This is a genomic window from Lysinibacillus sp. A4 (assembly GCF_024919535.1).
Taxonomy (GTDB): Bacteria; Bacillota; Bacilli; order Bacillales_A; family Planococcaceae; genus Lysinibacillus; species Lysinibacillus capsici.
Map to the genome: position 1 here is coordinate 1 of NZ_JANWTB010000005.1, position 57,671 is coordinate 57,671.

Consider the following 57,671-nt stretch of genomic DNA (forward strand, 5'->3'; position numbering starts at 1 on the left):
GATTACGAGCGTCTTTTCTAATATCGTTGGCTACGTAGTGCCTATTATTCAATCCGTTTGGACCACAGCGCAGCCGATACTTGGCGCTTTGGGCAACGCATTAAAAATCGTAGCTGATATTGCGATGTTAGCATGGAATAACGTATTAGCGCCTGCGATTAACTTCGTTATGAAGTCGTTTCAGATGCTTTGGACAGTCGTAGGTCCTGTGTTAGAGCTTTTCGGTTCTGTTATCGGAGCAACTTTCGCAGTATTACGACTAGCTTGGGACACAATCGTCGGGCCATTCGTCGCATTTCTGGCAGGCGCATTTACGCAAGCGTTCGGAGCAGCTACGGAAATCGTAAAAGCATTGACTCCGGTATTCCAGACTGTGGGTAACTGGATTAGCACAGCGGCAGGCTATCTTAAAGAGTTTGCGTCGATTTTAGGCAACATCAAAATGCCCGATTGGATCGGTAAAATCGGTTCTGGCGCTGTGAAATGGGCTAAGAACTTAGTTCCTGGCGGAAACAATAAGCCGGACGGGTCGCATTACAACGGACTGGCGCGCGTACCATTCGACGGCTATCTAGCTCGACTTCACCGTAATGAGATGGTATTAACGGCGCAAGAGGCGGATCAATACCGCTCGCTTTTAAGTGGAAGAACATCGGGTTCGAGTTTTGATCATATAAAGTACGAACAGGTAGAGCGAGGCGTGGTAAATAAGGCAACCTACAAATCGTACAGCACAACAAATGTCCCTAGTAGTGAGAAAAGTACACCTAGCGTTGTTAACATTACTCCTACGTTTAATGTTGAAAAGATGGAAGTTCGAGAAAATGCAGACATCGACAAGATTGCGTTAGGGTTAGCAAAATTAATAGAAAAGCAGGCGATGCAAGTTGCTTATTAAACCAAAGGTTCCTATAGAAGGTAGTGGTGGTACGCGGTTGGTTGGGATAATGCAGGCCGTGGGATATAATCCTGGCGGTACTCTAAAGATAGCAACCGTTACGAGTGAGAATCCAATTAGTATTCTCCTGGACGGTGACACAATTGATACGCCTGATCCTTTTCTCGTGTGCAATCCGCAATTATTGCCTTACACTGAAACGGTGAGGATAAACGGTCAAGTCGCGACTATTGAATACGAGAATAAGCTGAAAGTAGGCGTTCGTGTGTTAGTTTTCGAAGCAGAACATCAGCAACAACTATATGTATTATCGTTATCGGATGAATGACGAAGAAGGCAGGCGCTTAAATGTGCTTGTCTTTTTTATATTAAAGAAAGGAAGTAGATGAAATGAAACGATCATCAACTATGGAAGAAATAAAAGCGGACATTGAGCGTTTACAAAGTGAGATTGATGCGGCAAATATGGAGCGAGGTTATTGTAAAATACCGTTCCCACCTGTTAGTGACGTTTGGGCAGAACAGGCATATAAACGTAATTTAGCAGACATAAAGGCGTTTTTAGCAGATTACGCAGAATTATTACTAACGGCAAAGGAAATTGTACCGTTGGGTGAACAAGAACGTGTTAACGATTGGTTAGGTATGCTAAAGGTTGCGAGAGAAGCAAAGGATTTAATACTAGGTTCTACGTGTACACTGATTGCTGCTTTATTACGGATCGCTACAAATGGTAATAGTAGAATGCACTTCGCAAATTTAGCGGATATGCTTGTAAGTATCATTGAAGAAACACCTTATTCCGTTTATTTCGAGGATGCTTATAAAGGTGACTATGACGGAAATTTTGATCAATACTACGCTGATAAACGAGAGGAGTTAGTTAAATGGCAAGTAAACTAGAAGGTATTTTAAAAGAACTGACGGCCGATCAGGCGAAGGCTGCCGAATTAATTTATGAAAACGATCTATTACCGAAGGGTAAGCGTCGTTCTTATGTTGACATTGCAAATGAGATTGGCGTATCTGATCGAACATTGCGTAAATGGAGACAGTTGCCTGCGATGTTAGATTATAAGTCAGCGGTAACGGATACGTATTTAGCTGATAATCGTACACGGGTTATGCAGGCGCTTATTAACGAATGTGAGGCGGGTAATGCCTCGATGATGAAACTATACATGCAAACGATGGGTATGCTCGTTGACAAGGCGGAACTTGAGATTAAAGCGCCGACAGCCGATCCAGATGCAGTTGCAGCTAAGTTGGCGAGTATTAAAGCACGCTTATAAATAGCGATATATCAACGTTTTAGAGCGTTAAAGTGTTAAATGGCGGTGGTTGGCTTCGGCTGACTGCCGTCTTTTTTTGCGTTAAAGGAGCGTTGAGGCTTCCGTTTGATTCCGAAATACGAGGAAACATCGGGTAGAAGGCGCTGGCGGACGCGCTACCTTGAAAACAAATCGTTATCTGACAATTTATCCGATATTTTATACAGCATTTTATGCAGTATTGTAACGCATGTATAAACAGAGATAGTCGCAAGAATTGCGGTATATCAACAATGTATAAGGTTGTGTATATATTGTTTTTATGAAGAAGTTGAAAAAGTCAGTTGTATCAACGTTTCGTAGCTATTTTTAGTTTACATAATTAAGCTTATGGGAAGTTATAAACGAATATTTATTCAGTCTGTATTCATTGCGTCAATTTAGCGTCGAATAAATCGAAAATTCCCCAAGCCGCATATTTCCTACAGGCGCTTTCTGCTGTCCGATAATTACAGATACTATTTTAAAAACAAGCCGACTTTTTGCGCTGTCAGACGTAGCGAAAATAGTTGTGTCGGATAGTAGTGCGTGTGGAATCGTCTGAATGCTGCCTATTGCATAGGTTATATATGTTATTTATTACTATTTTAGGAATATTTTAATCTGATTTAACTTGCGTCAGTTTTGCGTCATAGCGATTTCTCCGTAATATAACAATATCTCAAAGTGCTACCGAATAATATCGGACGACTTTCCTTCAATTCTCTTTATATAGTTGAGGTAATTTTGCGGATACCTAGCTGTTTAAATTTACGCTAGAATAGCGAAGTGAAAGCGAGATGATTAAAAATGTGGGAAAAAGATTCGTTTACTATCGGAGAGATTATGGAGGAGTTAAATCTAACGGATGGTCAAATTCGCATAATTCTTAGTAAAATGCAGGATCGTGTAGACTTTAGCGAGAAGTTACGGAATGGGGAACGTAGATTAAATAACCTAGAGGTAGCCGTAATTGAATTTGTACATGCACGTACCAGTAAAGAGAGAATACAAGATGACGCTTGCGATTTAGCGGTTTCTATTTTTTATCGAGATAATAAACCTAAAATAATAAAGGAATATCTAACGTCTGAAATTGAGAGATTGGAAAAAACCGAATAAGTTTTATTGCAGAGCGTGTTGATAGTAGTGTATATTGGAAAAAAGAAGATAGTTATTAATAGGCGACTATCTAATATGTGGGATTAATAAAATGTAATATAGTTAATTATATAACGAATGAATAGGAGCCTCGGTATTACCTGTTCTCACAAAACGTGGGACTAACTCGTATGTCAGGCGTTAAGGACCGTAAAGTCATTTACATCACAGGTGGTCTACTTGTAGCATTAGGCTTCCTACCAAAAATCGCAGCATTAACAACGATTATTCCAACATCTGTACTAGGTGCGGCAATGCTTGCGATGTTCGGTATGGTGATTACACAAGGTATGGGCATGCTTGTACCTGTTATGAATGAATCAGCAGAAAACGCAATGATTGCAGCGATTGCAGTAAGTTTAGGTGTCGGTGTATCCGTTGTTCCTGGCATTTTTGATGCACTGCCAACAAGCGTTTCAATCTTAACGTCAAATGGTATTGTTTGTGGTTCAGTCACAGCGATTATCCTAAATATTTTATTCAACATGATTGGGCCGAAGCATAAAAAAGACCCGATGCATGGGGAAGTTTAAAAAGATAATTAAATAACATTCATCTAAATATTTTACATATTTTGATGAAAAGAATAGTGTCATCTACTTTTATCTATTGATATAGATTTAAGGAGGTGGCATTTTTTTGTCGTAATAGATTAAACTATTGATTATGATTTTAGATTAAAATTTGTTCCGTTAAAATAACTTTAGACAGTCATCTTGAATGTTTAACATTAGACTAAAAGGGAATGTAAAATAGAGTTGTTGAAATCGCATGTAACTCTCTCTTTCAACATATACTTATATAAAAACTACTCTCAGAAAGGTCTAGCATAAATGCAAAGTATTGTTTTAATTTTAATTCTACAATTAGTATATGTACCTTTTTTAACATTACGAACTATATTTTTAGTAAAGAATATCACGTTCCTTGCTGCGATATTTGGGATGCTGGAGATGTTGGTGTATGTATTTGGCCTTTCACTCGTTTTTAGTGGGAAGCAAAGTATGTTATCTATGGTTGTCTATGCAGTTGGGTTTGGATTAGGTATATTTTTAGGAGCAAAAATAGAACGAAAGCTAGCGATAGGCTATGTTTATACAACCATTAATACGCAAAATAAAAATGAAGAGCTTGTGAAATTTCTTCGCCACGAAGGGTTTGCAGTCACGATTTATATAGGAGAAGGGCGAGATAGTAACCGCTATAAATATGAGATCTTAACGAAGAGGAATCGTGAAGGAGAGCTCTTTCAAATAGTAGAGCAATTTGAGCCGAATGCGTTTATTATCTCGTATGAGCCTAAATCATTTAAGGGCGGCTTTTTACTTGCTCGTATGAAGGCCAAGCAAAAATAATAGTCAATATGAGAGGACCTTCGCTAAAAGCGAAGGTCCCTTTTTACATTTTTGTTTCAACCCAGTTTTTGAATAAGTCATAATCTGTATAGACGGTTTCTTTGTAACTCATTGCTTGTAAAATTGTATGTTCTATAAATACATTTCGTTCTTTACCGATCGCTTTTAAAATCTCCTCCTCGCTGTGATAGGTAAAAACATGAGAATAATCGATGTCAGCTCGTGCATGTATTTTAGCGGCGATTTTCCCCATAAGTGATGTTGTTGTAAAGTAATCCTCTACATCCTTATAGTTTTTAGGCTTAATCTTCTTTTTATAAGGAGAACGTTCTCGAATATAAAATTCCTGACCATTCATTGTAATAAAGGCTAAATGTGGATCCTCTAAGTGGTGCATGGCTTTTTGAGTTCCAACTACTCGTGCTCCTTGGTGCTCATAATGAGCCCAAAACAGATCCTGATAGGGAAGAAAGTAGGCAGGAATGGCTGTGCGTACTTCTTTCATTTCTAACACTAAATTTTCAACCCCTGATGCACCCTTTTCATCTTCCACTAAAATATAGTAACGTTTTAAACCGATAGAAGCTGTCCCAGAGCCATACTTATAAGCTATGTCCCTAATTTTATAAGTAGAAAGTGCGTTTGAAATGGCACTGTATTCCTCAGCAGTGACTGGTTGAATTTCTTCACTCCATAAGAAAGCACGTTCGCCATCTTCATTGAGATACGTAATATCTTGTAAAAAGTAAGATCTTTGGCGTTTTTCAAGCTTTTTCAATAACCTCTTTGCGGGTCCCTTTGTATTATCTTTTGTGAAAATGAGTGTTAGAGGATCATCCTGTTTACGCTCAAATCGTTTTAGTTGATTGATATAACTATTAAGAAAATGTTGAATAGCCTTTTCTTGAGTTGTTTTATGTAAGTCTTGTTCTTCTAAATAAAGTGCAATACTAATACTCATACGAATAATATCGTATAAATAAGAACCGACATAGCCCTCATCGAAATCATTGACATCAAAAACAATGGAGCCTGCTTCATTTTGAAAAGCACCGAAGTTATCCATATGCATGTCACCTTGAATCCAAGTCGGTTTTCTATCAGGAGTATGGAAGATTGAAGCGGATTTTGTCATATCAAAATAAAAGAGATAGGCACTCCCACGGAAAAAGCGAAAAGGACTTTCAAGCATTTTACGGTATTTCTCCAAGCGCTGTACCTCTGTTAAGCGCATTCGTTGACCATCAAACTCTTCAAAGATTGTTTCCAATTGTTCTTGTCTTAAAAAAGTTCTAGTATGTTTAACTTGTTCCAATAATGCATGCTCCATATCATAATCCCCTTTGTTAATTTAAAATTTATCTGTATATACGGAAATAAATTGAATAAGTTTCGAAGAAATTTAGCAAATGCACTCGATAAAAATGGCTAATCATCTAAGGTTATTTCATAACATGTTCAATAACCTATTTTCATACTATAAGACATGCATAGACACGGAGGGGGGTTGTATGTATTTCTTTACAAAAAGTCTAGTTATTATAATAGGAAGTATTTCATTGTCGTTAGGAATAAACTTATTTTTAACGCCCTATGAAATTTTAGATGGGGGAGTAGTAGGGTTAGCGCTAATATTACATTATTTATATAAGCTCCAAATTGGTTTAATGATTATTATCATTAGTATTCCAATTTTTATTATTGCGTGGTTTAAATATAAAACCTATTTTTACAATAGTATACATGGCTTACTAACGTCTTCCTTCATTATCGATTTTTTAAAGCCTGTCCGCAATCTTGTGCAAATTGATGCGCTCTATAGTGCCATTCTTGGAGGAATACTTGTAGGCTTTGGTATTGGTCTAATGCTGCGATTTCAGACAAGCACAGGGGGGACTGACTTGATAGCACAATTTATCTGTGATAAAACGGGTATCAATGTTGGGATATTAATATTTTTTATTGATTCCATCGTGATTGTTATAGGTGGCTTTCTCCTATCCACCTCGACCTTGCTATTATCTATAATTACAGTGCTAGTTGTGGGGATTACGACAAGCATTATTACTAGTCGAGTTTAATAAACATAAAAAAAGTTCCAGTATAAACTGAAACTATTTTGGGGTCTGATTATCGAGTGCTTTCATTAGCTTCTTTTTTGGATGTGCGGGTTTCACTTCGGCAATTAGTATAGCTAGTAAAATAAGGACAGCACCAACGACCATACGGCTTGTTAGCATTTCATGCAAGAAGATAACGGATAAAACCATGCCGAAAAAAGATTCCGTTGATAGTATAATCGCAGCCTTTGTGGCAGTTGTATATTGATTGGCCACATTTTGGAAAAGATAAGCTATTGTTGTAGAAAAAATCCCTAAGTAAACAAGAGAGTAAATTGCCTCTTTTTCAAGTGACGTAGGAATTTCACCCTGACTAATGACAACTAGAACACCTATGAAGGATGCTGTGAGAAACTGAATAATAGTTAGAGCAATGGCATCTTCTTTTTGAACAAAAAGGTTTGTACAAAAGATATCAAAGGCAAAAGCAACAGCACAAGCTAATGATAGGGCATCACCTATATTCATTGTCAATGAGCCTTGTAATGATAAAAAGCCAATGCCTACAATTGCCATTATCGAACCAATGATTTCGTAGCCATCGATACGCCGTTTATAAACGGCATATGCTATTAAAGGAACAATAATGACATTAACTGCGGTTAAAAAGGCATTTTTAGATGGTGTTGTATATTGCAGTCCGACTGTTTGAAGGGCAAACGCTATATACAAAATCGTACCTAATAAAGCTCCCTTCCAAATTACTGATCTCGAAGCCTTTTTTAAGCGGGCGCCAAATAAAACGCTTAATATGATTGAAGCTAATAAAAATCTGCCAGCCATTACTTGATATGCTGTTAAATATTCTAGAGCAATGGCCGTTACAACAAATCCACTACCCCACACGATTGCAGTAACTAATAACATGCCATCAGCTATGTAAGTTTTCATGTGTTCTTCCTCCTAACTTCAATAGAATAGCATAAGAGAGAAGAAAAGAATTTGATTTTATTTCTAAATATTCAGGCGTTTTTTTGTACTTATTCCAAAGCGATTAGTCACTGGTCATTTTGCTATGTAATAAGTACAATTTAACGGCTGCAGCTAGGCGTTCATAAAAAACATAATCATTATCTATGGGGGCTACTAGCTGACGTATTTTAGCCATACGATAGCGAATTGTATTTGGATGACAGAATTGTGCTACAGCAACTTCCTTAATATTTCCTTTTTTAATGATATAAGTTATGGCAGTCTCCATTAAATCTGGATCAGCCTTATCATCAAATAGAGGGGCTAAAAAGGAGCTAACATAGTCCATAGCGAATGCTGCATCTTTACGGTATAACTCGATTAATAAACAATCAGACGCGAGATTCTTATAATGACAGCTAGGGAGAATATCGATTTCAGCGAAAATACTGGCAAAAAAGGCTTCGCGTAATGCCAATGGGAATCCTGTCTGGGCATCATTACAACTGCTATAGCCGAAAGTGATTGTATCAGTGGGTATGGCGTATAATGTTAGCCATTCATGTAAAACCCTTTCAAATTGGAATTGCTGAGATGGATGTGTCATGATGATAAATAGACTTTTTTTATAAGAACAAATCATACCCGATTTTAATAGTGGCTCCAACGAGTAAAAGGGCTGCATCCAGTTCGGATGGATTGTGTCACCAGCTCGTAGATTTGCTATAAATACATATTTTTCAAAGGGCTTATTGAGCTGTTGTAAAATGGATTTGATTTGCTCCTGTGTTACATCTTCCTCCACTAACCTTCGTAAAATCGTTTCTATAAAATAGGAATAATCCTGTGTCTTAGCATAAGCCATCGTTTCTAAAATGATTTTTTCAAAAAACTCATCCCCACCAAAGCGCAATATAGGGAAATTATGCTGCTCTGCATACGACAAAACTTCTTCAGGTAATTCCTTAAAAATAACAGGCTTATAAGCTAAAGCACTAGCCCCAAGCTCAATTAGATTTTTAACAGCATTGAATAAATACTCAGGCTTTTGCTTAGCAAATAATAAACTACTTAACACAACACTGTTGGGTGTAAAGATAGTATCTCTGACATGGTGGATGTCAGGTGAAAATTCAAAGTCTAATATTTCTACATTTTGAACAGCTTTATTTAAGCCGTTGTGACCCGCTATAACAGTGAAGTCTTTGGTAATAGGTAATTGTAAAAATTTCTCTACATTCATGAGTGGATCATTGCCTTTCCAGTAGTAAGCTTCTAGCTTCTATTATAAAATTACTTGTTCATAAAAAACCATTAGTATGAATGCTAACAGGTTTCCCCCATAAAAAAATCTGCTCATTCAGTGGTATACCGTGAAGTGAGCAGATTTCTAGTGCTTATCGTTTAGATATTAGCAAAAATATTTGGTTTTCTATTTCTCTGTGGATTTGCTTGCTCAACAGCGTAGCCTACATTTAAAATGCGTCCTTCTTTAAAGGCTGGGCCAATAATTTGTAGACCTATTGGTAAGTTTCCTTTAAAGCCACAAGGAACCGAGAGGGCAGGTAAGCCTGTTAAGTTACTAGGGCCTGTAAAGCGGATAATATTATCAATTAAATCTACTTTTTGACCGTTTAACTCTGCAAAATCATCCCCAATTGTACTGGCTACAACAGGTAGGGTAGGGGAAATGAGCACATCTACCTTATTAAAAATCTCTGTAAACTCCTGCTTGATTTGACGACGTACCTGCTGAGCCTGCAAGTAATCGACTGCAGAAGGTAACTCACCAAGCTCAAATAGCAGACGAATATCGTCACCAAAATCTTGTGGTCTCTTTTGTAAATCTGAATGGTGTATAGCTGCTGCCTCTGAAAGAGACGTCACAAGCTCTGCCCATTCTGCATAATGTAGGGAAGGAATACGCACCACTTCTACTTTAGCGCCTGAATCCACTAAGCTTTGAATACTTGCTCTAACAGCCTTCTCTACATCAGCATCAACATTATTAAAGAAATATTCTTCATTGATACCAATCACTAGATCTTTGATATTGCCAGTAAGCTGCTTCTCATAGTTGTCTACTGGAACATTCACGCAAGTAGGGTCTCGATGATCAAAACCAGCAATGACTTCGAGCAAGCCCGCTGCATCCTTAACTGTCTTTGTCATCGGACCAATATGGTCTAAGCTCCATGCTAGCGGGTAGCAGCCGTATTTACTTACACGACCGTGTGTAGGTTTTAAACCTACAATGCCGCAAGCAGAAGATGGAATTCGAATAGAGCCTGCTGTATCTGTCCCTAGTGAAGCAACACTTGCTCCAGCTGCAACAGCCGCACCAGAGCCTCCACTTGAACCACCAGGAATTTTATCTAAGTCCCATGGGTTACGAACAGGGCCGTAATGAGGGTTGTTATTGGTAATTCCCCATGCATATTCATGCATACTTAATTTCCCAGTGAAAATAACACCAGCATCACGTAGCTTTTCAACCACTGTCGCATCATAATCAGAAACGAAGTCCTTATGAATTTTTGAGGACATCGTTGTTATTTTATCTTTAAAATACAAGTTGTCCTTTAAGGCCATAGGTATCCCATGATACATACCCTTATAATGACCTTGGAGAATCTCCTGTTCAACTTCTTTTGCCCTTGCTAAGGCTTCTTCCCGATAAAAAGCCATATAGGAATTAATTTTAGGCTGACTTTCCTCAGCAAAATCTAAAATAGCTTTCGTTAGTTCCACGGGAGATAGCGACTTTGATGCAAGTAAAGGTGCCAACTCTTCAACAGATTTTAAATGTAAATCAGTTGTCAATGTGATCACCTCCAGGAATACTACGTACAGCGATGTCTGCATCATCAATCGCAATACCTTCTAAATTGCTGCGAAGTGACTGCATACCTTCCCAGCGTGTTTTTAATAGTTCAAGGTGTTCAGGTTTCGGTGTAATTCCTTTGTTCTCCAATAATTGTTGAATAGACAAGCTCATTAACAGGATCCTCCCTTGAATAATTTTTATCTAAATAGGTTTCCCTATTAAGACCAATACAGTAAAAACACAAAAAAATATAATAGGTAATATAAACCTATTATTACAATCATACACTAATATCATTTTATATCAAATAAATTATTTGTAATAGTTTTAATATTGTGAAATATTAACTAGAAAAGAGTTTTGTTAAAACCTATTGCTGGAACTTGCTCTTTTTACATTCGATTCACAGTCTGTTTACAATCAAAGCGTACAATGAACCATAATAACCAATTGAAGAGGTGCAGGGATGGAGTCTGTAGTGGGACAAAGTATAAAAACAAGTAATATAGTTTCTTTTTTTAAATATTTATATGGTCAGCATCAAAGTAGTTCGTTATATATGAAACGTTTAAAGGCATTGAAACAAATTATTCAAAATAACGATTTACATACATACTTTCAACCTATTGTAGATTTACAGTCACAGCAAACAATAGGATTTGAAGCCTTAAATCGACCATTACCCTCCACATTATTTAACAGTGTGGATCAGTTTTATGAGTTTGTAGGGCAAACAGATTGTGTTTTTTTATTTGAATGTTTTTGTAGAAATCTTTCCTTGCAACGTTTTAAGGAACGTTTACACAAAGACTTGGTGAATAAAAACTTTTTAGTGTTCCTTAATATACATCCCAATGTTTTATTAGATAAAAAATATCACAGTGGTGAAACGCTACAATTATTGAAGGAGCTTGGAATTAAACCTCAGCAAGTGGTTTTTGAATTAACTGAGCGGAGTGCAGTAATAGATTTTGTGGAGTTTGAACGTGTATTATCACATTATCGATCACAGGGCTATCGTATTGCCGTAGATGATGTAGGATCAGGCTATAATAGTTTAAAAACGCTCATCTATTTAAAGCCAGAATTTATTAAGCTAGACCGTTCGTTAATTCAATTCATAGACCAAAATAGTGAACAACAGCAACTCGTCACATTGTTAATGAAATATGCTGAACAAGCCAATACTAAAATCATCGCTGAAGGGATTGAACGACAAGAGGAGCTTGATTATCTCCATCGTATTGGCATTCATTATGCACAGGGCTATGCGATAGGAAAGCCTGCAAAGGAAATATATATGGGGAAAATAAGGGTGGGTGACCATGAAGATAGGGGAAGTCATTGAGAAAGTTCCATGTATTGATGAATTTGTGAAAAATAAAGAAGTAGATGTACTTTTTACAAGTAATCCATCGTTGCGTAGCGTTGTTGTTGTGCGTGATGAAAAACCAATTGGACATATTACACGCACACATTTCTATCAAAAAATCGGTACTCGGTATGGCTATCATTTATTAATGGAACGTCAAAATCAGCTGATGATAAAGAAAAACCCTTTAATCGTTGATCGTAATACACCGATCACAGAGGTTAGTACATTAGCTATGGCTAGACCTCCTGAGGATTTATATGATGATGTCATCGTCACGAAAAACAATCTTTATTATGGTATGGTTAGTATTCGAGAGTTATTGTTAAAGCTTGTTGATACACAAGTAGCCATTGCAAGCTTCCTGAATCCATTAAGTAGTCTTCCAGGCAATAAATTAATCGATGAAAAGTTAGAGGAAGCACTTCAGCTATCGCAATATAGTTTAATCTATTTTGATTTAGATCACTTTAAAACCTACAATGACACTTATGGCTTTAATAAAGGCGATAAAATTTTACGGTATTTAACAGAAATACTAAAAAGACATATCTGCGGCGTAGAGGATTTTTTAGGACATATTGGTGGAGATGATTTTGTAGCCATTCTACCTTATTACGAGGTAGAAAAGATGTGTCAAAAAATTATTGATGACTTTGATGCCAACATACTTAGTTTTTACGAGTTAGAGGATCTAGCATATGTTCAAGTGGCTAATAGATCTGGAGAACTGGAGCCTTTAACATGTACATCCTTATCCATTGCCATAATTACGAATGAATATCAGTATTTTGACTCTGTCGAACAATTATCCAATGCGGTAACACATGTAAAAAAGCAGTGTAAAAAAATAGCGGGTAGTTGTTACCTCATTAATAAACAACAAAAATATTTTGTTCATTAGCAAACTATGCTAGAATTATGGAATTGATATGTAAAATATATGAAAATTTAAATAAAATTGATATATATTTTGGTTACAGGAGGTTTAGATGGATTCAAGAAGACTGCACATTTGGCAACCCGTCACTTGCTTAGAAAGAGCCCAAATCATTAATGCCACGTTGAATTATACAGATCGAGGGCTCTGCTTAACATTAATAGATCGAAACAATACAGAAGTTGATATTATCTATGATAAGATGTCTCCTATTCAAGATTATGTTTGGTCTTTTCGCTATACTGGAGAAATCCCACGATCTGATTTAGTAGACATGGTCACTGAAGCCATGACCCAAGAACAATCTAAAAATTCTTCAGCAGAATGGTTTTATAAAATGAGCAATTCAGATTATATAGAATGGTTTGATCAACTCCCGTGGATTGGAAGCAAAGAAATTCCTACCGTAGAACATCATATCTACTGCTATAATGACGGTGTGTTTGACATCATTAGTGACTACGAACCAAGATTTGTAATTAGAAATAATGCTTAAAAGGCTGCCCCTGCACTGTTAAAAACTAACAGTATAGGGGCAGTTACTCATTTGTCACCAAATGTAGTGGCATTGATTAAACTAGCTATACATTTACAAACATTCTTTATGACTTTTCCATGATTAATCCTTTGCCAAAGGATGATTGTTACGCCATTTTTCGGGGTATAATTCTTAGCAAGAAAGCTTTTTGTTATAGGAATTTATTAATCTTAATAAAACATACTTGAATTATAGGGATTATGGGTATATAATTCGATTACATTATTATAAAACATCTTAGGAGGCATTCCATTGTCGAATTTACAAATCATTCTTAACGTAGCAGTGTTACTTGTGTTCGTTGGAATTTTATATGTTATGAATAAAAAGCACGTTAAGTTTTCTAATCGTGTTTTTGCCGGTTTAGGCTTAGGGATTGTACTTGGTCTTGGACTTCATTTTATTTATGGTCTCGATTCTGAAGTATTAGCCAAAACAACATCTTGGTACAATATTATCGGTACTGGGTATGTGAAACTGCTCCAAATGGTAGCAATGCCATTAGTATTTATCTCCATTTTAATTGCATTTACTAAAATGAAGATTGGTAAAAATTTCGGAAAAATGGCAGCACTTATTTTAGCCATTTTAATCGGTACAACAGCCGTTTCAGCAGCTGTAGGTATTCTTTCTGCAACAGTCTTTGATTTAGATGCAACACAAATTTTACAAGGTGACGCAGAAACTGCACGTGGTCAATACCTTGAAGAAAAAACAACGGGCTTAGCAGCTCCTGATTTACCAACACAAATTATTGAGTTATTCCCAGCAAATCCGTTCCTTGATTTAACGGGTGCTCGTTCTACTTCAACGATTGCGGTTGTAATTTTCTCAGCATTCCTTGGTTTTGCTTATTTACGTGTGGCACGTAAGGATGAGGGAACAGCAGCTACAATTAAAAAAGGATTGGATGCCATCTATGCCCTTGTTATGGGTGTTGTAACAATTGTATTACGCTTAACGCCATATGGAATTCTAGCGATTATGGCTCGTACGGTAGCAACATCTGATTTTGGAGCTATCTATAATTTAGGTAAGTTTGTTATTGCTTCTTATGCAGCTCTATTTATTGTTCTAATCGTACACTTATTAATCATTACATTAAGTGGTTTAAATCCATTTACGTATTTGAAAAAATCGGCAGAAACATTATTATTCGCCTTTACATCTCGTTCTAGTGCTGGTACTTTACCGATGAATATTAAAACGCAAACAGGTCGTCTTGGGGTATCTGAGGGGATTGCAAACTTCTCAGGCTCATTTGGATTATCAATCGGTCAAAATGGTTGTGCAGGTGTATATCCTGCGATGTTAGCCATTATGATTGCACCGACAGTCGGCATTAATCCACTTGACCCTGTGTTCATTATTACAGTTATTGCAGTAGTAGCAGTTAGCTCATTTGGTGTAGCAGGTGTTGGTGGTGGTGCAACATTTGCAGCTATCCTTGTATTATCAGCACTTGATTTACCAATTGCTTTAGCAGGTGTATTAATCTCTGTTGAGCCTTTAATTGATATGGGTCGTACAGCGTTAAATGTAAGTGGTTCAATGACTGCTGGTGTTACAACAGCGCGTATTACTAAAGAATTAGATACAGAAATGTATAATAATAAAGAATTAGGTGCTCAAGTAGCAGACCTATAAGGTCAAAGAAGCCCCGTTAAAGGTAAAACTTTAACGGGGCTTCAGCTTTATACGATTTTTACATAAAAATCTTTACCGTTGATTAATTCAGATATCTCAATCTTATAATTTTGTTTATAGTAATCATAAATATTGTAGGCTAAACCGGAGTGTCCATTCAAATAGGTTCCCTTTTTAATCTCTTTACGTGGATTATGGAAATCAAAATATAAGCGTGAATCATGATTCATTGTATTTAAAATAGCAAGAAATTCTTGTTCTTCAATATGAATTCCCCGTGTATACCGACATTCTCTACGATACGTATCATGTGACACATTTACGGGAGAAGCTTCAAGAATCATTTCAATATGTTTATTCAAATGATGACAGCTCCTTTCAAATTATAGGTAAAAACCATAAGAACAATCAGCTTTTATTACTTCTAGTATATAATTGTCAGAAAATTATATCAATATTTTTCTACCAGTTTTGCTGTTGAATTTCTTCAGCTATTAATTGTAAGTCATAGGCAGTTACTGATAAAAGATTATAATCATGGGACTCCATATATTTTTCTGCAAGCCGTTTGATATATTTGGGTGAACCCTCATTTTCTTCATCATAAATTAATAAAAGTCCATCTGTATTTTGGATAATAAATTTGTCCTTCTCAATAAATTGCCAAGGAGCTTCATATGGTTTTTTGGTCACGCTTGTGACAAAATCAGCTTGGGCAATTAAAGCTTGATACTTTTCTTTTTTATGATCTTGCCAATTTTTCTCTTGCTCTAAAAAAGGTGTAATCACAGCGTATTTTAAAAATGGAAATTCTTTTTTTAACATTAAAACAACTTCAGCACTCCAAGTTTCTACGCCCTGCTGGCCGCTGATAATCACCCATTCGAGACCTTCATCAAGCAGTGTACGTAGTTGAGCTTCCAATGCTTTTTTTATGATGACAATACCGGGATGTTTATCATTAAAGATACCAAGCTCATGTGGTTTATAGCCAGTAATCATAATCCGATGTAACAACGAAATACCCCCTAGGCTGTATAGTTGTAATCCTAGTATACAGCAAGGAGGCAAATGAAATCGATATTGTCTATGAAAAGGCAAATAGTGTTAAAATTACTGCTACAGCTGCACAAATGCCTAAAAACCACCATGAGTCTGTAAAGTCTTCTTTTGTGTCACTATTCATAAAAAATATTCCTTTCTAATTTGCTTGTTTGAGGGGTTTACTTTACTTGACCAGTCCAAGACCAATTTGTCCATATTCGTAAGATTGTTTCAAACGGACCACGTTTAAATTTCTTTAAATAGGCAAGGCTGAAAACACATTGCAGGCTATAAACAACGATTCCGAAAAGGATTCCGCCAAAGACCCCTAATTTGCCATATAAGCCAAGGCCATAGCCATAAAAAACAGTTGTACAAATGATGGTTTGTAGTAAATAATTGGTTAGTGATAGTTTGCCAACGCTCTCAAATGCAGGAGCTAGTAGTTGAACTGGACGGGTGTTATAAATGTATGCTGCGAGGCAAACATAGCCAATCGCTAATAACTGGGAGCCACCCATTAATAAGATAGAAGAAAATGCACTTTTACTTTCTATAAAACTTACACTTTTACATACGAGCCCTATGGGTACAAGGAGAGCACCTAGCTTATACCATTTCATTTCCTTGTTCATCTCCACGAAGGCCTGCTTCTTAGCAAGCGCCATCCCAAACAGGAATAGTGGTGCGTAGAACATAGGTGCAAAAATTAATATAATGAAAATAAATGAAGAATCCTCCATTCCTGGTACTTCGGCATTAGCTCTAAAATCAAAAATTTCTAAGTAGCTGCCGTTAGCGTAAACATCATCCGCTTGCTCGATGTATGTGTCTATTTCTTTTTGTTCTTTTTTAGACGTTTCCATAGAGCCGTATGTTAACGCCGTAGTTAGTACAAATAGGATACCAGCCCAAATAAATAAAGTTTTTGGTTTACGATTAATAAATGGGATTAAAAATAACATCATACAGCCATAAGAAAATAGAATATCGCCTTCCCACAATAAAATAGAATGTAATAAGCCAAGGGCAATTAATCCTGTTGCACGACGCAAAATAGACCAACGGCTTTTATTCTTTTTTCTGCGGATGGATTCAATTAATTTAATAAGTGAGAAGCCGAATAAAATAGTGAAGATGGGCATAAACGAGCCTTCAATCACAACTTTTACAAAATATAAAGCCCCGTTATCTAAGGTAGAAAGATTTTTTAATTCATCTTTGCCGTACATCCCGAATTGGAAGATTAGCAAATTTGCCATTAAGATGCCAAATAAACTAAATCCACGCATTGTATCAATGAAAGTAACACGATTAGTTGTCATTGCGTTTTATCTCCTTAATTGGTTATCTTATACATATAATAAATAGGGAAGCTTATGGTGAAATAATGACTACCTTAAAGTAATCTTAAAAGTAGGTGAGGAAATGCAGGAAGCATCAATTTTAGTGTTAGAGGATGAACGTGCCATTGCTGAAATGATTGAAATCATTTTAAGAAAAGAAGGAATTAACAATATTACCTTATGTAATACAATTGAAGAAGCGAAAGATGAAATGAATACTAAAACATTTGACTTTTATCTATTAGATATCATGCTACCAGATGGAAGTGGGCTGGATATTGCGAATAGTATTCGAGAAAAAACGGACGCTCCTATTTTTTATTTAACCGCAAAAAGTAGTGATGCAGATAAGCTTCGTGGTTTTATGAATGGTGCAGATGATTATATTACAAAACCATTTAACCCCTTAGAGCTTGTAGCACGAGTAAAGGTGCAGCTAGTCCGTTATATGAAGAAAAAAGGCGTATCAGAAAATCACATATTTACTTGCAGCCGTTTTACATTTGACATTGATGCAGCAGAAATTGAGGTAGACGGTGTAAAGGAAATAATCAGTGGTCGCTTGTTTCATTTATTAAAATATTTATGTGACAATGCAGGGCAAGTGTTATCAAAAGAGCAAATATACGAACGTGTATGGGGTGATTGTTTATTTGATGATAATACAGTGATGGTACATATTAGAAAGCTACGAGAAAAAATAGAAAAAAATCCTGGAAAACCGACATGCATTATCACTGTCAGAGGCATTGGCTATAAGCTTGTTGGGGACATTTCTTCATGAAGCCTGCTGGAAAATTAACACTCCGCTTTGTTTCGTATTTCATCATATTCTATCTATTGATCATTTCAGGTTTTATTATGAGTTTGGTGTTTTTTGCTATTTTTATCAATGACCGTGTTGGTGACAACATTCATGTGATGAGCTCCTTTGAAATCGAAGATGATGCAGTTGTAGAGCAAGGGAAGACAGTTAAAATTGCTGATTATTTAGTGAAGAGAGCTGAAGAAAATGTTGGACAGCTTTATTTATTTGATCCAACCATGACGATTGTTGATTATACAGGAGATACATGTGGTCTATGTGGAAAGTCAGATAGTGAAATATTGGCATTGCAGCAACCAGGCATGCATACATGGGAATTGCCGAATTACTACTTATTATTTCTTCCAACTACTCCTGTGCAACCACTTTTTGAGGATGCGCTTGAAAACTGGACAGCGACAGGGGACATTTCAGCTTTAACACAGCAACGTCTAAAAGAAAATAAAGCTAGTGTTGAAATTTATGACGAGCAATGGAATCGAATTGAGGTCATAGGCGAACGTTATGAGAAGCTAAATAAGCCACAATTACTAGAGGAAAAATACGATATTTTCGAGCATGCGGAGCTGAAGCAAAGTACAGCCTTAGCCAACGATAAGACATTTGTTGTAAGAATGCCTAATCCATCGTATAAGCCATTTGAAGAGCCTTTTAATAAGGCAATGGTACTGTTTGTTTCTATCTTCTTTGGGGGACATATTATTTTGCTGTTGGGGGTTATTTTCTTATCTATTAGTATTTCACGTCAATTCGTGCGACCACTTGTCTATGTGATATCGCGCATTGAGCGACTTACCCAATTCGATTACAGTGAGATTAGTGACAAAAAAATTCATCATAAAAAGACAGGGAAGTTGAAAAGAAAATTTAAACTGTTCCAACCTGTAGAAGAGTCACTCAATCACTTATCGGAGCGACTTGATTCAAATGAAAGGCAAATCAAGCATGCAGAGCAATTACGGGAGGAGTGGATAACCGGTTTATCGCATGATTTAAAGACCCCGTTAAGCTCAATTTACGGTTATTCAACGATGCTGGCATCGGAGGATTATGAGTGGACAAAGGAAGAGATGCGTATTTTTGCACAGACCATGCAGGAAAAGGCAACCTATATGGATGCACTTATTCAGGATTTGACGTATACGTATCAATTAAAAAATAAAGCCATACAGCTAGATAAAGTGGTACTGCCGCTAGCAACATGGCTACCACAATTTGCAGACGAACAGGTGTGTGTGAAGGTGGATGGTGATGTGTTGTTACAAGCGGATGAGCTTTTACTCAAGCGAATAATGGATAATTTAATTACCAATGCGAAAAAATATACCCCTGAAGGCACGAAGGTAATTGTGGAAGCACAACATACTGGTAAAGAAGTAATGCTTACCATTGCTGATCAAGGACCTGGTATTCCACAGGAGGAGCTCGATAATCTATTCGAACGCTATTATCGAGGTACGAATACAACAGACGATATAACAGGAACAGGGCTAGGACTAGCCATAACGAAGCAGCTCATTGATTTACACAATGGCACAATTAGTGTCCGTTCAGGTCAGGATGGGACAATCTTTGTGCTAAAATTTCAATGTCATTAAGGTGAATCTCTGAGCTTTCTTAAGACTGTACAAAGGTCTGTCATAGAACTTAATTTCATTCAACAGAGTAAAGAGGTATCAAAGTGTTCATTTGATACCTCTTTTTTTATTTATTTTTCGTACATCGTTCAGCGGGCTGTTCAATTTTTACGTAACGCCATAAGTTATTGGCGATGTCACGGGCTTCTGCGATATGTTCTGTGCCGACGAAGGCCTTACGGAAAGGTGTAAGAAGTGATTCGATGATAAAAAGCTTCGGTTTTTCTTTCTGCAATTCTTCTAATAAGAATTGTGCATACTCCGAACCTTCCATTGTTTCATTATTCGATAATCCCTTTGTAAATCCTTCTAGTTGTTCAATAACCATTTCTTTTGTAACGGTTTTATAGTTCACGACATTTTGAATGGTATTGATCATTTCAACACTTACGATAATCTCTTTCGACTCAAGCATAGTGGGTATAATTACGCTAATATTGCGCAATGCTACACGTACAATAGCTTCTCGATTGATATATTTATAATCGGCAATAAAGACAGCGCGTAGAGTGAGGTTAATCATTCCGAGTGTTTGAACAGCACATTCATAGCTAATAGGGCTAATCTCTTCTCCAAAGACTTGTACTAGACGATTGGCGAGCCATTCTAATTCTTGTAAATGGTAATTAATAATAATTTTTTTTAGTTCTTTATCTCTTGATTGGAAGATGGATTCGAATATCTGTACTAAATTATGTTCACGATTGACATACATGAGAACAGCGACTTGCTGCGTCAATACCTCTAAATCTGTAGGGTCCTTGCCATAAATGAGTTCATGGCGACGATTACTAGCTTCTTCGCGACCTTCATCTAAGATGGCGATTAAGCATTCATTTTTCGAAGTAAAATGATTATAAAATGTACCTTTAGAGATTTTAGCCGCATTGATGATGTCATTAATCGATGTATCTAGAAAGCCTTTTTCAATAAAAAGTTCGCGTGCTGCTGTTATAATTTGTCTTTTTCTTTTGTTCATAACCTCACCTTTTTTATAATATTATACTCTTATTCTACACTTGAAACGCTTTTATATCAACGTTTATAAAAAATATAAACTTATATGTTGAAAAAAGTAGACTACGAGTATAAAATAAGTTTTATCGTAAAACACAAGAAAGAATTGAGGGATATAAATGAATAGTGAGCAAACAATGAAAAAGCCCCCTTATGGCATGATAGCTATTCTATTTGTGGGTGCTTTTGTTGCTTTTCTAAATAACACATTGTTGAATGTGGCATTACCAACAATCATGAAAGATTTTGGGATCACCTATTCAAAAGTACAATGGTTAGCAACAGGGTATATGCTTGTGAGCGGTATTTTAGTGCCTGCTTCAGCATTCTTTGTGACACGCTTTAAAAACAGACATTTATTTATTACAGCGATGTCTATCTTTACAATTGGTACAATTATGGCAGGTTTCGCTCCTAATTTTGGCATGCTACTAGCAGGTCGAATGGTGCAAGCAGCCGGAGCTTCTAGTATGTCACCACTTTTAATGAACGTTATGCTAACAAGCTTCCCGAAAGAAAAGCGTGGGGCAGCAATGGGGATCTTTGGTTTAGTTATGATTATGGCGCCGGCAATTGGTCCTACATTATCAGGGTATATTGTGGAACATCATGATTGGCGTATGCTTTTCCAAATGATTATTCCATTTGCTTTAATTAGTTTATTATTTGGTGTTTGGAAACTAAGAAACGTGATGGAGACACGTGAAGTTCACTTAGATTTCCCTTCAGTACTTTTATCAACAGTTGCATTTGGTGGTATTTTATACGGCTTTAGTACAGCAGGAGATAAAGGTTGGTCAAGTCCATGGGTATATGGCACAATTACGATTGGCTTCATTGCTTTAATTATTTTCGTTGTTAAACAGCTGAAAATGGATGAGCCATTACTGGAATTACGTATTTATAAATATCCAATGTTTGCTTTAGGGTCTGTAATCTCAGTTATTATCTCTATGGCAATGTTCTCAGGGATGATTTTAACACCAGCATATGTACAGTCTATCCGCGGTATCGAACCATTTGAAGCTGGCTTGATGATGCTTCCAGGAGCTCTTGTCATGGGGATTATGTCACCAATCACTGGTAAGCTTTTCGATAAATTTGGTCCACGTGTGTTGGCTATTGTTGGATTAACGATTACAACAATCGCAACTTTCGGTTTAACAAAGTTAGAAATTGATTCAAGCTACACATATATCGTATCGATGTATACAATTCGTATGTTCGGTATGTCGATGGTCATGATGCCTATTATGACAAACGGTTTAAATCAACTACCACAAATGATGAATCCACATGGTACAGCCATTAATAATACATTACAGCAGGTATCAGGAGCAATCGGTAGTGCGATCCTTGTAACATTTATGAATAATCGTACAAAAGTTAAAGCGGAAGAATTAATTGCAGAAGCGAAAGCAAATGCTGCACAATCAGGAGCAGCGCCTACAGCAGAGCAAATGCAACAAATGCAAGATCAAATTATGCAAACTGCCTTATTAGATGGTATTACGCATTCCTTCTTAATTGCAGCTGGTATAACAGTGATTGCAGTGGTACTTGCCTTCTTCTTGAAACGCGTAAAAGTTGAAAGCGCAGCAGCGTCAATGGATTTAAAAAAACCAACTAAATAATCAAGAGTATCCCTAGCCAGTAAATAGTTACTAGCTAGGGATTTTTTATTGAGGACATATGAAAAAAAATTTTAGGATTGGTGTTATTTTTCATCATTTTATTTTATATGATAATACTAATTTACAGAAAATTTAGACATTTAATAGTGGGGTGCTTGCTTGGTAGATGCATATATGACTGGCTTAGTGAAAGAACGAAAAATTCCAGGTGCTGTATTAATTGTTCAACAGCAAGAAAGAAGGCTATTTTCAGGCAATTATGGAGCCTATACAGCTGAGGATGGCAGCGAGCAAGTTATTTTAAGTAATACGTTGTTTGATTTAGCCTCCTTAACAAAAGTTGTCGCAACACTCCCAGCTATTTTACTCCTGATGAGTCGAAATCAAGTTTATATAACAGATCCAGTTCAAACCTATTTGCCTGATTTTAAATATCCTCTTATTACAATCCAGCATTTATTGCAGCATTGCTCAGGATTGCCAGCAGATTTAACACCTGTAGTCAAGAGACAGCAGCATAAGCGTGACATCCTGCAGGAGGTACTGACAAGTGATGTAGTTTGGCAGCCAAATGAACAAGTGCAATATAGTGATTTAGGTATGATTATTCTAGGAAAGGTGATTGAGAAAGTTACTGGCATTTCATTAAAAAGTTTTGTAGAGCAAGAGATTTTTAAGCCATGGGGCATGCATCATACATGTTTTCAACTGCCTGTGCATAGAAGGACGCTTGCAGCATCTACAGAAATGGTGGCAGGTCAATTTGTGCAGGGAATAGTCCATGATGAGAAAGCTTTTTTACTAGATGGTATTGCTGGTAGCGCAGGTTTATTTTCATGTGTAGAGGATTTAGCAAAGTATGCGGAAATTTGGTTGGGGATCAAGCAACAAAGTGTAATTCCATATGAATGGTTAGAGCTTGCCTATACGAAAACTTTTAAAACGAGGGGACTTGGCTTTGAAGTATGGGGAGGAGATGAAGCATCATTTTGTTTTGGTAGGAGGTGGAGCAAGGGCTCATTTGGTCATACAGGATTTACAGGCACGAGTATTTGGATGGACCCTGTAAAAAAGGCATTTGTCATTTTACTAACGAATGCTGTGCATTATGGGAGAAATACAAACATGGGAAGGATTAGAGAGAAGCTTCATACGATGATTTATGAAAAATTACTGATATGAAGGGTGGATCTGCTGGTATGAGACAAAAGAGTAAATGGTTATTGCTGCTTCTTTTATTACTCATTGTGGGTTTAGTAGGCTGTAACAAGAATGAGAAAATAACGACCTCAACAACACCTGATAATGAAGAGAAACCGAAAACGGAAGAGGTCTCCCTAACAATAGGGAGTTGGCGCACAGAAGATGTTGCCAAGTATGAAAAAGTGATTGCTTTATTCAATGAACAACATCCTGAGATACATGTTTCATTTAATCCAACTAAAAATACTGAATATAATACAGTCCTCAATACGTCATTACAGGCTGGAGAGGGTCCAGATATTTTCCACTTACGTCCCTATGCAGCTGGATTGAAGCTTGCGGAGGCAGGTTATGTTGAGAAAATAAACGACTTAAATGGATTGAATGTATTTCCTGAAGAAGCATTAAAGGCTTCTCGCGATGACCAAGGGAATCAGTACGGTGTACCAATTAACTTAAGCTCTACACAATTTTTTTATAATAAGAAGATTTTTAAAGATAATAATCTTGAAATTCCTACTACATGGGATGAATTCATGGCATTAAATGACCAATTATTAGAAAAGGGTATTACACCAATTGCAATGGGTACAAAAGAAGGCTGGCTATTATCGTTGCTACATGGTATTGTCGGTCCTGCTGTTTATGAGGGCAATGACTTTTACACAGCAGTGCTCGCAGGAGAAAAGGATTTTACAGATCCGAAGTTTATTGAATCAATTCAAGTAATGAATGACTTGAAAAAGTATTTTCCTGTCAATTCAGAAGGCTTAGGAATGGATGATATCCGTACTTTGTTTGCACTAGAAGACGCGGCTATGTTCCCGTTAGGTAGCTGGGAAATTCCTGTTGTATTAGAAATGAACCCAGATTTAGATTTAGGTTATTTCCCTATTCCATCTAAAGAGGGTAATACAACGGTGACGACTTGGGTAGACGGCTCATTTGCGATCAATGCTAATTCGAAAAATAAAGAAGCGGCTAAAGTATTTTTAGAATTTTTAACAACTAAGGAGTTTGGTGAGTTGTTTGTAAAAGAGTTTTCGATGATCAGTGCTATTCCAGGTATTACCTCTGATGATGCATTGTTAAATGCTATTAGTCATTCGACTGCCAATGAAGCAACGCCATATATGTGGGTAACTAATTTTACTGGTGGGGACCCAACAACAAAGAGCTTGCTTGAAAGTGAGCTACAAGGCATGTATTTAGGTCAAGTTACGCCTGAAGAGGTTGCCAAAAAAATACAGGAAAACGCTAAAACTTGGTTTACGCCATTTCAAAAATAATGAAAGCATCAAGTCAGCAGACCCCTGAAGTGCTATAAGGAGTTTAGGGGTCTCGTTGTTTCATGATTAGTAAAAGGAGGCTACTCATGATAAGAGAATATACAGCTCCATCAGTAAGAAGGAGGAAATCGAGAGTAAGGTGGACTATCCATCTTTTCCCTATTCCAGCACTGATAATCTATGGGTTGTTTGTGCTTTATCCGATATTAGCGGCATTATCCTATAGTTTTTTTGAATGGAAAGGGATGGCTCGTGGTGATTTTATCGGTTTCCAAAATTTTGTGACGCTTTTTACGACAGAACCCTATGGCTCCATGTTTTGGAATGCCTTTAAACATAATGTCCTCTATTTTGTTGTGCAAATGATTGTGATGAATGGATTTGCCTTCTTTCTTGCCTTTATTATTTATCAAAAAATTAAAGGTGCAGAGTTTTTTAAGGCTGCTTTCTTTCTACCGCGATTATTATCAGTGATTGTTGTAGGTTTCTTATGGAAGCTCATTCTAAATCCAAATTTCGGTACTTTAAATGTCATTTTGGAGAAATTAGGTCTTGAAACCTTGCAAAAGGCTTGGCTGGGTGATCCCAAAACGGCGTTAATCGCCATTATTTTAGTCAATTGTTGGTTTGGATTAGGTTTTGGTGTCTTAATTTTTCTTGCTGGCTTTCAAGGGATCCCAAGCGAGTTAGTCGAAGCTGCAAAGTTAGATGGCGCTAAGGGCTTTACTTTATTGCGTACGATTTACTTGCCTTTAATGGTGCCATCAATTATGATCATGGGCATTTTAACATTTATCCAATCGTTTGAAGCATTTGAATTAGTATATGCAATGCAGGGCTCCATGGGAGAGCCGTACTATTCTACAGATACGTTAGCCGTGTTTTTCTATCGCTTAGCATTTGGTAGCTCTACGGCTTCTGGCACAACAGCTATTGGGTTGGGTTCGGCGTTGGCTACAGTACTATTCTTATTTATATTAGTTTGTACGACGCTATTTTTACGCTTTGCCAATAAAAAGAATGTTCAAATGTAAGGGGTGAGTATAGTGAAGCAAGGCGCTATTTGGGTTCGACCATTTTATTATCTCGTGGTGTTTACAGTAGCGACCATTAGTTTATATCCAATTTTGTTAATGATTTTATCTTCATTTAAACAGAGCGTGGATATCTATAAAAATCCATTGGGTTTACCGACTAGCTTTAGCTTAGATACGTACCGTACATTATTAGCAAAAATTCCATTTACCACATACTTTCTAAACAGTCTATTTGTCAGTATTGTATCTGTGATACTAATAGTGGTTGTTTGTTCACTGGCTGCATTTTATATTGCTCGCTTTAAATTTTCTTGGAATCATGCATTGTTCTTTATTTTTTTATTAGGCATGATGATTCCTATAAAATTGGGGATTGTCCCGCTCTTTATATTAATGCGTGATTTAGGACTGATCAATTCCTTATGGTCTTTAATTTTGATGAACATGGCGACAGGTATTCCATTATCCATGCTGATCTTAACTGGCTTTTTTAAAACAATGCCTTATGAATTAGAGGAAGCAGCCCGTATAGATGGGGCGGGGAACTTAAGAGTTCTTTGGCATGTAATGTTACCGTTAATGAGACCTGCCCTTGGAACAGTGGTGATTATAAATTTTATTGCTTCATGGAATGATTTCTTTTTCCCACTTATTTTTATTACAGAAAAAATGAAACGGACGATACCTGTTGGAATGATGTCACTTTTTGGGGAGCATTCGGCAGATTGGGGCTCTCTTTTTGCAGGTTTAACATTAGCTTCATTACCAATGATCCTATTATTCTTTATTGCCTCAAAGCAATTTATGGAGGGGCTGACGGCTGGTGCCATTAAATAGGGAATACATTATTGGGGTCGATGGTGGTGGGACGAGAACTCGTGCAGTGATTGGGACAAGAAAAGGGGAAGTGCTGGCTTTTGTTGAAGGAGCTGGAACGAATATAAAATCAACGCCACCTGACGAGGTAAGGCTACATATTATCAAGCTCCTTGCCACGTTACTACAAAAGATAGATGCAACAAATAATGATATTGCTGCGGTGTTCTTATGTGTGGCAGGGGGCGATCGCCTGTTAGATAAAGAACGCTGGGAGCAATGGATTAGCTTCCTTTTCCCTGCTAGCTCCTGTAAGATAACCATCACCAATGATGCGGTAGCGGCACTTACTAGCGGCACATTTACACAGCAAGGGATCGTTGTGATAGCAGGGACGGGTTCCATCGTATATGCAGTTGGAAAAAATCATCAAGTTAGTCGTGTTGGAGGATGGGGTTATTTATTAGGAGATGAGGGCAGTGGCTACTATATAGGGCAAGAGGCATTGCGATTGATTACGCGACATTACGATGCTATTGGCGTGAATGAGGATCTGTTTACAGCGACTATTATGGAGCAGCTAGCATTAAAGAATCCTACTGAAATTATTATGCATGTTTATGAGCATCCACAGCCACGTGTACTCATAGCCTCCGTAGCTCGTGTGGTGTTGCGTTTAGCAGAGCAAAATAATGATAGGGCACAAAAAATTATTGAACACGCTGCTCATCATTTAACTCATTTCATCCAAATAATGTTGAAAAAAGAGCCTCAGCTAAAAGGTGACTCTATTGTCCTATGTGGAGGTTTATTCGAAAATTTTTATTTTGTTCAATGCTTTCGAGAAAAATTACAGCTTGCTAAAATACCTAATCAACTAATACAACCAGAGGTGCCACCTGTTATAGGAGCTTTCGTTAATGGACTTCTCAGTGAAGGAATTCCAATCACAGAGGCTTTACAACGAAAGGTAAAAGGAACTTGGATGAGTATCCATGAAAACTAGTGTGGAGGGATTTGATTTCAATGGAACGAATGACAAAACTGACGACTGAAGGCTATCATCCAGATACGACAAATCTAGATTTAATGTCCACTATTGAAATTGTAAAGCTGATGAATGAAGAGGATAAAAAAGTACCATTAGCCATAGCAAAGGTTTTACCTGAAATCGAGCAGGCTGTCACAGCTGTTGTGGATGCACTAAAGAATGGCGGTAGATTATTTTATGTTGGTGCAGGGACAAGTGGGCGAATTGGTTTGCTAGATGCCGTAGAGTGTCCACCTACATTTAGTACATCACCAAAGCTTGTACAGGCAATATTGGCTGGAGGAGCAGATGCAGTAATGATTGCCATAGAAGGTGCAGAAGATGATCTTTCATTAGGAGAGCTTGAACTACAGAAACAACAGCTAACAAACCGAGATGTAGTGATAGGGATTGCAGCAAGCGGTCGAACGCCTTTTGTCAAAGGAGCATTAAACTATGCTCAACAACTAGGGGCAAAAACAATCAGCTTAGTGAGCAACGCTCATTCTATTATTAGTAAGCATGCAGATATTGCAATAGAGGTGATTACAGGACCAGAAATTTTAACAGGTTCTACAAGACTAAAGGCTGCAACAGCTCATAAACAAATATTAAATATGATTACAACGACAACCATGATTAAACTTGGAAAGGTCTATAAAAATTTAATGGTGGACGTTCATGCTAGTAATTTTAAATTGCGAGAGAGAGCCAAACAAATCGTCTGTGAGGTAACGGGAGTTTCTTATAGTCAGGCTGAAAGTGTTCTGGAGCAAAACAATTATCAAGTAAAGCTCGCGATTGTGGTGCTACTGACGAATACAACGATTGAAGAGGCGACGGAATTACTTGCTCAATCAGAAGGGCATGTGCGGAGAGCGGTGGCACTAAAGAAATATTGATGAAGGAGGTACATGGATAACTTCCTTTTATCTAGAGATGGAGCTGGAAAAATGGAAAAAATAAATGCGGGTTTAATTATGCTTGCTGAAATGTGCGAAAAGCTTCCACTCTCCGAAAAAAAGGTGGCAAGCTATATATTAGCACACCCAACACAGGCTATAAAAATGACAGCGGTTGAACTAGGAGAGGCAAGTCAAACAAGTAGTGCCGCAGTTATTCGTCTATGTAAATCGTTAAATATTAGTGGTGTTCAAGAGCTGAAATTGCGCATTGCTGGTGATTTACAACATGCTAAAATTGAAGATCGAGATATTGAGGCGAATGAAGCGTTGCCATCGATTGTAGAGAAGGTAACGACGCAAAGTAGTGAAATTTTGACACAAACAGCTAATTTAATAAATATTGCTGAATTAGAGCGTGCCATAACGGCCTTATCACAAGCTGATAAAATTATATTTTTTGGAGTGGGTGCATCAGGTATAGCAGCAATGGATGCAGACCAAAAATTTTTACGAATCAATAAAAATAGTAGGGCATTTGTGGATTTGCATTTAGGCGCTACAGCCGTTGTTAATACACAGAAGGGGGATGTAGTAGTAGGTATCTCCTTCTCCGGAGAAACGCACGAAGTGGCTAAAATCCTTGAAATAGCTAGCCAAACACCAGCCACTACAATCAGTTTAACGCGCTACGGTAGTTCACTAGTGTCTAGCCTAGCAGACATTTGTTTATATGTCTCTCCAAATGTTGAAGCAACTTTTAGAAGTGGTGCCACTTCCTCACGTCTAGCGCAGTTACTTGTCGTTGATATTTTATTTATGGGGGTAGTGACGAGTGCCTATGAGCAAACAGTGGATCATTTAGATGAAACACGTTCAGTTATTCAGAGGTTGCATAAAAAAGTGGCTAAAAGAAAAAATAAAATAAAAACATATTAAAGTTTGTATGTTTAGACTGTAAACAAAAGCTATCGAGAAGTTTTCTCTCGATAGCTTTTGATATTTTTCTTTCCCGGAAATAAAACGAATTCTGGTTTGGAGGTAGATAGCTAGATGTAATGCCATTACCCACTTTTCTTAAATCTTTCTTATAAGCAAAAACATTGTATTGATATTGGATTAAATGGTAGGTGAGTTAGTCTGTTTGGGAAAAAATACATTTTTTAACCTAATTTTAACCTTGTTATTGTAATGTGCTAGGTAAAGCAATATTTTGTAAGGAGGTTTTAAGGATGGAACAATATGTCGGAGAAATTCGATTATTTGCTGGTGATTATGCCCCAGATGGCTGGGCTCTTTGTAATGGTCAACTATTATCTATTTCCGAAAATGAAATACTTTTTTCTTTGATTGGTACAACCTACGGGGGAGATGGTCAATCAACCTTTGCATTACCAAATTTTCAAGGCAGGGTTATAGTACATCAAGGACAGAATCCAACTACTGGTACTACCTTTGTCAATGGTCAAATGGGAGGGGCGGAAACCGTCACTTTAATCTCTTCACAGCTTCCCGCACATACACATCAGGTAAAAGCTTCTTCTCTTGATGGCACAACACCTAGTCCAGAAAATGCAGTTTGGGCAAAAAATATACAATATTCGACACAACCACCAAATGGCACAATGAATGCCGCCATTGTTTCAAGTGTGGGAGGAAACGCTCCTCATAACAATGTAATGCCGTTTTTAACAATTAGTTACATTATTGCCCTTTACGGTATGTATCCAACAGAATAGGAGGTATGAAGGATGAGTGAACAATATGTAGGTGAAATACGATTATTTAGCTTTGGGACAGTTCCAAGCGGATGGGCAAGATGCGATGGGCAAATATTGCAAATTAATACAAACCAAGCGCTGTATTCAATTTTAGGAGCAACTTATGGTGGAAATGGCTCTACGACATTTGCATTACCTGATTTAAGGGGAAGAGTCCCAGTTCATGTAAGCAGTAGCATCACACGTGGACAAAAAGCAGGAGAAGAAGCACATGTATTAACAACTAATGAGATGCCGACTCATACACATATTGTTAATGGTAGTTCAGAAAGTGCTACGTTGAAAGTGGCTGCTGGAAATGTATGGGGTACATCTGCTAATAATATTTATTCTGTCAATCAACCAAATACTATTATGAACATGCAAGCATTGTCAACATCAGGAAATTCGCAGTCACATCAAAATATGCAGCCATACAGTGTCGCTAATTACTGCATAGCTTTAGTAGGAATTTATCCATCAAGAAATTAGAAAAAAGGAGGTGGGCAAAGTGTCAGAAGCATATATTGGAGAAATTAGAATATTTGGCGGTAATTTTGCACCAAAAGACTGGGCTTTGTGTGATGGTCAGATAATAAACATTGCCTCGAATAGTGCATTATATGCTATTTTGGGTAACAGATATGGAGGAGATGGTAAAACAACCTTTGCATTACCAAATTTAAATGGTAGAGCAGCTATTCATCAAGGAACAGGTGTAGGTTTAACGCCTAGAATTATAGGGAGTAGTGGTGGTGCACCCTCTGTAACGCTGTTGGAAAATGAGATGCCTAGTCATAATCATCTAGCAAATTGTAACAATCTTCAAACCACTAATAATGATCCAACGGGTGCAATATGGACAGATCAGCAAGGGAAAGGAACTGTCCCAGTTTATACGTCACAAGTAAATAAACAAATGAATCTAATGACGGTTAATGCTGTTGGAGGAAGTCAACCACATAACAATATGCAGCCATATTTAGGACTGAACTTTATTATTTGTTTATATGGGGAATGGCCTCCTAAGAGTTAACGATTCATTAAATGAAGGGTGTGAAACCAAGAAGGAGAATATAGAATGGGAAAAAAGATATTAACCATAACCCTGTGTTTGGTGTTGGTCGCTTATAGTCAATTGATGGGATTAGGGTTCGTTTCACCTTTAAAGGTGGAGGCGGCTGCTTGCGATTCGCCAGATTTTCCAAGTTGTATACAGGATTTAACTCAAGCTTCGTGGAAAGATGACACAAATAATGGCTTTGTAGTAAGCGGTATTCCTGGTGATAATGGTATTAATTTATTCACATATAGCAATGGATCACAATTTCCAGCTGGTTATTATTTTGATGCAGATGAATATTCACCACCAAAATCAATTAGAATTTCTGCTGGGGAAAGCTTTGCAGGTGGGATCTTCGATTTAAAATCATTAAAAATTAATACGACTAATAAACATCTTGAAAACGATGCATTGTCCATAACAATTCAAGGGTATGATGGGGCAGGAAACCCAAAAGGAAATCCTGTAATTTTTAAGACAGTTGCAAATCATGAGCCTATTTATGATATTCCTATTAATATAGAAGGAATCAACTCATTTGTCATTACTGCGAGTGTAAATTTTATACCTACTGTACAAGCGGGACTATGGGATTTAACGTTTACCCAATTTACGATTGATATCCCAAATAATAGTCCACCAACAATTACAAATGGTGCTATAACTCCTTCAAATATTACTACCTCAGGCGTACAGTTGGACTGGGCTAAAGCATCTGATGATATAACAGCTCAAGAGGATTTAGAATATCAAGTCTATCAATCTAGTAGTAACAATATTGATACGGTTAGTACCATAGAATTGAATGGGACACCGTTAGGCGGTTATACCAAAGATAGTAACTCCTTTAATGTTACAGGTCTTGTAGCTAATACAACCTATTATTTTAATGTCATTGTCAAAGATATTGATGGCAATAAGAGTGCCTATATGATGCAGGAGGTAACAATCACTGCATTAAATAAACCACCGACATCCAGTAATGGAACCGAAAATGTAAACGAGGGTCAAGTGTATACATTTACTAGTACTTCTTTTGCTTTTTCTGATGAAGATGCTGGAGATACTTTGCAACAGATTCAAATCTCTACTATCCCAAATAGCGGACAGCTCTTTCTTGATAACAACAATAATCAGCAATTTGATGGTGGGGAAGCTATTACAAATGGTATGACAATTAGTAAGGCTAATTTAGATGCAGGTAATTTAAGATATATTACGGAAAATGGCACATCTTCATCTTTTACATTTAAGGTAAGTGATGGTATCGATTTTAGTACTGACTATACAATGGAGCTAGTCGTCAATGCACGTCCAGCAGTGATAATTATACCAAATGATTCTAGTCCAACAAATAGCAATTCAATTCTTATAACTTTGGTATTCAGTGAGTCAGTGACAGGCTTTATGATTGGGGATATCGAAGTTACAAATGGAAATGTGGCAATTCTGTCAGGGAGTGGTACCACATATACAGCTCTTATATCACCTATTGCTGATGGAGCTGTGAAAATCAAAATTCCTGAAAAGATAGTTGCAAATAGTGGAGGTGCATTGAATAAAGCATCAAATGAATTACAAATAATTTATGATGGAACACCACCTACCGAAATAGGTCTTAGTAATACTACTGTACAAGAAATGAAGCCTATTGGTACAACTGTTGGGACATTGACAGCAACAGATTCAGGAAGCTCGCAAACATTCACGTATTCATTACAGTCTGGGGATACAAGCTTCTTTACGATTGATGGAAATGTATTAAAGACAAATATGTCGTTTGAATATGATACGAAAAATAGTTATAAGATTACGATAAGAGTAACAGATGAGGCTGGCAATACGTTTGACAAGAAGTTTACAATCCAGATTACTAAAAATAATGCACCAACAGGCTCTATTATGATTAATAATGGGGAAGCATATACAAATTCTACTAATGTTAACTTAACAATGACGGCAACTGATTTAGAAGGAGAAGCGATAGAAATGCGCTTTTCGAATGATGGTACTACTTGGTCCAGTTGGGAGTCAAAAATATCTACGAAAAGTTGGACTTTATCCTATGGAGAAGGTAGTAAAACAGTTTATATGCAACTAAGGGATACTGCTGGCAATATATCAAATACATTTTCAGATACAATTGTTCTAGATACAACACCACCAGTCATAATAGGGGTTACAAATAACGGTGTTTATAACACGGATGTAACGATTAGTTTTAGTGAAGGAACTGCTACCCTGAATGGAGCAACCTTTTCAAGTGGAGCCACTGTAAGTACATCTGGAAATTATAATTTGGTAGTAACAGATAGTGCAAGGAATACCACAACCATTTCATTTGTGATTGATAAAGCTCTGCCAAAAGCTGTAGAGGTAAAGATCAAATCGAATAATCTGGATCCTACAAAGGCTAAAGTAGGAGATACGATCACCTTAACAATGAAAACAAATAAAGATATACAAGCACCTATAATTACCATTTTGGGGAAAGCTGCTATTGTAACAGGAGCATCCACAAACTGGCAGGCAACATATGTTATAGTCAATGGTGATTTAGAGGGAACAGCACCTATTACAATTAACTTTAAAGATCTGTTAGGTAATTCGGCAATAGAGGTAACGGACGTAACTGATGGAAGCTATGTCATTGTCGATAGCGTAAAGCCAACAGTAAAAAAGGTGACAATGGCTTCAAATAATGCTAATCCAACAGTTGCTAAGGTAAACGATGTAATCACAATCGACTTTGAGACAAGTGAGGACATTCAATCACCGAATGTATCAATCCTAGGACAAACAGCAAATGTAAATGATAAAGGTGATGGGGATGCTAAAACATGGCAAGCAAGCTATACGTTAAAGTCCATAGACTTAGAGGGACCTATCAGTTTTACAATTGATTTTCAAGATATTGCAGGGAATGAGGGCTTACAGGTAACCGAGATTTCATCAGGGACAATTGTGATATTTGATAAAATTTCTCCTGAAATAACAACCTATTTCCCAGCGCATCAGGCAATTGCTGTACAGCCTGCAGATAATCTTGTATTAACATTTGATGAAAGGGTCTTACCTGTAACTAGTAAAAATATTGTCATAAGAAATGCTACAGACAACCAAATTGTCGAAACAATTGCTGTTACACAAGCAAATGTTTCTGTTACTAATGAAACTGTGACAGTAAATCCTACATTGGATTTATCCCATAACACCACTTACAGCATTCAAATTGACGCAGGTGCATTTACGGATGTAGCAGGTAATGCGTATAAAGGTATTACTAATAATACTTCCTGGAATTTTACGACTAGTGCACTGCAAATATATACGGTTACGTATGACAGTAACGGGGCTGATGGGGGGATAGTACCAATAGATTCAAAGCAGTATAAACATCAGGACCCTATCACAATACTGGGTAATACAGGTAATTTAATAAAAGCAGGCTATACATTTGTCGGATGGAATACGAAGGCTGATGGAAAAGGTGCTACTTATAAAATTGGGCAAACGATTCAAATGGGGAAAGGGAATTTGATCTTGTATGCTTTGTGGTCTAAAAACAATGTACCAGGAGATGGAGGATCATCAACACCTGATCCTGTTGCAACGGTTACGTATGACAGTAACGGGGCTGATGGGGGGATAGTACCAACAGATTCAAAGGAGTATAAACATCAGGACCCTATCATAATACTGGGTAATACAGGTAATTTAATAAAAGCAGGCTATACATTTGTCGGATGGAATACGAAGGCTGATGGAAAAGGTGTTACTTATAAAATTGGGCAAACGATCCAAATGGGAAAAGGGAATTTGATCTTGTATGCTTTGTGGTCTAAAAACAATGTACCAGGAGATGGAGAATCATCAACACCTGATCCTGTTGCAACGGTTACGTATGACAGTAACGGGGCTGATGGGGGGATAGTACCAACAGATTCAAAGGAGTATAAACATCAGGACCCTATCATAATACTGGGTAATACAGGTAATTTAATAAAAGCAGGCTATACATTTGTCGGATGGAATACGAAGGCTGATGGAAAAGGTGTTACTTATAAAATTGGGCAAACGATTCAAATGGGGAAAGGGAATTTGATCTTGTATGCTTTGTGGTCTAAAAACAATGTACCAGGAGATGGAGGATCATCAACGCCTAGTCCTACACCAACACCTGATCCTGTTGCACCAAGTAATCAGTTAAAAATAAATGTTGTAGATCAAAGTATGCCAGATGATGTGCTCCTCCAAACCGTGTTAACACGTGTATTGAGTAACGGTAGCTTTCAAGATACAGTAAACTTTACAGTTGCAAATGCAAACGAATTTCTTCGGATCATAGGGAATAAGGAAGATAAAAGATCTCGACTTGTGATCCCTAATATGGAACCACCAGCAAGTGAAACAAAGGTGATACTTGATAGAGATGCTGCTAAACGACTAATAGAGGGCAAATCACATTTTAGTATAGCTATGGGAATGGTCAAAATAGATGTTCCTTTTACTTCAATGAATGATTTCAATGAAGATATTTTCTTCCGAATTGTACCGATTAGGGATGCATTGCGGCAAAAAGCTATCGAGGATCGGGCTAAACAAGCTGAACTAGTTTTACAACAGGGTAATGGCGCTAATGTAAAACTCGTTGGTCAGCCAATATCTATCGACACAAATCTACAAAACCGTCAAGTAACATTGCTACTACCATTACCAGCGAATCTCACATCAGCTCAACGAGAAAATATGATGGTCTATGTAGAACATAGTAATGGAACAGCTGAAATAATACGTGGGCGTTTTGCAGAATTTACGAGAGGGCAAACAGGTATAGTCTTTGATGTAGAGCACTTTTCTACATTTTCTCTCCTTTATGTAGAACAACCGCAGGAAGAAGTGCAACCAGAGAAAGAATCAATAGAGGTAGACAGCACATTTGCTTCCTATATTCATGGCTATACAGATGGCACTTTCCGTCCGAATACAAATGTCACTCGTGCCCAAATGGCAGCAATGTTGGCAAGAAACCTAAGTGGCAATCATGTACCTGAAGCGTCTAACCTATTTTATGCAGATACAGCTACTTCATGGGCAAAAAACGATATTGAATATATTCGTACAGAAGGAATTATGCAAGGACGTCATGATCGTTCATTCGGGCCGAATGAAATGATTACTAGAGCCGAAATGGCGGTTATTGCTGTGAGATGGATTGATAAGCAATGTGTAGAAGGGTCTACAGATACCCCGTATTGCGAAATAACCGCAAGTGGAGAAACATATCGTGATGTGGCGTTCTCGCATTGGGCAGCAAAAGAAATCAGTCGCATAAGTGCGATAGGTATAATGGTTGGCTCAGGCAATGGTGAATTTAGACCTGAAGAGAAACTAACACGTGCACAGGCAGTAAAGGTACTGAATCGAATCTTTAATCGTCCAATACCAACTGAGGACACAGAACAAATCTTCAAGGATATACCTAAAGAGCATTGGGCTTACTTTGAGATTCAAGCCGCAGCAAAATAAGATTAATAGAATAAGCACGTTAGGTGATAATGCCTAGCGTGCTTTTAATTCGTTTGAAGAAATCAATTAATTTCTTATTTAAATGTACCAGGTGTAAGTTTGAATATAAATTTGATTGCTATCAATGAGATATACAGCTGGCTTTCTCTTCTCGAACTCGTGGATTCGAAGCATGCATGCTTCAAAGACGTTCCTCTGTTTGAGGATCAAAGAAATGGATCTTTTCTTCCTTCATAAATAGGAAAACCTTGTCGGATGGATAAAAATTGTTATCAGCCTGTACTCGAGCTATAAAATTCTGATTTACTAAAGAACAATAGAGATAAGTTTCTGCTCCTAGTAATTCTGCAACATCAATTGTTGCAGTGAAAGTGTAAGGGGAAATAACATCAGTCATTTGTAAATCCTCAGGTCGTATACCCATAATAATCTCTTTCCCTAAATAATTTTTTTCCTTTAACAATGGTAAATGCATGGATGGGATAGGGAAGCTTTGCTCGCCTAAAAGAATCTCGGTATCTGTTAGACGACAGTGGAAAAGGTTCATGGATGGTGAGCCAATAAAGCCTGCTACAAACATGTTAAGTGGTGTATTATATACTTCTTTAGGTGTCCCAATTTGTTGTATAAGGCCATCCTTCATCACGACCAGACGGGTAGCCATCGTCATAGCCTCTGTTTGGTCATGTGTAACATAGATCGTTGTCGTTTGAATTCGTTGATGGAGCTTCTGGATTTCTGCTCGCATTTGTACACGTAATTTGGCATCCAAATTAGAAAGAGGCTCATCCATTAAAAATACCTTAGCATCTCTGACAATTGCTCTTCCCAGTGCTACACGCTGACGTTGTCCACCAGATAGAGCCTTTGGTTTTCTTTTTAAATAATCCTCTAATCCTAAAATCTTAGCAGCTTCTTTAACACGACGATCTATTTCCTTTTTATCGACCTTTCGTAGCTTTAAGCTAAATGCCATATTATCATAGACTGTCATATGTGGATATAAAGCATAGCTTTGAAATACCATTGCAATGCTACGATCTTTTGATTCCACATCATTCATGAAAACATCGTCAATGTATAGTTCTCCCTTTGATATATCCTCTAAGCCAGCAATCATACGTAAAGTTGTGGTCTTACCACAGCCAGAAGGGCCTACAAACACAATGAATTCTTTATCATGGATATGCAAATTAAAATCAGTTACGGCCTGGATATTTTTATCGTAAATCTTATAGATATGCTCTAACCGTAATTCCGCCATACATACTGCACCCCTTTACAAGTCATATTTTCATTGTAAATGACTTTAGAATAGAGTGATATGGAAAGCTTGCACAGTGTTGAAGGCATAATTTGTGCAGTTGGTCTTAAAGTGATTCTAAGAAAATAATTGCGAGATAAACTTCTAGTCGATGGGAAAATTGCCGAATATCCTTTTGCGTCATTTGTTGAAATTTTTCTAAGCGATTTTGTAAGGTATTACGGTGCATATACATCTTTTTAGATGCTAATGTAATGTTTCCATCACATTCAATCAATTTCTTGATTGTATGGAGTAATTCTGGCTGAGAAGTGGCTCTTTTTAGGATAGAGGAGATAAAAATCTCTTTCTCTTGATAGGCTAGATGCTGCGTTACATATGGTACTAAAAGCTCTTGCTGTGTGAGTACATGCTTTGGTGTATAAGTCCAAATGGATGGTAGAAGGTGAACATACCAGCTAAATCGTTCCTTTGTCGTGGTGATGTTGTGTATAATATCAGAAACAAAAATCTTAAAATGAGTCTCTAAGTCTGCCATTAGGGGATTAACATAATGAGCCAAATCTAAAAGCTCATTGCAGTCGATACATTCGATTATGACAAATAATTGTGGTTGAAGCGATAGCAGTATAATATCCTTCCCAAGTAAAGCTTCAAAGACTGAACGCAATAATGTAGATGTGGTAAAGTCTTTATCAAAATGAAGAAATAACAAACGATGCATAGGAAGATTAGTTGGAGCAATATCTGTTTTATCTGTAAAATAATCAAGCCAAATCATATCATAGTTATCGTATAAGACAGTGGGGCCTGAGAATATTCGCAATAGCTCATATTCATTTTGTGTCATTGTGTGTATGGGAATTTCGTAAAGCTGATTGTCGAAATTAAATACATAATTTTCATCAGTTTTACCTGAGAAGGGGCTTAATAATGGGAAACGTTGCTGTAATTTTTGTAGATCCATGCATGCCACTCCTTATTTAAATAGAATGTCATAAGGTTAATTTACTATAATTATATGATGAAATGCTTATAGTATTAATAGAAAAAACACGGACATGAGCATGTATGACAATCACACCTAGCTAATGTCCGTGTTATCTATTTAGGCATCTTTTTTAAATAACTTACCTGGCCAAAAAGCATATTTACCTAGTACTGTTGTGATGGCTGGTACAAGTAATGGTCTTACAATAAATGTATCGAGCAATACACCAATGGCTGTCACAACACCAAATTGAACAAGCACTTGAATCGGTAATGTTGCCAGCACCGCAAATGTACCTGCTAGGATGAGTCCAGCAGATGTAATAACGCTTCCTGTTCGGACAACACCTTCTTCTACAGCTGTTAAATGGTCAGTGGTTTTACGCTTTTTCCAAATTTCTGAGATCATAAAGATATTATAATCCTCTCCGAGAGCTACTAAGAACACGAAAGCATACAATGGAATTGCTCCAGAAATTGCTTCGGCCCCCATGATATGATGTAAGATTAACCATCCAGCACCTAATGCCCCAAAATAGGAAATAATAACAGTCGCTAATAGATAAACCGTTGCTGTAATAGAACGTAAATAGACAAATAATAATAACGCGATTAAGGCAATCATGGTTGGCATGATTACTGTTTCATCTCGCTTGGTTATTTGTTGTGTATCATATTGACTAGCTGTTTCTCCACCAAGCCAAACATGCTTCTCAGCGTTGTTGAGACCTTGTGCCTCTAGTATTTTAATAACCTCTTTTTGTAGTTCAGGAATATGAGCTAATGACTCCTGTGCATATGGGTTGGCATTGAAATTGAGTTCATACAAGTGTATGTTCTTATTTTTTTCGCCAATTTGTACATCTGCCACACTATCAATATAAGAGATAGCTTCAAGTTGTTGCTGGATATTAATATCAGTACCTTCTGTATCTATTACTAATTGAACAGGTGCTAACTCTCCAGGCGAAAAATTCTCTTCTATTAATGTAAATCCTTCTCTAGACGGCATATCTTTTGGGAAGGATGAAAGCAAATCAAATGTATATTGAATTCGTGGAACAAATGCGGCTAACCCTCCAAGTAAGATTACAGTTACAGCGATAACGACCCAAGGTTTATGGGTAACAAAATGACCAATTTTATGACTGATCTTATGTGAAGGCTTATGCTGTTTCTTGCCCTTTTTATTGGCCATTTCCTCCGTTCGAGGAGTGAAGGGGAAGAACGCTACTCGCCCAATTAGGACAAGAATTGCAGGTAGGACAACAAGTGCTGCGATCCCCATGACAAGCACACCAAAACTAAATGGTACGGCAAAGCGTTGAAATGCGCCATAATGGGCAAGACTAAGGGTCGCTAAACCTATAACCACTGTTAGGGCACTCATTAAAATAGCACCACCCGATTCTTTAACAGCTAGCTTCATTGCGACCGTCTTATCCTCAACATCAAAGAGTATTTCTCTATATTTTGAAATTAAAAATAAACAATAGTCAGTACCTGCACCAAAAAGTAAAACAGTCATAATGGAAACTGCCTGTGAATCTTTATCTATCCATCCCTGTTCAGCAAAAAAACCAAGTGTCGGGCTAATTACACCATAGGCAAGCCCTACAACAATTAAAGGAATAATAGCTAGCAATGGAGAACGATAAATAATAATAAGTAATACTAAAACGAGTAATACAGTTGCGATCAATAGCTTCACATCTGCTTGTGAAAATAAACTGACAGCATCAGTGGCAATACCCACTGGTCCAGAATAGCGCACATGGAGTGCATCGCTTGATAATTTATCATCTAATTGGACTTGATAGCCTTCCATAATTTTTGTCAGCTTATCTAAACTATCCTGTAGCATATCTGTTGCGACACCTTTTTCAAAAAACACAGGTGTAACAATTGTTGTACCATTTTCGGAAGCGGAAGCCATTAAAGCCTGAGGCGGCATTTGATTAAATGGTGGAACCATTGTTTGATGGGCTAAGGGCTTTGCTTGCAGCTCGTTGTATACACCTTGTATAGCCGAAAAATCATCAGGTGTTAAGCCATTTTCGCGATGCCACACCAACAATAGAGGTGTGCCAGCATCATTAGGAAATTGCTCTGCAATGATGGACGCAGCTTGCTCAGACATTTCCGTATCAGGTAAATTTTTGCCTGACTCACTTTCTATACTATTGATTTGTGGCCAAGCAAATGAGAATACAACTACTAGTAGCACCCAAAAAGCTAGTGCTAATAATCTTCCCTTTTTACTTGCAACCATTGAGCCCCATTGCTCAAGTGGATGTTTTTTCATCAAAAGACCCCCATTTCATGTAAGTAATTTAATTATATATACTAGAAGGTTAATTAATCAATCCATAAATATTAATATGTTATAATATGCGTAAAAAGAATGCTTAATTAAGGAGGCGAACTTGTTGAAACAATCACCGCGTGTTCTCGGGAGACCTCGCCATGATGAAAATGCGAAACCTACAAAAGATATTGTCCTTGAAACAGCCACAGGACTTTTTATTAAAGAGGGCTACAAAAATATTTCAATGGAGGATGTAGCAAAGGCTTGTAACGTAACAAAGGCGACTGTCTATTACTACTACCCAACTAAAGGGGATTTATATACATCTGCTTTAATCGCTATGATGGATCGTATCAAACTATCTATTCTACAAATTTTAGAGCAGCCTAAACCATTTAAAGAACGACTTGAACAGCTCGTTGAGGTTCATTTATCAGCCACTATCGATATTGATATGAAAAATTTTATGAAAGAGGCTACCATCAATCTATCCGAATCGCAGCTGAGACAAGTTCAAGCATCCGAAAATGGTATGTATCAAACAATAGAGCATGCTATGCAGGAAGAGATGGAAAAGGGCACAATTCGAAAAGGAAATGCAAAGTTTTTCGCTCATAACTTTATGGCATTAATGACTGTAGGGTATTTTAAAGATGGCGATGGTAAAACTTTGCTAGGCTCAGTAGATGTAACGGCAAAGGAAGTAACAAATTTCTTCTGGCTTTCTGTTGAAAAACGTTAACACAAAATAGGTTTATAAAAGGAGTTATCTCATTCATTTGGGATACTTCTTTTTTAGTGATGCAAGTCACAGACAATCAGAGCGATTCTTCATTATAGTGGGGGTGTGGCCTAGAAAGTAGTGGAACATCGTAAATCAAAAAGAAACCTAAAACTATGGACAACAGTGTAATGGAGGAATGACAATGACAATTATACCAATCCAAGCAATGCTAGAAGAAAAGACAAAACATATTGGTAAATTAGGGAGTATCGCTGGTGCAGATATTTTAAACATTCAACTGCGTGCAGGTGAAAAAATTCCTGAGCATCATGCGGATAATGAAGTGCTAATTATTGTTCAATTTGGTGAAGTTCGCTTTCTTGTTGAAGGGGTGGAGGAAATTTTAACACAAGATACAATTTTAACTTTAAAACCATCTGAAAAGCACAGCTTAGAAGCAATTACAGACGTTCGTGTTATTGTCATTAAATTAAAATAAAGAAAAGCTCCTGTATTCTAAAATCTGCTTTGTTAGCCAAGAGTGACACATTTCTATTGACACTAACAAAAAAGATTTAGCGTCCCTATTGAATACTACTAGAGAAACCGAAAGCCGTCGTTTATCTGCTTTCCAAAGAGAAAGGGATATAGAGATGATAGGAAAAAGAATGATCATTAAAAATTATGATGCGTTGGAAAATTTATTATAGCAAGACAGTTAATAGTTGATGAAATCAATGAATTTTGAAAAGATTGTCGAAATTGTGATATAGCTCATTGAAATAATGTACAAACAGTCTTATAATGAAGGTTGTAATGTCACCAAGACAAGATAAGGATGGTATTATGATGCGCTTTTTGCGATTTAAAGTAAACATTGTAATAACAAGTCATACGAATCGCTATCCAGCCCTTGTGACTGGTGATTGTGTAAGATATACGCTGTAACGACTGTTAAGTTTTACCTTAATGGTCTTTTTTACATGTAAGTAATAAAAAATAGTACTAGTGATGGCAAAGGAGAGTTCAAAATGTCAGAAACGAATAACCAAACACAGGCTGAACAAGTAACTGTGAGTAAAGAGCAATTAGATGTACTAGATCAATTATTAAAGCCTGAAGTTCAAGAATCACTTACAACTTTAGTTGAGCAATTACCGAAGTTAACTGAAATGATGACATTATTAACGAAATCATATGAGTTTGCTCAAGCTGTTGCAACAGACGAAGTGCTTAAAAACGATACTGTTGGAGCAGTAACAGAAATCGCTGGTCCTGTAGTTGGCTCTGCGAAAAACCTTGCAGCAACTGCAATTGAAGCGAAAGACCGTGCATCTGAAAGCCATGAAGTAATTGGTTTATTCGGTCTTGTGAAAATGTTAAAAGACCCTCAAGTTCAAAATGTTTTCCGTTTTGTTAATGCTTTCTTACAAGTAAGCTCAGAACGCAAAGCCAAATAAGACTCAAGGTAAATTCAATTCGTAAGGACGGAGGATTAATTAATCATGTCAAAAGAAATCGTCATCTTAGGTGCAGGTTACGCTGGCGTTTTAACTGCATTAACAGCACGTAAGTATCTATCAGCTGATGAAGCTAAAATTACTGTAGTAAACCAATTCCCAACACACCAAATTATCACTGAGCTTCACCGTTTAGCTGGTGGTACAATTGCAGAAGGTGCTGTTGCATTACCACTTAAAAAAATCTTTAAAGGTTTAGATATTGACCTGCACATTGCGAAAGTATCCAAATTCAATGTAGATACTAAAAAAGTTGATCTAGATAATGGTTATACATTAACGTACGACACACTTGTAGTATCTTTAGGTAGCCAAACTGGATTCTTTGGTATCCCAGGATTAGAAGAAAACTCTATGGTTCTTAAATCGGTAAATGATGCCAATAAAATCAACAAACATATTGAAGATCGCATTAAAGCATATGCACAATCTAAAAATGAAGCAGATGCAACAATCGTTATTGGTGGTGGCGGTTTAACAGGTGTTGAGCTTGTTGGTGAAATCGTGGACAACTTCCCGAAAATCGCTGCAAAACATGGTGTTAATTTTGCTGATCTTAAAATTAAACTTGTTGAAGCTGGTCCAAAAATCTTGCCAGTTCTTCCAGATACACTTATCCAACGCGCTACTGAAAGCTTAACTAAACGTGGCGTAGAATTTATTACAGGTACACCAGTAACAGGTGTTGACGGCAACGTTATTTCTTTAAAAGACCGTGAACCAATTGTTGCAAATACACTTGTTTGGACAGGTGGGGTAGCTCCACTTCCAATCGTAGGCGAATCAGGTCTAGCTGCTGATCGTGGAAAAGCAACTATTAATGAATTCTTACAATCTACGTCACACGAAGATGTCTTTGTTATTGGTGATGCATCTGTTGCACTACCAGCTGATGGAGGTCGTCCACTATACGCTCCAACAGCACAAGTTGCATGGCAAATGGGTGAATGTGCTGGTTATAATGTATTTGCACAATACAAAAACCAAGACATGAAAGCATTCTCAGCTGTAAACTCTGGCACACTTGCAAGTTTAGGTCGTAAAGATGCTGTTGCTACAATTGGTGCGAGCAACACAGAGCTTAAAGGCCTTCCTGCAACATTAATGAAAGAAGCTTCTAATATTCGTTACTTAACACATATTAAAGCTTTATTTGGTTTAGCCTATTAAAAAACAAAACACTCACTACTATCACGCTATGTCGTTGTTAGTAGTGAGTGTTTGTTTTTTTCTAAAGATGTATATTAATTACTTTAAATCCAGTAAAATAAATACATATTCAATATTCTATTTTCTGAGGTGATGGCTGTGTTAACAATGTTCCAATCAAAAAAAGTAGATATAGAGCAATTTAAGGCTAAAATTGATGAACTGAATGCAAAGCTGGATAAGAAAGATCATGAATTTCAAATTTTTTTAAATGAGTTACATAAGGAAATCGTTGAAACTATTGAACAACATAACAAGGTAAATGACCAGCATACTATTTTAGGAGAAATGGTCGCAGATATTGTAGGAGAGTTTAATAAAGTTGAGGATAGCACAATTCACTCCAATAAAATTTCTGAAAATGCCCTAGACAAAGGCAATTTATTAATCTCTTCCTCGGATCAAATGATGACATTATCGGTTGAAAGCAAGCATGCTGTTCAGGAAGTAGAGCATTTGATTGATGCGTTGGGAGAGCAGTCTCAAAAAACATCTTTAAGCATGAGTAATTTAAGTGAGCGCTCAAAGCAAATAGCTGAAATTGTAAATGTTATTGGAGAAATATCAAATCAAACTAATTTACTAGCTTTGAATGCATCTATTGAGGCAGCAAGAGCAGGGGAGCATGGTAAAGGCTTTTCGGTTGTTGCCGAGGAAGTTCGCAAATTAGCTGAAAATACGAAAACAAGCACAGAAGACATTGCTAATTTAACAAAGAAAATCGAAGAACAAATTGGACTTGCTTACGAGGATAATAAAAATAACATGCAGCTAGTAACGGAAGGCATTGATAAAAGTGCTAAAACATCAGTAAAAATTGATCAATTACTGCACATTATGACAAATGTTCAAACGGGAATAAATGAGCTATTAGCTTCAATTAAAGATCAGAAGCTATCAAACGAAGATGTTATACATAAATTTAATAGGACGACAGCTTTATTCGATGAAACAAATCGCGTTCTAACAAGCCATATTGATGAATCAGAAATTGTAACAAAAAAATTATTAGAGGCAGTTGATCAAGTAAAGCATTTCCCAACTGAAAGATAGAGATTTTAACTTCATTCTATGGAAATTTAAAAAGCAAGAACCCTGCATAGCAGCAACTTTTCAACTTCTTAGTGACTACTACAGGGTTCATTTAATTATTTCAAGTCGCCAACTTTTTCTTTTAATGCGGCTAATTGATCTGGATAGTTTTTTTCAGTTATTTCATTCCACAATTGTGCATCTTTAATTCCACATCTTTCGGGAATAAAGACTGGGTCAAGCCCCAACTTCTTTTGCTCTTCATAATCTCTTAATGTAGCTATACCTGGCTTTGTTAATAAAATAATAGCAATTAGGTTTAACCATGCAAGTGTACCTACACCGATATCAGCAAGATTCCAAGCAGTTGATGAGGAACGAATCGTTCCAAAAAAGATAGAGATAACTAGTAGTACTTTTACGACAATAGCAATAGTAGCAAAGTTTTTATTGTTTCTAAATAAGTAAGCAACATTACTTTCTGTGTATACCCCAAAAGCAAGCATAGTAGTTATTGCAAAGAAAAATACAGCGATAGCAATAAAAGGACTTCCTAAACCAGGAATGAATGAGTTAATTGCTTCTTGTGCAAATGCAGTACCTGCTTCAACTCCTGGTAGATTCTCAACTAAAAATCCCCCATTAGGATGGGCAATATTGTAACTGCCTGTGGAGATGATCATAATGGCTGTAGCTGTACAAACAAGCAGTGTATCTACATAGACCGAGAATGCTTGGACAAGCCCTTGTTTAGCAGGATGAGATACTTCTGCGGTACCAGCTGCCTGTGCCCCAGTACCTTGACCTGCTTCATTTGAATAAGCCCCTCTTTTTACTCCCCACATAATTGCATTTCCAAAAACAGCACCGAATGCAGCATTTAAATTAAAGGCAGAGCTGAAAATTAAAGCAAATATTGCAGGTACATCTTTTATATTGATCAATAAAATAATGAATGCAAGAAGTATGTAAGCAGTTGCCATAAACGGTACAGCATATTCAGCAACTTTTCCAACCCTTTTAATACCGCCAAAAATAGCAAATCCAAATATTGCAGAAACAATAATACCTGTAATTATTGGTGAAATCCCGAAGGCATTTTTTGTTGAATCAGCAATATTAAAGGCTTGAACACCTGAACCAGTGAAACCAGTTGCTATAATTGTAGCGATAGCAAATAGTATAGCAAATGGCTTATTTTTTAACCCTTTCTCAATATAATATGCTGGCCCTCCACGATACTCTCCAGCGATTTCTTGTTTCCAAACCTGGGCTAACGAGGACTCAATATAGGCAGCACCAGCTCCTAAAAAGGCTATGACCCACATCCAAAAGATAGCCCCTGGTCCTCCAAAATAAATTGCAGTAGCTACACCAGCTATATTCCCAATTCCGACACGTCCACCCAATGCCATTGCAAAGCTTTGAAAAGATGAAACGCCATTTGCCGAAGTTTTTCTATTAAATAATTGTTTAATCATATCTTTTAAGAGACGCAGCTGTGGAAACCTCATAATAAGCGAAAAGTAAACGCCAGCTCCTAAGCAAAGATAAACTAATGCGTTACTCCAGATAATCCCTGCTATTTTACCTGTTAAAGCGGCAAAATCCATATAACAACCTCTTTCTATTTTGTACTGTGTCATCTTAGATTATTAGGTAACAATTCAAATGAGAGGATATGAAAGCTATTTTGAATGAAGTTTCTTTTATTTAAAATAAACTTTTAATCAATGTATCAATCATAATAGGCATCTCTTTAAACGCACTATCCACATGCAATCGTTCTGTTTTTTGATGGGCATCCTTTCCAAATGGACCGACATTTAAGACAGGACCTTGTAATGCCGCCATCTCTTTGAATGGAATATGATACGTATCGCCCCATACAGGTGTGTTCCGTTCAAATGCTAGCCACTCATTGGATGCATCTGAATAATTGACATAGCTTAAATCACAAATTCCGTTAAAGTAGTGGATCTGCTCCACCTCAATATCAAATGTTTGAGCTGTTTGCTTCATTAATTCAATCGACTGTTTCACTAATGGATGGTTGGATGAATTAATGGCTGGATAGTAAGGGGGTGCATATAACAGAACTGTGGCAGGTGCTAATTCCTGACAGCGAATCATGAGCTGATCCACAATACGAATGGATTTTTCACGATCATCCCATGCAGGATGCTGCTGAACCTGGTGCTTAATCGCTTGTACTTCCTCAGCTCCTAACTTATGGATCGCATGCTCCAATAATGCCTCGTAGCGTAAGACCTTTACCTTGCCCACACCCTGAACATTTTCGCGTGTACAAATGTCCTGATAGTGCGCATTGCAAGCAGCCATTGCCTGTAACGCAACTTCCTCAAAAATAGCCATCACCTCAGCCGCTGTACGTTTTAACAAAAAGACATTGTAAAGTGCCGCCGCACGGTATGGTGTTTGTGTAGAATACTCCATTTTTAAATCTTTTAATTGTAGAGAGACGGGTAGTGGTGTGCTTTCGCCTAAATCTGTTTCACGGAAAAGGGGATTCCACTCCATATGCTGTGTCATATAGGAAGCGATAAAGGGAGCCGTCATCCCTTTTAATGGCTCACCAACATGTGTCTCTTTTCCGTAGAACAAAGCAGCAGGCATGATTTTACCAATTGTACCTGAATAAATATATTCATTCGTATCCGAAGGCCCTTGTGAAAACGATGGCTCACTATTTAAAAATAATTTATAGGTTAAGCCATGCTGTTCCCGCAGTCTCACCAGTTCCACAACAGCCGCTCTCATACCAGCAGAGTTGACTTCCTCATCAGGAACCGTTGTTAAAATCAAATTAATCGGCCATTGCTCAAAGCTTGCCTTTTCGATCAACTGCATGTGTAAGGCAAGACCCATTTTCATATCCATTGTGCCGCGTCCAAATAAATAATTCCCAGACGCCAAATCAATGCGAGCTGCCTCTGGTAAATCTTTTAGGTATTTAGGTTCCATTAGCTTTTTCGTTAGTTCTTCTGGAGAAAAGGCTAACGGCTCTAGTTCACCATATTCCTCTGTATGCACGGTATCGAAGTGACTGATTAACACAACGGTTTCAGTTGCGGTTGGATGCTTATAGAAGGCTGTCACTGCATTTCTGCCAAGTCCTGCATCATGTAATTCAATCAAGTCTGGGTGCTTTTCAAAATATGGAAGCGTTAACAATTTATCTTTTAAGCGAAAGGCAAATTTATTTTCGCCCTCCGTTAATGTTCGGCTTTCCCAGCTCACAAGCTCACATAATAGGGCACGTAGTTTTTCGGGTGTATCCCACATAAAAGTATTCATAATTTTTGCTCCTTTTTTATAGTAAAGTATTTTATTTTCAAGATGATACAAATAGATAATTAGAATAGAAATGCATTTTTACTATCATTTATATTCCGCTATGTGAAATTAAATCTACATAGTGGAATATAAATTCATCGTAAATGCAAAACAACAAATTGTCAATTTGAATTTTTGTGAATACTCGTAATTTTCTGCGCTAATTGAGTGGAACTATGTATATATTTCATGTAGCATCTATTTATATGCATAAAAATTAGTTAAAATAAAATGAAACTACATTTAAAAGCAGGGCTACATGTAAAAAATTGAAGGTACATAAAAATTTGATAATTTGCATGAATTTTAATTTCATAATGATCCTAGTTAAAGCTAAATGGATCTATAAAAACCTTAAGATAGTGATCATATGGGGAAATGAAAGGGAGTAATTGTAATGATTCAATCAATCGAAAGAGCTATGTTAGTTATAAATATACTGGCGAAGCATCCGAAGCGTTTTTTTACTGTGCAAGAAATTTTTAATGAAACAGACTTGCCTACTAGCACAATTTACAGATTATTATATACATTAGAAAGTTTTGATTTAGTAGAGAGAAATGAGAATAAAAAAGAATTTCGATTAGGGTATACATGGCTCCAACTTGGAATGAAAATGTATCATGAGACGGATATTAGAGAAAAAGCACATCCTTTATTAGAAAACCTTGCATATAATGTGCGCGAAACAATCTACTTAAGTATTGCTAAACAGTTTGCATCCATTATTATTGATCGAATTGATAGTCCTAAAAATGTCCGTATTATTGATATGATTGGTGAAAAAATTGCATATCCTATAGGAGCTCCAAATAAAGTATTACTTGCGTTTTCTAAAAGCGATGTACAGCAACAATTTTTCCAACAACTTGAGGAGCCTGAGAAAGAAAAATTGATAGAGAGCCTCAATGATGTAAGAGAAAAAGGCTTTGCCATAAGCGTTGGAGAAAAAACAAAGGGGACAGTATCCATAGCAGCACCTATATTTGATTCAAATAAACAAATAATTGCAGCCATTAGTGCAGAGTGCTTTGAATATGATACAGATGCTGGAAAATTAGAAAGTATAACACAGGAAGTTATTAAAACTGCACAGCAGCTATCTTTTGAATTAGGGTATATATAAGATTGCTTATTACGATAAAAACCATCTGATGTCAGTAATTAGTAGACATTAGATGGTTAATTTTTATATGAAAAGTGAGATTACTGTTGCTTGCTACTTATCAACCTTTTATAATAGTGGCTTTTCGAAGGTTTTATATTTAGCCATAGTAGAATGACAGCTACAAATGCCATCATAAAGGATGCGCTAACGACAACTGAGCGGATGGTTATCCATTCAGCAAAAATCCCAAAAATAGCAGTAAAAATAATAATAAAAAGAGCTTCAAAGAATCCATAAATACTTCCTATTCTACCCATGCTCTCAGAAGGAATATTATTTTGATAAAATGTATAAAATCCTGTATTCGCAAAGGCAGTAGCAAAGGATAATACAAAGCAACCTAAAGCGGCTATAAGAAAGGAAAAGGATGATGTAAATATTAAATAGCCCAATGCTGTTACGAGAGACCCCATACCTATTAACCAAGAAGTTGGTATTTTTTCAACAATAACAGAGTTGGTTAGCGAGCCAATTAAAACACCTACCCCTGCGATACTGACTAAAATACCATATTCTCCTTCGGATAAAGCTAATATTTGTGTTGCAAAGGCAGCCTCCAAAGAATCAGTAGCTGTCATCAAGATGATGATAGCACTAAACAACAAATAGACTACCATCACATAGGAATTTTTTAAGCTAAAGCGTATGACCATTTGCCAATCCTGAAGCAATACGCGATAAAGAGATGTTTTTTCTGTGTGATTAATAAATTTTTCAAGCGCTTCAATATTCGGCATTTTGAACGTTATACAGGCTGATAGAAATAAAGCAATCGCGTTTAAATATATGGCCATATAGGGTGTTCCGACTGTGAACAAGAAACCTGCGATTGCTGGCCCAGTTAGAAATGCACCAGAGTCAAGTAAACTGCGTAATGCATTAAAACGTTTCCTTTGTTCGATAGGAATTAACTTAGTGATATAAGTCATAGATGTCGGCTGATACATAGAGCTAGCTACTGTAATGAGAAAAACTAGGACATACATCCACAAGAGGCTTGAAAAGCAGGGGAGTATGACAATGAGTATAGATTGAAACATATTTAGAATAATCATTAGCTTTTTCTTATTAAAACGATCGATTAGGCTGCCGGACCAAAAATTAGTGAACAAGGAAGAGATCGCTCTTACAATATACAATCCAGAGACAGCCATAGCAGATTCTGTGAGGTTTAACACAATTAAATTTAAGGCGATAAAATAAATCCATTCGCCAACACTGGAAACACCAATACTACATAACAGGATGGCAGGATAGCGCCAACTTTCCAAAGCTTTTCTCATATAAATTCCTCCTTAAGCAAAGTGACGATTTGCAAAATAAAAAACCCCACCCCCAAGACGATTAGTCTTAGGGACGAGGTTGTAGAATTTATATACTCACGTGGTGCCACCCTAGTTTACTATTATGTCACCATAATAGCCTTTTCAGTACGGCATAGAGCCTATGCTTATACTGTAACTCTATAACGGGAGTTCCCGTCGCACCATCATTCAAACAAAATCCAATGCGCTACTCCGAGGCTTGTTTCAATAATTCGTTCTTACTCGTTTTCAGCAATCCGAGCTCTCTGGGAAGAACTTCATTATTTACTCTTCTCTTCAATGTATTTTCGCTAGTGTAGCATATGTACATCATTTTGGTAAATAGTACTATAAAAAAATAACTAATTATTTTGTAGAAAGCTTTTTAATTGTGTTATAAGCGACTGGCAAAGCTGTATGGATAAAACAGCATTCAAAGGAATTTCAAGTGAATGATTAAGGTCCTCCAAAACTGCAAGCTGAAGGGTAGCAAGTTGCGCTAGCTTTTCCTGTGAATAGTGAGGGTCCGCTGTACCAATTGCCAAAAATGCATGTTTGTCTAATAGATTTGTCATTGTATGTTGAAGAGAAAGTAATGGGGTGAAAAGTACATAACGAGCAGGAATAGAAGGAGTCTGCTGCATATAATAATCGACAATCGGCATAGTACCTAAAGATTTTCCTAGATAAACGACTTCTCGATAAGGCTTTGATTGCAAGCTATTTTCTACTATAGGGTTGGCAACACGATAGACCATTTTTGATATGGCTTGGGAGTCCTGTTCGAATTGCTGTTGCTCAAATGTATAATTGATTTGGACGACATCATAGCCAAGTTCTAGCATTAATGCCGTAGAATAATAAAGTACAGGTTTATCATAGGTATATCCCGTACCAGAGAGCATAAAACATATTTTATCGCTTTTTCTGTCAAAAAAGTTATAGGATATACCATTGTACATGGAATGCTTAGGTTTGATTTTCATGAAGATTCCTCCATTTATAGTAATAATAGTTTATAATTGTACTATAACAAAGGGGGAGAAATTTATGAAGGCTATTATTATCAATGAGTTTGGAGCACCTAATGTTTTAACATCTATTGATTGTCCAAAACCGACTATTTCTGAGGGTGAAGTCTTAATACGGACAACCTATACAAGCGTGAACTTCGCAGATATTAAAAACCGTACAGGTAATAAAGCTAAAGCAAATTTTCCGATGGTTCTTGGTTTAGATGTTGCAGGGGTGATTGAAGAAGTTTTTAATGATAACAGTGGTTTTCAAAAGGGTGACCAAGTTATCGCATTCCCGAAAAACGGTGCTTATGCAGAATTTGTTGTAGCAAAGGAACAACTAGTTTTTAAAATTCCTAGGGGTGTATCAATAGAGAAGGTAGCAGCTGTACCGACAGTTTTATTTTTATCGTATATGTTAACACATCAAATAGCGGCCATTGGTCAGCAGGATGCTGTCTTAATTCATGCTGCTTCTGGTGGGGTAGGGACAATGCTTGTCCAAATGGTAAAAAGGCTCGGAGCTAAGCAGATTATAGGTACGGTAAGTAATTTAGAAAAAGCCCCAATCGTTTATCAGCTTGGTGCGGATCATGTACTTACATATGATCAATTTAGTACAAATGTCAATGAACTTACAAAGGGTCGGGGTGTTGATATTGTATACGATTCTATTGCAGGAGCTATCACCGAGGAGAGTTTAACTTGTTTAGCCCCTTACGGCACTCTTGTCCAATTCGGGAATAGTGGAGGCAGAGCAGGAAATATAAAAACAGCAGATTTACACAGTAGCTGCCGCAATATAAAAGGATTTAGCTTAGGTACGACAAGAGCTTTGAAGCCAGAACTGTTACAACAGGTGGCACAGGATATTTTCTCTTTAGTAAACGAAGACAGTTTTCAGGTGCCAATTGCTAAAATATTCCCACTAGAGGAAATGAAAGAGGCTCATGAATTTATGGAAAGTCGTCAGCATCAAGGAAAAATACTAATTAAAATATAAAAGCACAAAAAAGATGACACTCCAAATATGGGTGTCATCTTTTGTCGATCAACCATCTAGTTCAGTAAGTTTTTCATAAATACGTCTTTTACGATAAAGCATAATACCAGTTTCGGCTACATCCTGAATCATGCCTTTATTAGCATAGGCTCCAAAAACCATCCCTGCAATAGGGATCATTTGAAACAGCTTTTTCCAGCCTAGCTGATCACGATATGTGTAAAATACTTCCTGCCATCCTTGAAGCTGAGAAATCATGTTATCTGAAGCCTTTTTTGAGCTATTCATAGTAGAAAGCTCCTGTAAGATTGCTTCTTTACCAACAATATCAGCAAAGGTAAATTGTAAACATTTCACAATAAAAATACGTTCCATTTTATCGTTCGGATCATAGCCATGTATAATTGCTATTTCTTGCAAAGTTTTTAGTGCAGTCCCTAAAATCATAGGAATATCAATGGCTAAAGTAAAGATGCCACCAAAGCCAGTAGAGGCTCCTTGTACAGTAGCAAATTTCACACGTTCATTTTGTAATTTGTCACTGAGGGAGATCATGTCCTCTAAAGGAATCTGACCAATATCAGCTATAGTTATAATATGCTGTGTGGAAGAAAGGTCACGAATTTTTTGTATCATGGCTTGTTCATTGATTAAATACTTTCCACCTGACTGAATATAATTGCCTAGTTCATCTACCAATAAAGCAATTTTATTTTGAAGAAAGGTAGGTGTCATTTTATCTAATAATTTAAATGGTATTCTTCCTAATTTCTCCCAAAACCATAAATCTTTTTGATCTTTTTCCCACACTTGAATTTCTTGTAAATGCTGCTCTAATAACTCTCGATTCTCCATTATTGTCTTATCCCCTTATGTGTCCATTTAACTTTAAATACGAAAAAAAATATATAAAGTTTCGCTTTATTTAAATGAGATTTCGACAAACTAATGAATCACATGCTATTGCCAAACGGACGCAAGAAGTGCAATTCCTTCCTTTATTTGCTGAAGTGTCAATCCACCATACCCAATAATGATCATTGCTTCATTTGTTCCATTCTGATAGGAGGTAGAGCATGGATAGACTTGAACCCCTACCTCTTGAGCAAGATGGATCGCTCTACTCTCGGAGAGATGTTGTGGTAGCTTGATGACTATATGAAGCCCGGATTTTTCACCGATTACTTGAAATTCATTAGAAAAATGTGTAGAGATGGCAGTCAATAATGCTTGCTGCTTTTTACGATAGATTGTTCGCATTTTTGCCAAATGCTTATCGAATAGACCTTGTGCAAGAAAGTCTGCTAAGACAAGCTGGTCTACTTTGGAGACAACCGATTTTTGCTCAGAATGAAAAGTCATAAACGGCATAACTAGAGACTTTGGAAGGATCATATAACTAATGCGTAATGATGGAAGCAATGTTTTCGAAAATGTTCCGAAATAAATGACACGCTCAAGCTGATCCATTTTTGCTAAAGAAGGGATTGGTAGCCCCTTATAACGAAATTCAGAATCATAATCATCTTCAATAATAAGAGCCGCGTTCGAGTTAGCCCATTGTAACAATGCTACTCTTCTTTCTATGGTCATAATCATGCCTAATGGAAATTGATGAGCAGGTGTTGTGTATAACATGTGAACTGGTGTTGAAGGGAGTGTAATCCCTGAATAGTCCACAGGAATCGCCTTTGTGGACAATCCACATTGCTGTAAAACGGCACACACTCTTTTAAATCCTGGCTCCTCTAACCCAACGCGTGTCGCAGACCCAAGAAAATGACAAAGAGCCTGAAGCTGGCTTTGTGTACCACTATAAATAAATACCTGTGAAGCCTCACAGCTAACCCCACGAGAACGCTCTACATAGCGGGCAATCTCTGTGCGTAAAGTTGTCTCTCCCTCCCAAGGGCTTGTTGATAAGTTGTTACTATTAAAATGCTTTTTAATAAGCTTGTGCCAAGCAGTATAGGGAAAAGCCTCGTTGTCCACATGTCCATTTGTAAAATCAAATTGAATATTGTTAGGGATATTGATACTTGGAACAGATACATGCCGGGGTACTTGCTGTAGCCAATCCAATTCAAAGGGCGCAATAAAATAACCAGAACGCTCTTTACTATAAATATAGCCTTCTGCAAGTAACTGCTCATAGGCTTCCTTTATGGTGTGCACACTCACATTCAATGTTAGGGCGAGAGCTCGCTTAGAAGGCAGTTGTTCATGAGCAAGTAATTTTTTAGTAATAATCTTATGCTTTATTTCTTCATAGATTTGAATGTATTTCGCTAGATTGCCTGTAAATATAATGGAGAGCTCCAGATAATTTCCTCCTCCTCTGGTATGGTTGATTTTTTAGTAATTGGTTATATATATCATATCAATTTTACCGTTAAATAAGTAAAAAGGAGTGAAGTGTAATGGAATTTATAACATTAGAAAATGAAGTGGTTAAACTAAAGCCTTTAGAATTGAGCGATTTACCAGGAATTTTAGAGACAGGAAGTTATCCAGAAATTTGGTCACATATGTCCACAACCATAGAAAAAAAGGAAGATGTGAATAAATTTGTGGAAAACGCATTAAAGGCAAAAAACGAAAAAACAGAATTTCCATTTGTGATTGTGGATAAACAATCAGGGGACATTATCGGGTCTACACGTTTTATGGATATTGATGACAAGCATCAGCGATTAGAAATTGGCTATACATGGCTAACACCCGCATACTGGCGTACAGCTATTAATACTAATTGTAAGTATTTGCTATTACGATACTCTTTTGAGCATCTTCATTTACAACGTGTACAAATAAAAACGGATCATGAAAATATTCGTTCTCAACAGGCAATTGAGCGAATTGGTGCTACAAAAGAGGGAATATTGCGTAACCATATGATTCGCAAAGATGGGACAACTAGGCATACCGTTATGTATAGCATTACAATAGAAGAATGGCCACAGGTGAAAAAGCATTTAGAAAGTCTACTAGTGCAATTGGGATGTTAATAGGTATAAAAAGGGATTTATATAACCCGTAAAACCCTTTTTTCTTATAAAAAGTGTCAAAAAATAAAGGGGAGGGTAGAGTAGAGTACCGAAAAATTGAAAGAGGGTAATCTACTTGAAACCTAAATACACGTTAAGACAAATTTATGGTGATAATGCTGTGTATACACCAAGAACACCGTATAGCGATAATCCGTGGATGATGGATGATCCTCATAAGCTAGATGCTTTAACCTCAAGAGAAGTTGCTATTGCTGATATCCCCGTGCTAGTACATCGAGCAACACAAACAGAAAAGGCGCAAGAGCTTCATCAATTAGCAGGATTACCATGGGTAGAACAGCCTTATAGCTATGAGACTCAAGAGGAATATCTGGCACAGATCCAAACTTGGTGTAAGGAAGGGAAGACCATTGTATGTCAATATATACACGACCTGGAGCATATGGATCGTCAATGTTATTGGATGGATGCGGAGAAATTTAATGAGTTGAATACAAAAGCTTATATTGATCATTTAATCGATAGTAAATATGTGCCAAGTCGTTTAAATGT

General features: G+C 37.1%; 53 protein-coding genes, 2 pseudogenes and 1 other annotated feature (1 of these 56 running past the window's edge). Of the genes and pseudogenes, 37 read left to right on the forward strand and 18 right to left on the reverse strand.

Going from position 1 to position 57,671, the window contains the following annotated elements:
* The 7 genes and pseudogenes from NY607_RS11150 to NY607_RS11180 all read left to right on the forward strand — a co-directional run.
* Positions 1–898, forward strand: a pseudogene (locus NY607_RS11150) (hypothetical protein); the annotation flags it as partial.
* A gap of 49 nt (positions 899–947) precedes the next feature.
* Complete coding sequence (locus tag NY607_RS11155; protein ID WP_259419697.1) at positions 948–1,226, forward strand: DUF2577 domain-containing protein; 279 nt, start codon at positions 948–950, stop codon at positions 1,224–1,226.
* A gap of 62 nt (positions 1,227–1,288) precedes the next feature.
* Positions 1,289–1,801 (forward strand): hypothetical protein, encoded by a 513-nt coding sequence (locus NY607_RS11160; protein WP_259419698.1) that lies wholly within the window; start codon positions 1,289–1,291, stop codon positions 1,799–1,801.
* On the forward strand, positions 1,786–2,190 hold the full coding sequence (locus tag NY607_RS11165) for a phBC6A51 family helix-turn-helix protein (protein ID WP_259419699.1): 405 nt from the start codon (positions 1,786–1,788) through the stop codon (positions 2,188–2,190). The genes NY607_RS11160 and NY607_RS11165 overlap by 16 nt, the downstream gene beginning before the upstream one ends.
* Before the next feature lie 828 nt (positions 2,191–3,018).
* Positions 3,019–3,330: a hypothetical protein gene (locus NY607_RS11170; protein ID WP_259419700.1), complete on the forward strand. Its 312-nt coding sequence runs from the start codon at positions 3,019–3,021 to the stop codon at positions 3,328–3,330.
* 134 nt (positions 3,331–3,464) lie between these two features.
* Positions 3,465–3,902, forward strand: a pseudogene (locus NY607_RS11175) (solute carrier family 23 protein); the annotation flags it as partial.
* Between the two features lie 300 nt (positions 3,903–4,202).
* A complete protein-coding gene (locus NY607_RS11180) occupies positions 4,203–4,724 on the forward strand; it encodes a DUF2179 domain-containing protein (protein ID WP_048391915.1) in 522 nt (173 codons plus the stop codon).
* A gap of 43 nt (positions 4,725–4,767) precedes the next feature.
* Here the strand turns inward: NY607_RS11180 and NY607_RS11185 are convergent, their stop codons facing one another.
* Positions 4,768–6,054, reverse strand: coding sequence for a DUF2252 domain-containing protein (locus tag NY607_RS11185; protein WP_259419701.1), 1,287 nt, complete (start codon positions 6,052–6,054; stop codon positions 4,768–4,770).
* Between the two features lie 181 nt (positions 6,055–6,235).
* Between NY607_RS11185 and NY607_RS11190 the strand changes: the two genes are divergently transcribed.
* The gene (locus NY607_RS11190; RefSeq protein WP_048391911.1) at positions 6,236–6,805 is read left to right on the forward strand and encodes a YitT family protein; all 570 of its coding nucleotides are present in this window, start codon (positions 6,236–6,238) and stop codon (positions 6,803–6,805) included.
* 33 nt (positions 6,806–6,838) lie between these two features.
* On the opposite strand, the gene NY607_RS11195 is transcribed toward NY607_RS11190, so the two are convergent.
* The 4 genes from NY607_RS11195 to NY607_RS11210 all read right to left on the reverse strand — a co-directional run bounded on the left by NY607_RS11195 (position 6,839) and on the right by NY607_RS11210 (position 10,754).
* On the reverse strand, positions 6,839–7,735 hold the full coding sequence (locus NY607_RS11195; protein WP_131522395.1) for a DMT family transporter: 897 nt from the start codon (positions 7,733–7,735) through the stop codon (positions 6,839–6,841).
* A gap of 103 nt (positions 7,736–7,838) precedes the next feature.
* Positions 7,839–8,999 carry a PucR family transcriptional regulator gene (locus NY607_RS11200; protein ID WP_131522396.1) on the reverse strand — a complete coding sequence of 387 codons (1,161 nt, stop codon included), beginning with the start codon at positions 8,997–8,999 and terminating at the stop codon, positions 7,839–7,841.
* Positions 9,000–9,160: 161 nt separating this feature from the next.
* The gene (locus NY607_RS11205; protein WP_237899133.1) at positions 9,161–10,579 is read right to left on the reverse strand and encodes an amidase; all 1,419 of its coding nucleotides are present in this window, start codon (positions 10,577–10,579) and stop codon (positions 9,161–9,163) included.
* Entirely contained in the window at positions 10,569–10,754 is a 186-nt protein-coding gene (locus NY607_RS11210; protein WP_009373346.1) for a hypothetical protein, read from the reverse strand. Before NY607_RS11210 ends, NY607_RS11205 begins: the two co-directional genes overlap by 11 nt.
* A 295-nt stretch (positions 10,755–11,049) precedes the next feature.
* On the opposite strand from NY607_RS11210, the gene NY607_RS11215 reads away from it, so the two are divergent.
* From NY607_RS11215 to NY607_RS11230, 4 genes are all read left to right on the forward strand, one after another.
* Positions 11,050–11,931 carry an EAL domain-containing protein gene (locus NY607_RS11215; RefSeq protein ID WP_259419702.1) on the forward strand — a complete coding sequence of 294 codons (882 nt, stop codon included), beginning with the start codon at positions 11,050–11,052 and terminating at the stop codon, positions 11,929–11,931.
* A complete protein-coding gene (locus NY607_RS11220; protein WP_131522399.1) occupies positions 11,909–12,859 on the forward strand; it encodes a GGDEF domain-containing protein in 951 nt (316 codons plus the stop codon). The genes NY607_RS11215 and NY607_RS11220 overlap by 23 nt, the downstream gene beginning before the upstream one ends.
* Before the next feature lie 88 nt (positions 12,860–12,947).
* Positions 12,948–13,391: a hypothetical protein gene (locus tag NY607_RS11225; protein WP_131522400.1), complete on the forward strand. Its 444-nt coding sequence runs from the start codon at positions 12,948–12,950 to the stop codon at positions 13,389–13,391.
* A gap of 294 nt (positions 13,392–13,685) precedes the next feature.
* Positions 13,686–15,080 (forward strand): L-cystine transporter, encoded by a 1,395-nt coding sequence (locus NY607_RS11230; protein ID WP_131522401.1) that lies wholly within the window; start codon positions 13,686–13,688, stop codon positions 15,078–15,080.
* A 47-nt stretch (positions 15,081–15,127) separates the two neighbouring features.
* Here NY607_RS11230 and NY607_RS11235 read toward each other — a convergent pair whose 3' ends face one another.
* The 3 genes from NY607_RS11235 to NY607_RS11245 form a co-directional block, all read right to left on the reverse strand.
* Positions 15,128–15,442, reverse strand: coding sequence for a hypothetical protein (locus tag NY607_RS11235; protein ID WP_131522402.1), 315 nt, complete (start codon positions 15,440–15,442; stop codon positions 15,128–15,130).
* Between the two features lie 100 nt (positions 15,443–15,542).
* A complete protein-coding gene (locus NY607_RS11240) occupies positions 15,543–16,082 on the reverse strand; it encodes an SLOG family protein (RefSeq protein ID WP_371824166.1) in 540 nt (179 codons plus the stop codon).
* A gap of 221 nt (positions 16,083–16,303) precedes the next feature.
* Positions 16,304–17,449 carry a DUF418 domain-containing protein gene (locus tag NY607_RS11245; RefSeq protein WP_237899135.1) on the reverse strand — a complete coding sequence of 382 codons (1,146 nt, stop codon included), beginning with the start codon at positions 17,447–17,449 and terminating at the stop codon, positions 16,304–16,306.
* Positions 17,450–17,552: 103 nt separating this feature from the next.
* Between NY607_RS11245 and NY607_RS11250 the strand changes: the two genes are divergently transcribed.
* Both NY607_RS11250 and NY607_RS11255 read left to right on the forward strand, forming a co-directional pair.
* The gene (locus NY607_RS11250; RefSeq protein ID WP_131522405.1) at positions 17,553–18,254 is read left to right on the forward strand and encodes a response regulator transcription factor; all 702 of its coding nucleotides are present in this window, start codon (positions 17,553–17,555) and stop codon (positions 18,252–18,254) included.
* Positions 18,251–19,894, forward strand: a complete 1,644-nt coding sequence (locus NY607_RS11255) for a sensor histidine kinase (RefSeq protein WP_131522406.1) — start codon at positions 18,251–18,253, stop codon at positions 19,892–19,894. The genes NY607_RS11250 and NY607_RS11255 overlap by 4 nt, the downstream gene beginning before the upstream one ends.
* A gap of 106 nt (positions 19,895–20,000) precedes the next feature.
* Here the strand turns inward: NY607_RS11255 and NY607_RS11260 are convergent, their stop codons facing one another.
* Positions 20,001–20,912 (reverse strand): TetR/AcrR family transcriptional regulator, encoded by a 912-nt coding sequence (locus NY607_RS11260; protein ID WP_131522407.1) that lies wholly within the window; start codon positions 20,910–20,912, stop codon positions 20,001–20,003.
* Positions 20,913–21,069: 157 nt separating this feature from the next.
* On the opposite strand from NY607_RS11260, the gene NY607_RS11265 reads away from it, so the two are divergent.
* The 12 genes from NY607_RS11265 (at position 21,070) to NY607_RS11320 (ending at position 37,213) form a co-directional block, all read left to right on the forward strand.
* Positions 21,070–22,584 carry a DHA2 family efflux MFS transporter permease subunit gene (locus NY607_RS11265; protein WP_131522408.1) on the forward strand — a complete coding sequence of 505 codons (1,515 nt, stop codon included), beginning with the start codon at positions 21,070–21,072 and terminating at the stop codon, positions 22,582–22,584.
* A gap of 159 nt (positions 22,585–22,743) precedes the next feature.
* Positions 22,744–23,766, forward strand: a complete 1,023-nt coding sequence (locus NY607_RS11270) for a serine hydrolase domain-containing protein (RefSeq protein WP_131522409.1) — start codon at positions 22,744–22,746, stop codon at positions 23,764–23,766.
* 17 nt (positions 23,767–23,783) lie between these two features.
* Complete coding sequence (locus NY607_RS11275) at positions 23,784–25,076, forward strand: ABC transporter substrate-binding protein (RefSeq protein ID WP_131522410.1); 1,293 nt, start codon at positions 23,784–23,786, stop codon at positions 25,074–25,076.
* Positions 25,077–25,162: 86 nt separating this feature from the next.
* Positions 25,163–26,110: a carbohydrate ABC transporter permease gene (locus NY607_RS11280; RefSeq protein WP_258859039.1), complete on the forward strand. Its 948-nt coding sequence runs from the start codon at positions 25,163–25,165 to the stop codon at positions 26,108–26,110.
* Positions 26,111–26,122: 12 nt separating this feature from the next.
* The gene (locus NY607_RS11285) at positions 26,123–26,950 is read left to right on the forward strand and encodes a carbohydrate ABC transporter permease (protein WP_131522425.1); all 828 of its coding nucleotides are present in this window, start codon (positions 26,123–26,125) and stop codon (positions 26,948–26,950) included.
* On the forward strand, positions 26,937–27,935 hold the full coding sequence (locus tag NY607_RS11290) for an N-acetylglucosamine kinase (RefSeq protein WP_259419703.1): 999 nt from the start codon (positions 26,937–26,939) through the stop codon (positions 27,933–27,935). Before NY607_RS11285 ends, NY607_RS11290 begins: the two co-directional genes overlap by 14 nt.
* Before the next feature lie 20 nt (positions 27,936–27,955).
* Positions 27,956–28,861, forward strand: coding sequence for an N-acetylmuramic acid 6-phosphate etherase (gene murQ / locus NY607_RS11295; protein ID WP_258859037.1), 906 nt, complete (start codon positions 27,956–27,958; stop codon positions 28,859–28,861).
* 51 nt (positions 28,862–28,912) lie between these two features.
* Positions 28,913–29,800 (forward strand): MurR/RpiR family transcriptional regulator, encoded by an 888-nt coding sequence (locus NY607_RS11300; protein WP_258859036.1) that lies wholly within the window; start codon positions 28,913–28,915, stop codon positions 29,798–29,800.
* Positions 29,801–30,093: 293 nt separating this feature from the next.
* Positions 30,094–30,600: a phage tail protein gene (locus tag NY607_RS11305; RefSeq protein WP_259419704.1), complete on the forward strand. Its 507-nt coding sequence runs from the start codon at positions 30,094–30,096 to the stop codon at positions 30,598–30,600.
* Positions 30,601–30,612: 12 nt separating this feature from the next.
* A complete protein-coding gene (locus tag NY607_RS11310; RefSeq protein WP_131522416.1) occupies positions 30,613–31,113 on the forward strand; it encodes a phage tail protein in 501 nt (166 codons plus the stop codon).
* A gap of 19 nt (positions 31,114–31,132) precedes the next feature.
* On the forward strand, positions 31,133–31,657 hold the full coding sequence (locus NY607_RS11315) for a phage tail protein (RefSeq protein WP_066038390.1): 525 nt from the start codon (positions 31,133–31,135) through the stop codon (positions 31,655–31,657).
* A gap of 45 nt (positions 31,658–31,702) precedes the next feature.
* A complete protein-coding gene (locus NY607_RS11320) occupies positions 31,703–37,213 on the forward strand; it encodes an InlB B-repeat-containing protein (RefSeq protein ID WP_259419705.1) in 5,511 nt (1,836 codons plus the stop codon).
* Between the two features lie 181 nt (positions 37,214–37,394).
* Here the strand turns inward: NY607_RS11320 and NY607_RS11325 are convergent, their stop codons facing one another.
* The 3 genes from NY607_RS11325 to NY607_RS11335 form a co-directional block, all read right to left on the reverse strand.
* The gene (locus NY607_RS11325) at positions 37,395–38,477 is read right to left on the reverse strand and encodes an ABC transporter ATP-binding protein (protein WP_131522417.1); all 1,083 of its coding nucleotides are present in this window, start codon (positions 38,475–38,477) and stop codon (positions 37,395–37,397) included.
* Between the two features lie 106 nt (positions 38,478–38,583).
* Positions 38,584–39,444 carry a PucR family transcriptional regulator gene (locus NY607_RS11330; protein WP_131522418.1) on the reverse strand — a complete coding sequence of 287 codons (861 nt, stop codon included), beginning with the start codon at positions 39,442–39,444 and terminating at the stop codon, positions 38,584–38,586.
* 141 nt (positions 39,445–39,585) lie between these two features.
* Positions 39,586–41,772 carry an MMPL family transporter gene (locus NY607_RS11335; protein WP_131522419.1) on the reverse strand — a complete coding sequence of 729 codons (2,187 nt, stop codon included), beginning with the start codon at positions 41,770–41,772 and terminating at the stop codon, positions 39,586–39,588.
* A 124-nt stretch (positions 41,773–41,896) separates the two neighbouring features.
* Between NY607_RS11335 and NY607_RS11340 the strand changes: the two genes are divergently transcribed.
* From NY607_RS11340 to NY607_RS11365, 7 genes are all read left to right on the forward strand, one after another.
* On the forward strand, positions 41,897–42,517 hold the full coding sequence (locus NY607_RS11340) for a TetR/AcrR family transcriptional regulator (RefSeq protein WP_131522420.1): 621 nt from the start codon (positions 41,897–41,899) through the stop codon (positions 42,515–42,517).
* Positions 42,518–42,701: 184 nt separating this feature from the next.
* Positions 42,702–42,998 (forward strand): AraC family ligand binding domain-containing protein, encoded by a 297-nt coding sequence (locus NY607_RS11345; protein WP_259419706.1) that lies wholly within the window; start codon positions 42,702–42,704, stop codon positions 42,996–42,998.
* Between the two features lie 55 nt (positions 42,999–43,053).
* The gene (locus NY607_RS24310) at positions 43,054–43,209 is read left to right on the forward strand and encodes a helix-turn-helix domain-containing protein (RefSeq protein WP_227745003.1); all 156 of its coding nucleotides are present in this window, start codon (positions 43,054–43,056) and stop codon (positions 43,207–43,209) included.
* Between the two features lie 106 nt (positions 43,210–43,315).
* Positions 43,316–43,447: a hypothetical protein gene (locus NY607_RS11350; protein WP_255349861.1), complete on the forward strand. Its 132-nt coding sequence runs from the start codon at positions 43,316–43,318 to the stop codon at positions 43,445–43,447.
* An 83-nt stretch (positions 43,448–43,530) separates the two neighbouring features.
* The gene (locus tag NY607_RS11355) at positions 43,531–43,959 is read left to right on the forward strand and encodes a helical membrane plugin domain-containing protein (RefSeq protein ID WP_004227758.1); all 429 of its coding nucleotides are present in this window, start codon (positions 43,531–43,533) and stop codon (positions 43,957–43,959) included.
* A gap of 45 nt (positions 43,960–44,004) precedes the next feature.
* On the forward strand, positions 44,005–45,189 hold the full coding sequence (locus tag NY607_RS11360) for an NAD(P)/FAD-dependent oxidoreductase (protein ID WP_131522422.1): 1,185 nt from the start codon (positions 44,005–44,007) through the stop codon (positions 45,187–45,189).
* Between the two features lie 132 nt (positions 45,190–45,321).
* Positions 45,322–46,281, forward strand: a complete 960-nt coding sequence (locus NY607_RS11365; RefSeq protein ID WP_259419707.1) for a methyl-accepting chemotaxis protein — start codon at positions 45,322–45,324, stop codon at positions 46,279–46,281.
* A 95-nt stretch (positions 46,282–46,376) separates the two neighbouring features.
* Here the strand turns inward: NY607_RS11365 and NY607_RS11370 are convergent, their stop codons facing one another.
* Together NY607_RS11370 and NY607_RS11375 are read right to left on the reverse strand one after the other, a co-directional pair.
* Positions 46,377–47,873 (reverse strand): alanine/glycine:cation symporter family protein, encoded by a 1,497-nt coding sequence (locus tag NY607_RS11370; RefSeq protein ID WP_259419708.1) that lies wholly within the window; start codon positions 47,871–47,873, stop codon positions 46,377–46,379.
* Between the two features lie 100 nt (positions 47,874–47,973).
* A complete protein-coding gene (locus tag NY607_RS11375; protein ID WP_066038398.1) occupies positions 47,974–49,578 on the reverse strand; it encodes a M20/M25/M40 family metallo-hydrolase in 1,605 nt (534 codons plus the stop codon).
* Between the two features lie 436 nt (positions 49,579–50,014).
* Here NY607_RS11375 and NY607_RS11380 point away from each other — a divergent pair, with 436 nt between their 5' ends.
* On the forward strand, positions 50,015–50,743 hold the full coding sequence (locus NY607_RS11380; protein WP_237899158.1) for an IclR family transcriptional regulator: 729 nt from the start codon (positions 50,015–50,017) through the stop codon (positions 50,741–50,743).
* Between the two features lie 80 nt (positions 50,744–50,823).
* Here the strand turns inward: NY607_RS11380 and NY607_RS11385 are convergent, their stop codons facing one another.
* Together NY607_RS11385 and NY607_RS11390 are read right to left on the reverse strand one after the other, a co-directional pair.
* Positions 50,824–52,068 (reverse strand): MFS transporter, encoded by a 1,245-nt coding sequence (locus NY607_RS11385; protein WP_259419709.1) that lies wholly within the window; start codon positions 52,066–52,068, stop codon positions 50,824–50,826.
* A gap of 66 nt (positions 52,069–52,134) precedes the next feature.
* Positions 52,135–52,399, reverse strand: a binding site (T-box leader).
* Between the two features lie 52 nt (positions 52,400–52,451).
* The gene (locus NY607_RS11390) at positions 52,452–53,075 is read right to left on the reverse strand and encodes a hypothetical protein (RefSeq protein ID WP_131522469.1); all 624 of its coding nucleotides are present in this window, start codon (positions 53,073–53,075) and stop codon (positions 52,452–52,454) included.
* 64 nt (positions 53,076–53,139) lie between these two features.
* On the opposite strand from NY607_RS11390, the gene NY607_RS11395 reads away from it, so the two are divergent.
* Complete coding sequence (locus tag NY607_RS11395) at positions 53,140–54,108, forward strand: quinone oxidoreductase family protein (protein WP_131522470.1); 969 nt, start codon at positions 53,140–53,142, stop codon at positions 54,106–54,108.
* A gap of 48 nt (positions 54,109–54,156) precedes the next feature.
* Here NY607_RS11395 and NY607_RS11400 read toward each other — a convergent pair whose 3' ends face one another.
* Positions 54,157–54,963, reverse strand: coding sequence for an EcsC family protein (locus NY607_RS11400; RefSeq protein ID WP_259419710.1), 807 nt, complete (start codon positions 54,961–54,963; stop codon positions 54,157–54,159).
* 105 nt (positions 54,964–55,068) lie between these two features.
* Positions 55,069–56,430, reverse strand: coding sequence for a MocR-like pyridoxine biosynthesis transcription factor PdxR (pdxR, locus tag NY607_RS11405; protein ID WP_259419843.1), 1,362 nt, complete (start codon positions 56,428–56,430; stop codon positions 55,069–55,071).
* A 98-nt stretch (positions 56,431–56,528) separates the two neighbouring features.
* Between pdxR and NY607_RS11410 the strand changes: the two genes are divergently transcribed.
* Together NY607_RS11410 and ldmS are read left to right on the forward strand one after the other, a co-directional pair.
* On the forward strand, positions 56,529–57,116 hold the full coding sequence (locus NY607_RS11410) for a GNAT family N-acetyltransferase (protein WP_066038404.1): 588 nt from the start codon (positions 56,529–56,531) through the stop codon (positions 57,114–57,116).
* A gap of 115 nt (positions 57,117–57,231) precedes the next feature.
* Positions 57,232–57,671 carry the beginning of an L-aspartate--L-methionine ligase LdmS gene (ldmS, locus tag NY607_RS11415; protein WP_066038405.1) on the forward strand. Its footprint extends 733 nt past the window's final position, so the window shows 440 of its 1,173 coding nt (coding positions 1–440); the start codon lies at positions 57,232–57,234; its stop codon lies beyond the right edge, outside the window.

Coding starts and splice junctions, on each gene's coding strand:
- NY607_RS11155 (WP_259419697.1), top strand. CDS start 948: ATGCAGGCCGTGGGATATAATCCTGGCGGTACTCTAAAGATAGCAACC.
- NY607_RS11160 (WP_259419698.1), top strand. CDS start 1,289: ATGAAACGATCATCAACTATGGAAGAAATAAAAGCGGACATTGAGCGT.
- NY607_RS11165 (WP_259419699.1), top strand. CDS start 1,786: ATGGCAAGTAAACTAGAAGGTATTTTAAAAGAACTGACGGCCGATCAG.
- NY607_RS11170 (WP_259419700.1), top strand. CDS start 3,019: ATGTGGGAAAAAGATTCGTTTACTATCGGAGAGATTATGGAGGAGTTA.
- NY607_RS11180 (WP_048391915.1), top strand. CDS start 4,203: ATGCAAAGTATTGTTTTAATTTTAATTCTACAATTAGTATATGTACCT.
- NY607_RS11185 (WP_259419701.1), bottom strand. CDS start 6,054: ATGGAGCATGCATTATTGGAACAAGTTAAACATACTAGAACTTTTTTA.
- NY607_RS11190 (WP_048391911.1), top strand. CDS start 6,236: ATGTATTTCTTTACAAAAAGTCTAGTTATTATAATAGGAAGTATTTCA.
- NY607_RS11195 (WP_131522395.1), bottom strand. CDS start 7,735: ATGAAAACTTACATAGCTGATGGCATGTTATTAGTTACTGCAATCGTG.
- NY607_RS11200 (WP_131522396.1), bottom strand. CDS start 8,999: ATGAATGTAGAGAAATTTTTACAATTACCTATTACCAAAGACTTCACT.
- NY607_RS11210 (WP_009373346.1), bottom strand. CDS start 10,754: ATGAGCTTGTCTATTCAACAATTATTGGAGAACAAAGGAATTACACCG.
- NY607_RS11215 (WP_259419702.1), top strand. CDS start 11,050: ATGGAGTCTGTAGTGGGACAAAGTATAAAAACAAGTAATATAGTTTCT.
- NY607_RS11220 (WP_131522399.1), top strand. CDS start 11,909: ATGAAGATAGGGGAAGTCATTGAGAAAGTTCCATGTATTGATGAATTT.
- NY607_RS11225 (WP_131522400.1), top strand. CDS start 12,948: ATGGATTCAAGAAGACTGCACATTTGGCAACCCGTCACTTGCTTAGAA.
- NY607_RS11240 (WP_371824166.1), bottom strand. CDS start 16,082: ATGATTACTGGCTATAAACCACATGAGCTTGGTATCTTTAATGATAAA.
- NY607_RS11245 (WP_237899135.1), bottom strand. CDS start 17,449: ATGACAACTAATCGTGTTACTTTCATTGATACAATGCGTGGATTTAGT.
- NY607_RS11250 (WP_131522405.1), top strand. CDS start 17,553: ATGCAGGAAGCATCAATTTTAGTGTTAGAGGATGAACGTGCCATTGCT.
- NY607_RS11255 (WP_131522406.1), top strand. CDS start 18,251: ATGAAGCCTGCTGGAAAATTAACACTCCGCTTTGTTTCGTATTTCATC.
- NY607_RS11260 (WP_131522407.1), bottom strand. CDS start 20,912: ATGAACAAAAGAAAAAGACAAATTATAACAGCAGCACGCGAACTTTTT.
- NY607_RS11265 (WP_131522408.1), top strand. CDS start 21,070: ATGAATAGTGAGCAAACAATGAAAAAGCCCCCTTATGGCATGATAGCT.
- NY607_RS11275 (WP_131522410.1), top strand. CDS start 23,784: ATGAGACAAAAGAGTAAATGGTTATTGCTGCTTCTTTTATTACTCATT.
- NY607_RS11280 (WP_258859039.1), top strand. CDS start 25,163: ATGATAAGAGAATATACAGCTCCATCAGTAAGAAGGAGGAAATCGAGA.
- murQ (WP_258859037.1), top strand. CDS start 27,956: ATGGAACGAATGACAAAACTGACGACTGAAGGCTATCATCCAGATACG.
- NY607_RS11300 (WP_258859036.1), top strand. CDS start 28,913: ATGGAAAAAATAAATGCGGGTTTAATTATGCTTGCTGAAATGTGCGAA.
- NY607_RS11305 (WP_259419704.1), top strand. CDS start 30,094: ATGGAACAATATGTCGGAGAAATTCGATTATTTGCTGGTGATTATGCC.
- NY607_RS11310 (WP_131522416.1), top strand. CDS start 30,613: ATGAGTGAACAATATGTAGGTGAAATACGATTATTTAGCTTTGGGACA.
- NY607_RS11320 (WP_259419705.1), top strand. CDS start 31,703: ATGGGAAAAAAGATATTAACCATAACCCTGTGTTTGGTGTTGGTCGCT.
- NY607_RS11325 (WP_131522417.1), bottom strand. CDS start 38,477: ATGGCGGAATTACGGTTAGAGCATATCTATAAGATTTACGATAAAAAT.
- NY607_RS11330 (WP_131522418.1), bottom strand. CDS start 39,444: ATGGATCTACAAAAATTACAGCAACGTTTCCCATTATTAAGCCCCTTC.
- NY607_RS11335 (WP_131522419.1), bottom strand. CDS start 41,772: ATGAAAAAACATCCACTTGAGCAATGGGGCTCAATGGTTGCAAGTAAA.
- NY607_RS11345 (WP_259419706.1), top strand. CDS start 42,702: ATGACAATTATACCAATCCAAGCAATGCTAGAAGAAAAGACAAAACAT.
- NY607_RS11350 (WP_255349861.1), top strand. CDS start 43,316: ATGTCACCAAGACAAGATAAGGATGGTATTATGATGCGCTTTTTGCGA.
- NY607_RS11355 (WP_004227758.1), top strand. CDS start 43,531: ATGTCAGAAACGAATAACCAAACACAGGCTGAACAAGTAACTGTGAGT.
- NY607_RS11360 (WP_131522422.1), top strand. CDS start 44,005: ATGTCAAAAGAAATCGTCATCTTAGGTGCAGGTTACGCTGGCGTTTTA.
- NY607_RS11365 (WP_259419707.1), top strand. CDS start 45,322: ATGGCTGTGTTAACAATGTTCCAATCAAAAAAAGTAGATATAGAGCAA.
- NY607_RS11370 (WP_259419708.1), bottom strand. CDS start 47,873: ATGGATTTTGCCGCTTTAACAGGTAAAATAGCAGGGATTATCTGGAGT.
- NY607_RS11375 (WP_066038398.1), bottom strand. CDS start 49,578: ATGAATACTTTTATGTGGGATACACCCGAAAAACTACGTGCCCTATTA.
- NY607_RS11380 (WP_237899158.1), top strand. CDS start 50,015: ATGATTCAATCAATCGAAAGAGCTATGTTAGTTATAAATATACTGGCG.
- NY607_RS11385 (WP_259419709.1), bottom strand. CDS start 52,068: ATGAGAAAAGCTTTGGAAAGTTGGCGCTATCCTGCCATCCTGTTATGT.
- NY607_RS11390 (WP_131522469.1), bottom strand. CDS start 53,075: ATGAAAATCAAACCTAAGCATTCCATGTACAATGGTATATCCTATAAC.
- NY607_RS11395 (WP_131522470.1), top strand. CDS start 53,140: ATGAAGGCTATTATTATCAATGAGTTTGGAGCACCTAATGTTTTAACA.
- NY607_RS11400 (WP_259419710.1), bottom strand. CDS start 54,963: ATGGAGAATCGAGAGTTATTAGAGCAGCATTTACAAGAAATTCAAGTG.
- NY607_RS11410 (WP_066038404.1), top strand. CDS start 56,529: ATGGAATTTATAACATTAGAAAATGAAGTGGTTAAACTAAAGCCTTTA.